This window comes from Clostridium algidicarnis DSM 15099 (assembly GCF_002934235.1).
In the GTDB taxonomy this organism is placed as follows: Bacteria; Bacillota; Clostridia; order Clostridiales; family Clostridiaceae; genus Clostridium_L; species Clostridium_L algidicarnis.
In genome coordinates this window covers 1-57,671 of the sequence record NZ_PTIS01000002.1, presented here as the reverse complement: position 1 = coordinate 57,671, position 57,671 = coordinate 1, and the positions used below count along the sequence as shown (strand labels likewise).

Genomic DNA, 57,671 nt, shown 5'->3' with positions numbered 1-57,671 from the left:
ATATAGCTTATAGCTTGAAAGGTTTTCCCAAGCCCCATTTCATCTCCTAGAATACCACCAAAATCACAGTATGAAAGAGTCTTAAACCACTTAAATCCTATTTTTTGATAATCTCTTAGGTTACCTGTTATTCCTTTTGGTAATTCATAATTCGAATTTTTTATATCTTTCATAGCATTTACTAAATCTTCAAAAGTTTTATTTTTTGAAATAAAATTAAGATTATTAGCCTTTATATTTTCATCTATATAAAGGGAAGCATATTTAGGTAATGTAACCTTACCTTTAGATAATTTATCAGTATCAATATCTAAGGTTTGCATTAGTAAATTAAAATCTTGAATTTCTCCTGAATTTAATGGAAGGATATCACCACTTTTAAACTTATAATATTTCTTTCTTTGTTTCAATGAATTAAATAAGCTTTTAAGTTCTGATTTATCCATGCCTTCAACTTCAAAGTCAAACTCCAATAAATTTGCATTATTTAGTGATATAGAAGACTTGAAACTCTTAGATGACATTACCTGAATATTTTTAAAGCTATCTGAATAATAAACTTCTCCAAGTGAACTTATATTTCCTATTCCTTGGATTACAAAGTCTATTATCATATCTTCATCTTTTAAGTAATATTTATTATTTTCTTTTTCAAACCCCATATTCTCTAAAGTTCTAAGAGCAATATTTTCTTCATTAAGTTTTCTTATAACCACAATAGCCTTATTATCCTCATCCTTATCTTTTAAATCAAATGAGGTATCCCCATATTTAAAAACTACATCACAGCTTACATAGTCTTTATCTTTATCTAAATAAAAACTAATTTCTAAAGTTTCTTCTTTTATAATACTTTCTAAGCTTTCATCTGCTATTATGCTTTCACTTATAAGTCTAAGTTTCGGTATAATATAAGTTGCTACCTCACTGATTTCGCTCTTTTTAAAGTTTATATTGTTACTACCTTGTTTTTTCATAGTTTTATATATAGGCATAAGTGATTTTATCTGATCTTTCGAAGGTAGGTATAAATCCTCCTTATACATATATATCTTATTTTTTCTATCTACGGATTCCGGAATACCTTCATTTAACTTTAAGCTTAATACATCATCAGTCATAGAAATATTAAAATTAAGTGGTATATCCTTAGTGAATACATTTATATTTTTGTAATCTTTTCCTTTAAGAATAGCATTTATTTTCAATCCACTTTTTAACCTTAAAAATCTAATTAACTGTGACTCTGTTAAATAGGCTCTCTTGCCACTAAAAAATATTGATTTATTCACATACATATTGGCATTTACATGATTATTATTATCATATATTTCTTTAATCAGTAAAAGCACCTCATAATCTTCTTTTGAAAAATATTGAGTTTTAGGGTAAAATTCAAATCCTTTTCCAAAATAAATTGACTGTTCATTTAAAAACACACTTTCTATAAATTCCTTTAAATTTTTAACCACATAAAGCCTCTCTAGACCTACCTTAAGCTCCAATGCATATGGTTTATAAAAATCATCGTTAATTTCTATTAATGCTTCCATATTAATAAGTTCATTTGCTTTATAGTTATCCTTTGATTCTTGCCTATAATAATTTAGTAGCTCTGAGCCATCATCTTTAATTAATTCTCTCATTCTACTTTTTTGCGTAGTACCTTCTCTATTAATCTTTATGAATACAGCCGCAATATGCTTACATTTTCCATATTCAGTGAAATCCAAACAGTTGCAGCTAGAATACATAGCCCCATTTCTCCTATTTGTTAAAATATTTACCTTATAATCTTTTAGATCATAAGCTGACTCTACTGTAGAAATAACAGAAAACGTATTTTGTGAATCCTCTAAAACATCAATTTTCCTTACCTTATTTCTGTAATACATATCAAGACCTGTATTATAAACTATATCTCCTAGTAAATCTTTAATGTCATTATCATCAAAACTAAAAATCATAAGTTGCACCTCTATTAATTCCTTAGGTAACTTCCATAAAGTATCCATCTTTAAGGATACCCTTAATATTTAAAATAGTAAATATATATCAGTATGCCTTTTTATATTTCCCTAAATATTTACTTATATTTAGATTTTCTATTATTTACCCTATAAAATTATACCATAAACTATAGCACAATGAATAAATAAAAAATACATACTGATAAAGTTACTTTATCAGTATGTATTTTATTTCCAGCACCCCAGAGGTGCTTACATTAAATTACAGATTGTTTCTTTTGTTTTTTTATGATTATTATTCCAGCTATAATCATAATCATTGATATTACTATCAAAGATTCAAATCCTATGATGTTACCTGTCTTAACAAGTTCTTTTGTATCAATCTTAGATTCAGATTTTCCATCTTGAAGAATCTTTATTGCATTTTCTTTTATATTAACATTGTCTGTCTTTTTAATATTAGCATTTACATCTTCCACGTGTGTGTTATCTGTTTCTTCTTTTAATTCATTGTTTACTTCTGTATTATTATCTTTTTGATCGTCTTTTACTTCTTCTGCTTCTGCTTCATTTCCTAAAAGAGTTATAGATTTATAAACAGATTTTTTGTTATATATATCTCCTAAAGCAAGTGTTGCTTGTTCAGTACTCATTTTACTTTCTGTTCCCCACTCACTCTTAAATTCAAAGTGATCACCAGTTTTAAATGTCAAAAGTGCATCTAAAAGTGTATTACCACTTTTAATCCACTTGTTAGAGAAGATATCCTCTTCATTTGCTATAAGAGCTTGTATCACTGCAGATAATGTATATGGATTTTCATTTCCATAAGATTCAAATCCGCCACTTTCTAATTGCATGCTACTTATATATTCTATAGAAGAATTTATTATTTCTTCTACCCCTTTTATATCTTTATGGTTTGCCAATGCTGTAATAACCATAGTTGTAGTATCTACATCCGAATAATGGCCGTCTTTTGCCATAGATATTATATAATTCACAGCCTTTTCTTTATCATAATCAACCTTTGACATATCTAGTGCAATCATTGCAAATGCTTGCAGAGTTGGCCAATCTTCATCACCATTTGAAATTACAAATGCGCCATTTTCATTTTGTGAAGTTTTAAGCATCTTAACATAATTCTTACCCTTGTAATCTTTTGGATTTTCTCCTGCTGCAATAATAGAAATTATGTTATTTATAGCATCACTAACATTATCCACTTCAAAAACTTCTATCTTATCTTTTACATTTATATTCTTTGATATATTGCGTAATCCTAATGCTTCTCTAAAACTATAAACGTCTTTTTTTTCATAATATCTAGTGATTTCCATTAGGATATCTTCCATTTTTACTTCTAGCTTTTTATCTGAATCTATACTAGATAAGAAATAATCACTACAATGTTCTATTTCAAATACTATATACCCATCCTTTGATGTATGTGGTCCACTAATCTTTTCTATATTATGAGTATCGTCATTATAATAATATAAATAAACAGGATTCACACTATCATACTTCATTGTTATCTTAGCTTTAGCTGGTAATATTCCATTATCTTTAAAGGATAATATTTTAGCATCATTATAATCTTTTAAAATAGATTCTTTGTTTTGGCTATCTTTATTTAAATCAATATTTATAGCCTTTATATTTTCCTTTTTTATATCTTTTGTTTGAAATTCCCATGTCATATCCTTATTTATAAATTTTAAAATTTTACTCTTTCCTAGGGACTTTTCAAATATATCCGAAGAAATGTTTCCATCCTTATCCATACCTATTGTAATATCTTTTACAACTGGATCTTTAATACCTTCACCCACTTTATTTTCATCATAGGTTGTCTCTAAAATTTGCTCCTCTACCGGAAGGGATACTACATAAGTGTTTGGTACAACGTCTATATGCTTATCTCTTTTACCAATCTTTATATTATATATAGCATTTGGTGCTTTAAAATTAACCTTCCCATTATCATCAGTTTTAAAGTTTCCAATACCTTCGATATTAACATCAATGTTTTTCAAAGCTGTCTTATCTTTTTGCTTTAACACAGTTATCTCGTGATTTTCATCTAAAGACTTCACTGATACTACTGGTATATCTGTATATAGTTTAAACTCTTCGTCAAATTCATAATGAGTCATATAGAATACAATCTCATCATAATTAAATTTGCCTTGTGCATCTTTTATATTAGTAAAACCACTTGCTCCTATCATAGGTTGTCTAATATCTAAGCCTCTTTTTACATAATAACTCCACCCAAGATTCTCACTTTGATTTTCTCCGAGTATTCCAGTTACTATGTACCCTTCTCCATTTCCGGTTCCATTAACATTTTCTTTGCCTACAGCCTTCATTAACACTTCAAGAACATTACTTTGGGAAATGCTTGACTCTACAATATTATTAAATAAAGTCTCTTTGTTACCTTCAACTCTTACCCTTATCTTTTCATAAGGAGGCATGTCTACTATAAAACTAACTTCTTTTTCTGATTTAACACCTTCTAGTTCTGCTACAACTTTCAGCGTATATTTCCCTGCCTTACTTATATCGCCACCCAAGAAATCTTTTCCATTTAATGTAGACTTCCAGGTTCCTTCATCTGTTGATATATCTATATTTATAGTTTCTGTATATATCTTTCCTTCTTTTACGCCTTCAACTGATATAACTGCTGGTTCTTTTATTTCACTCATAGAATCATTTTTTATTTCAAATATTGATTCTCCATAATATAGGTCAACTAATGCCCCAATTACATGTGACGTAGCTACCATTTCATATGCTCCACCTTCAAACTTTGCAAAGCCACCATATTTATTATTACCTCTTGGTGCTGCCTTAAATTTCAAAAGTGCATCCAGCATACTTTTATCTTTAATCCATTCCTTAGAAAGAGGATTTATATTATTCGCAACTAAGCCCTGAATTACTATAGCTAAAGCCCTTGATTTATTACCTGATTCAAAGGTTCCGTCAGGTTTTTGCGAAGCTTTCATTGTAGTAATAATTGTGCTTATAGCATTATCAACCCCTTTAATTTCAGGGTGAGAAGCTAATGCTATAAGGGCCATACCATTAGACTCTATATTGCTATAGGTATTACTTGTATTTTTATTATTAAGTATTAAATCTATTAATGCATTAATAGCAAGTTCTTTATCATAATCAGCTTTTGCAGTTTCTAAAGCTATTATAGAATATGCTAGTATAGCAGGCGCATCAATATCTAATTCTTCATTCATTATGAATTGGCCTTGAAACTTTCCAACTTCTTTTCTTTGGGATTTAACTAGCGATTTTATATAATCTTTCTCTTTATAATCTTTAGGATCTTTCCCTGAACCAACCAATGCCAATATATTTTGAGCGTATATCAAAGAGGATTCCCCTCTTTTTATATAAACCTTGTCTAGTATCTTTTGATCTGCATTAACCTTACTTAAGGCAATTGGAACCATAGATTCTACAGTTTCCATTTCATAAAACTTCTTTAAATTTTCAATTTCATTTTTTATTTTTGCCTTATCTTCCACACTTATGTCTTCTAATGAACTAGGCTTTTTAATATTAAAGCTTTTTGCTATCTTTATATTTTCATCATTATCTAGTTGTGCAAATACTGTTATAATACCTTCTTTGCGTGCTTTTAAAAATCCATCGTTATCAATTGAAGCTAGCTTTTTATTATCCAAACTCCAAATCAAATTTACATTTTTAATATCTTCGCCATCCTGGTCTTTTACCATAGATTTTAAAGGTATGCTATCTCCAATTTCTATAGATTCTTCAGTATTTAATATTTCTATAGATTTTGCTACAGGAGAATACACACTTATACTTATATCACTACTTATATCTTCATTCCCTTTTATCGAAGCATGAACATTAGTTGTTCCGTGAATTTTAGCTTTTAATATACCTTTTTCGTCTATGGATGCAATATTTTCATCATCTATAGTCCATATAATTTCATTACCTTGTACTATATCTTTATCTTTATCTAAAATCTTTGTTTCTAAAGATAGAGTTTTACCTTCTTTAATAGAAGTATTAGCTGCTACTATCTCTATAGAATTCGCTTCTTTTTGTTCTTGCTTTACTGTCTTATATGCTGACTTGCCCGTTTCCATACTCTTTAAAGCTAATATTGAAATAGATGTAGCTTCATTCTCTGAAATTCTTATATAACTACTATTAAATATAAATTTGTCTTCTTCTTTAAAAGATAATAGAGCTGTTAAAAGATTTATACCATCTTTAACCCATCCATTAGATAACGGATTTTCTCCTAAAGCTACAAGCGCTTGTATTACCATAGCTGTAGCTACTGCATTTCCTTCCGAATCCGAATCATCATCAGCCAAGGAATTAATTGAAAAACTACCATCATAAAGCTGTTCATTTTTTAAATATTCCTTTAACTCTTCAATTAACGCATTAACACCTTCTACATCTTTATGTGAAGATAAAGCAATTATTGCAAGAGATGTTTTTACAACATTGTCATCAAAACTCTTACCTTCTTCAGATTCTTTTGCAAAGCTCATTAATAACTTAACTGCTGATACTTTATTATATTCAGCCTTAGTCATGTCCATTGCAATAATGGCATTTGCCATATTTTCAGGATATGAATCTTCCTGCTCATTACCTACTACAAAAAGTCCACTTTCTGTTTGTCCATCTAAGACTTCTTTTACATAATTTTTACCTTCATAATCTTCAGGATTCTTACCTGCTGCAACTAAATTTATAATATTCTTTGGATAAGTTTTAAGGCTCTTATATTCATAAATATTTATTTTATTTGAATCTATATTTTCCCCTAATAAATTTAAGGCTAATGTATCATTATCTTCATACTTTGAAAGTGACTTTATATTACCTTTTGTTGTTTCTATAGCTTCTTCTATTAAATCTTCCTTGCCTTCTGCCAAAGCTTTAACCGGAACATATGATATGATATTTAAAAGTATAGAAAAAATTAAAACGATACTTAAAGATTGGAATTTATTTCTTTTCATACTAACACCCTTTCTTTGTTTAAGATTAAAACGATTTTTTAATTTCAGTTTTTAATACCTCCTTATCAGATAAACTCATTTACCTAAATTTATGTTATTTATATAAAAGGTCCTAGTTAAAAGCAAAATGCACCTATCACTTAGCTTTTCACTGTGAATAGGTGCATTAAAATTATTCTATAATAATAAAAAACCTTAGCTTTAAAGGCTAAGATTTAACTAATATATACAAACCCTATATAAATATACTTATAGTATAATAGTAAACTTATATAGAAATCTTAATATCTTGTGTTAAACCTTTAATCGGAAGGCCCCTACTACACTTTCAACTAGTTAGATGTCCTGACTTATGGTTCATAGCATACTTCCGCCTTCCCAGAAAAATAAATTCCAGTGACTTTATAATAACATTGAAGTAGCTCGCCAAATACAGTGGCCGTACCGTCCAGGATTTTAACCTGGTTCCCTTTTAACTTATATAATCTTATAAATTCGTAGTTGATTTAGTCTTATTTAATTTTCTATATCTATTTTAATATATTTAATAGTTTATTCAAAACTTGTTAACTTTTATATAATCAATCTAGCTCTTTGCTATAAGGCCTAACTTCTATTTACTCTTTATATATTAACAATATATTAACGACTAAAAAAAACTCCCAAAGGAGTTTTTTTTAAGTTATATAAACAAGGTTCTAAACTTCTAACGGCATCTTAATTATTTCCATAAATGCATACCTTATTTTAAATTAGACATCTCAATAGACTTTTTAGTACAGTTTCTCATAGCTGAAATAACTGCTGTTCTTAGCCCCTTTTCTTCAAGAGTTGCTACAGCTTCTATAGTTGTGCCACCTGGAGAACAAACCATATCTTTTAAAGCTCCTGGATGCATCCCTGTTTCTAATACCATTTTTGCAGACCCGTATACTGCTTGAGCTGCGAACTTATAAGCTTGGTTCCTTGGCATACCATCTAATACTGCAGCATCCGCCATGGCCTCTATAAACATATACACATAAGCTGGCGCTGATCCACTTACAGCGGTTACCACATCCATTAATTTCTCACCAACTATTTCTGCTTTCCCAAAGCTTTCAAATATAGTAATCATATACTCTAATTCTTCTTTAGTTACCATGTCATTAGGACATATTGCAGACATACCTTCTCCAACAAGTGCTGGAGTATTAGGCATTACTCTAATTACCTTTAACTTTCTTCCAAATGTTTCTTCTGTGCCCTTAATATCTTTTCCCGCTGCAATAGTTACAATTATTACCTCTTCTTTTACTACATCTTTTATTTGATTAATTATCACCTTGTATAAATTCGGTTTTACAGATAATATTAATATATCTGAAATTTTAGCAACCTCATTATTATCAGTAGTTATATTAATATTATACTTTTCTTTAGCTGCTTTTAAACTTTTCTCATTTAAATCTCCAACTATTATGCTATCTGAAGAAACTATATTACTTTTAATAATTCCTCCCACCATAGCAAGTCCCATATTTCCACATCCTATAAATCCTATTGTCTTTTTCATAAATACATCTCCTTATATTTTAACAGAGCTACACTATGCAAAGGTTTGTTCAGTTCTGTCAATTATTTCATTTTGTAATACCTTATCAAGATTATTGAAATAGTCACTATATCCTGCAACTCGTACTATAAGATCTTTGTATTCATCAGGGCTTTTTTGTGCCTCTATTAGTACTTCTTTGTTCACTACATTAAATTGAATATGGTGTCCATCTAATTTAAAATATGACCTTACTAAATCTGCCATATTATTAAGACCCTTTTCTCCCTCTACAACGGATGGTGTAAACTTTTGATTTAACAAAGTTCCACCTGTTTTTAGATGATCCATCTTAGCTGCTGATTTAATAACTGCTGTAGGACCTTTTAAGTCTGCCCCTTTTTCTGGTGAAATCCCTTCTGAAAGTGGAACATAAGCCTTTCTTCCATTTGGAGTTGCTCCTATAACCGATCCAAAATAAACATGGCATGTAGTTGGGAGCATATTTATTTTAAACACTCCACCCTTACCATTTTTCCTACCATCTACTTCTTTAAAGAATGCTTCAAATATCTCCTTCATTACGTCGTCTGCATAGTCATCATCATTTCCGTACTTAGGAGTTCTGTCTTTTAAAAGTTTTAACACATCTTCATGGCCCTCAAAATTGTCCTTTAATGTTTCAGCCAATTCATCCATAGTTATATTCTTTTTATCAAATACTTGATACTTTATAGCTGTTAGAGCATCTGTGATTGTACCTATGCCGACACCTTGTATATAACTAACATTGTATCTAGCACCACCTGCATTATAGTCTTTTCCATTGAAAATGCAATCAGACGTTACAATTGAAAGAAATGGTACTGGCATCATAGTTGCATATATTCTTTCAATAACCCTATTACCTCTTACTTTAATATCAATAAAATGCTTAAGTTGTTTTTTGTATGCTTCAAATAGTTCATCATAAGTTTTAAATTCATTAACATTTCCTGTTTCAATTCCTAACTTTTCACCAGTCATAACATCAATACCATTATTAAAAGTTATTTCTAATATCTTTGGTAAATTAAAGTATCCTGTAAGAATATATGCTTCCTTACCAAAGGCACCGGTTTCAACACATCCACTATTTCCACCACATCTAGCATCTTCTAAAGATTTGCCTGCATTAATAAGTTCTTGAATTACAGCATCAGTATTAAACATAGATGGTTGACCCCATCCTTTTCTTGAAATCTCACAAGCTCTTTTAACAAACTTTTGTGGACTCTTCTTACTTATTTGAACATTTGAACTTGGTTGTAAAAGTTTCATTTCATCTATAACATCTAATAGAATATAACTTACATCATTAATTCCATCTGACCCATCAATCTTCACTCCACCTACATTAATGTTAGCAAAGTCTGTATAGGTTGCACTTTCTTTTAATGTTATTCCAACCTTTGGTGGTGCAGGCTGATTATTAAATTTAATCCAAAAGCATTGTAATAGTTCTTCTGCCTCATCATGAGTTAATGTACCCTCTTCAATTTCTCTTTCATAAAAAGGATTTAAATGTTGATCTAATCTTCCTGGATTATAAGCATCCCATGGATTTAATTCAGAAATAACACAAAGATGAACGAACCAATACATTTGAAGTGCCTCTCTAAAGTTTCTTGGAGCATTTGCTGGAACATGACTACACACCTTAGAAATTTCAAGAAGCTCTTCCTTAGCTACTAAATCAGTTTCTTTTTCTGCAAGTTCTTTTGCATACTCAGAATAACGTTTACCTAGTATCATTATTGCATCGCAAGCTATACCCATAGCTTCCAACTGATTCTTTTTATCTAAAGCTTCATTATCCTCGTTAAAATCAAGATTTTTTATGGACTCTTCAATATCTTTTTTAAAATCTAAGAATCCTTTTTTATATATCTTATCATCACAAACCGTATGTCCAGGACCTCTTTGTTCCATAAACTCTGTAAATATACCTGCCTTATAACAAGCTTTCCATTCTTCTGTCATATTTTCTAATATCTTATGTCTTATTGATCTCTTTTCCCAAAAAGGAATTATAACATCTTTTTGAATCTTTATATCTTCATCTTTGACCTTAAAGGATATATTTTCACGCCTATTCATTATTTCCATGTCAGTAATGGTATGACAACACAATTCTGGATAAGTAGGCGTAGATGCTGGCTCTTCACCTCTTTCCCCAACTATTAATTCACCTTTATTTATGCAAAGTTTCTTTGTAGACATAAATTCTTTCAACACTAAAGCTCTAAGAACTGGTATAGAAACCTTACCTTCATAAAGTTTATATACTCTATCTACTACCTGTGCTCTTTCCATAGAAATACGAGGAACTGCATTTAAACTCTCTTTTCTTAATCTTTCTACTCTGTCAGTTATCATAATTATTATCCTCCTATTTTTACTTTAATCCCTGCCTTGATAAATTTATTTTTTATTTGTTCCATCCTTGCATCAGATGGCTTTTCCATTCCAGATAGCTTATATTTCATGTCTAATCTTTTATATTTATCCATACCCATTTTATGATATGGTAATAAATTAACTTCTATTATATTTAATTTTGACAAATAAGTAACACTCTCATCTATATTTAAATCATCATCATTAATTCCTGCAATAATAGGCATCCTTACAAATATATTTGCACCAGAGTCTGATAACCTTTTCAAATTTTCAAGAATTAATTCATTACCAACCCCTGTGTATTTTTTATGTCTTTTAGTATCCATCATTTTAATATCATATAAAAATAAATCTACATTATCTTTTATTTTATCAAAACTTTCAAAGGATACCTCACCACTTGTATCTACGGCTGTATGAATCCCTCGAGTTTTACAAGCTTTTAATACTTCATCTAAAAAATCTTTATATAACATGGGCTCTCCACCTGAAAATGTTACTCCCCCTCCTGATTCTTCATAAAATACTTGATCTTTTATAATTTCTTTCATAATTTCTTTAACTGATACATCTTTTCCTACGTATTCTTTAGCACTTGTAGGACAAAAGTCTGAGCATTTTCCGCAAAGTATGCATTTGTGTTTATCTGTTACTGGATACCCACCTTTGATTTCAATAGCATTTTCAGGGCATCTTTTAACACATACACCACACCCAGTACACCGCTCCTTAAAAAACAGGATTTCATGTTTTATATTTTGACTTTCTGGATTATGACACCACCAACAATTTAAAGGACATCCTTTTAAGAAAACTGTGGTACGAATTCCCGGACCATCGTGTACGGAGAACTTTTGGATATTTATTGTAGTTGCTAAAGTCAATGAAATCACCTCCCGTAAGTTAAATATGTAACAATAACTCCCTGTGTTATTGAATAAGTCCTAGTATAACCCCACTAATTATTTAATTAAATGTCGCACCAGGCTCTACTTTTTGAGAATATTAGGGGTGTGAACAGCTATAAGCTTAACGGTTTTACTAGTATGGTTAGACCAGTTGTGAAAGGTTTTAGAACTGTAGTGAGCACTATCTCCTGGAAATAATTCAAACTGCTCATGGTTAATAACTAATGTTAGTATACCTTCTATAACATATATAAACTCTTCACCTTCGTGATTATAAGTTTCAACATCTTCCTTACTATTAGTAGGAAGTATTTCTATATATCTTGGCAAAAGCTCCTTATTTTCTATGTCATTAGTTAAATTATAATATATAAATTGGTTGCTATTTATTTGGAATACTTCTTTTTCATAACTACGAATTATTGGCTTTTTGCTTTGATTTGGACTTGATAAAAAATAAGATAAATCTACACCTAAAACTTCTCCTAAATTACTTAAGGTATCAATAGCTATAGTTGTTAATCCTCTTTCTAATTGGGACAAGAACCCAATAGACATTCCAGATTTAACACTTAAATCTTTAAGGGTTAAATTATTTTTAGTTCTTAATTCCTTTATCTTTTTACCTACATCATCCATCATAATCTTTTACCTCATTTCTCTATTTGTATTACTTATACCACGGCTCTAAATTTGAGGTAAAATATAAGTGTGGAGCCTTACCATATTTCATATACATGAAGCATTTTTCACTATATAATATATATATGTCATTTATTTATTATGATGACTCCATTAAAACAAATACATACATTTATATTTCTTGCTCATATCAACCTTATGCCTACGTTGTGGTGTTAAAGGTTTTATCTGTTAATTAATTATATCATAATATATTAAATTTGCTTTGTCTACATCTTTTCATATATTTGAAAACTAATCTTTCTCCATAAAAAAGGGGCCTTGAATATTTTCAAGATCCCTTTATTTTATTAGAATATTATTATTAAAGAGCCAACTTATGACATAGTCTTTTAATTTATGCTCTTCATATTCATGCCACTTATCCAGTTCATGGTGATTCTCAAATAATACACTTTTAAAACTTCTAAAGGCTGAATCACCACTTAAAGCCTCTTTAAGCTTATCTTCAATATCTTTAGAAACCATATTTTCATTTACGAAACTTATCATAACATTATTTATATAGTCTTCTGAAATAGTAGGTATAATTATGTATCTACCATTATTGTCTTTTTTAATTTTAAATGCCTCTTCTAGTAATTCTTTTTGCCATTCTTCTAGTTTTGATTCTTCAAAGCTTCCTTTTGCTATACCCTCTAATTCAGAAGGAATGTTGATAACCTCACCTGTATTAGTATCTAAATATTCCTTCCCTAGATCATCTTCATTAATTGAAAATGATTCTAAAAGTAAATCTAAATCAATATTAAGTTCTTTCATTGCTTTATATACTCCTATTTTCTTAATTTATAATATATTAAATATTACTTTTGCCTCTATAATATTTAATATATTATAGCATATAAAATTATATCTTTACTAATAAATATATACCTACAATTAAAAAGGGACCTAGAATAAGCATATAGGTCCCTTTTAACTTTCATTCTTAATCAGCTTCTAAATCATATGTTTTTATTAATCTTTAGAAGTTAGTTTCATCTGTTCTTTATTTGTTAATAATTTCTCCACTCCAACTAGTATTAAAACTATACCAGCTATGCAAAGTGTAATTAAACTTATGCCGCCTGTTTTAGGAAGTCCCCAAATATTATTTTCCTTAGGCTGCTCAACCTTTTGATTTTCATCTACATTTGCTGTAAATATCCACTGTGACTTAATATATTTATTTTGATACTTATTATCCGTTTCTTCTCCTTGAAGATATACCTCAATATCTATATCCTTACTGTCCCCTTTTCGAAAATCCCCTAAATATAAGTTTTCCTTTGAGAAGTCGCCTAAACTTCCACTATATAATTCTTCATTATCATAATCCACAGTCATTTGAAGCTGTTTAAATAAGTCTCCTTCTATATCTATTTCACTGTCTTTTTTATGGGTTAAATACAACTTAATATTATTATCCTGTGAGTTTTTTATAGTTATTTTAGAGCTTTCAATATCTCCTGGGTCAATATCTTTAATATCAAATAAATCTTCAGAGCTTATATTAAGTCCATTTGAATCACTCTTTAATTCAATAACCTGTGCATATACCTGGGTCTTTACAAGTGCAATCATAAAAAAAGATATTAAAATAAATAATTTTATAACAATTTTATAATTTTTCTTCATAATCCTCCTCCTCTAATTCCATGGAAGGGAATTTAAATTCCATATACTTTTATACATTTCATTAGATGACTGCACCCCTTCTGCATAAACCCTTAATTTTAATCTCTTTCCTTTATAATCTGAAATATTATCTTCTTTATAATCTACATTAATATTAAGTTTTGGAGTTGTAATTTCCCCTGATTCTAAAATACCTTTATAATAATAAAAGTCTTCAGAAAAAATCCACTTCTCCTTTGAAATTTCACCCATATTAATAATTACATTTTCTAAACTTAAAGAGGTATCTATCCACTGACCATTTATTTCTTCTTGCCAAACCGGTATTAATTTAACTCTTACATATGACTTTTTTGTACCCATATTCTTTATCTGAATATCCTTTACCGGAGGATTAAATTCTTCTATAATCTTTATATCTACGGTTCCCGCTTTAAGACTACTTTCAGTTTCTTTAGCATCTGTAAAATATGCCACAGTATTAAACTTAGCACCGATGATTAAAAGAGTTACTATAACTAGTGTAAATGTTAAAATTACACCTTTCTTCTTCATAGCTCCCTCCTTTTTAGATTTATTTTAAAACTATACTTAAGTTATATTCTAAATTTGACCATTACCTCCTCTAATATAAATCTAATTACAACATTATATTATTAGTACGATAATGGTCATATACTATTATCTAAATATTACTTTGCTTTATATCCTTCTAGTTCACTTTTTACTGCATCAGAAATATTCCATGCAGATAATATTGCATCATTAGAAGCTTGTATAGCTTCTACATCTAACTTCATATTAAAGGTATCTCCTTGATAGTCATTTCCAGTTCCTTCTCCATCTAATTCAACCTTTAACTTCATAAGTGCCTTCTCTGCTGTCATATCATTACCATCTTTATCTTTACTTCCATCTAATATCTCTTTGTAATAATAATAAGTATGTTCTTGACCTTCATTTGTTTTGGTTTCTCCCATTACCCAGTTAGAGTCTGGACTTAACTTTACATTCCCAATCATTTCACCCATCTTATCCCAGTTCATTTTAGTAACCTTTACCCTTACATATGCCTTTTTAGTCCCAAGATTTGGAACATCAAAATCAAACACGTCAGAATCTCCAGGATTCCAATTTTTGATTAGTTCTAATTTTTCACCATTCACATCTTTTTCACCTTCTTTTATTCCAACAGCAACTGTACCTGCCTTAAACTTAGCATCAGTTTTAGCATTTCCTGTAAACCATGCTAATGTTACCCCTGCTATTAATGCAACTGATATTGTAACCACTGATAGGCTAGCTATTAATTTCTTTTTCATAATGAATACCTCCTAATTTTTATTTTTAATATTTACTCTTTAAAGCTCTTATCTTTTTTAATAATTTTTATTATTTTTATGGATTCATGTATTATCAGTATCCCACCTATAAGTGGTGCTAATATATAAACTCCAATCTTTTCATTTAAAAATTTCATACCCCCACCAACTTTAGGGATGGACATCTTTACAACTCCTAGAACATCTTCGTAAGGTACATATTTAGGATCATTTACCTCATTTGCATCACCCTTTGTTATATAAGAAACACCATTGTCATCTTCTTTAATTTCCACAATTCTATGAGTTGTAGCATCTTCACTTTTAGAATCTTTGAAGGTTATAACATCCTTAACCTTGATATCTTCTACAGGAGTACTTTTAGATACAATTAAACTACCTGTGTCAAAGCTAGGATTCATACTTCCACTTAAAACTATATAAATGCTATATCCCATAACACTTGGTGGCTTATCTTTGCCAATGTTACATATTGCCAAGTAAGAAAGAATTACTGTAATTAATAATAAAAATACAATTATTATATTTTCCACTATATTTAAAATTGTTTTTATTGTCGGTGTTTTCTTATCTATTTCCATATATATCTCTCCTATTATTTAATCACTGGAAATTCATTATCTATAATATCTTTATCTGTAAATCCACCTGTCTTATTAATCTTAAGAGTTACTATTACTTCTTCTTTTCTATTCTTATTTGACAGTGTTATCTTCCCTGTGGAGGTTATGTCATTACCTGAAATATCTTTTATACTTATAAGCTTATAATACTTTGATATATAATCAGGTAATATGCTATAATCACCTAGTTCAAGGCCCTTGTATATCTTTTCTTCCTTTGATCCCATTATAATATTCCACTTTTGATTGTTTATTCCCTCAGCTTTTAGATAAAATTCATCTATTATACTATCAGATATATCTTTATTATCTTCATCTAAAACCACAACCTTAACTTTAACCTCCCCAACTCTTTTAACTGTTATAGTAACTTCATCAGTAGCAATACATTTTCCAAAGGTGTCTTTCACTTCTAACTTATATTCAGTACTATTTGAAGGGTTAACTTTTGGATTTTCAAGAGATGAAAATTCTATCCACGTAGATTCACCTGGATTTCTACTTGACCATTTATAGCTATATTTCCCTGTAGTATTTAAATTATCTTTGTCCCAGGTTACAGTTTTATCTTCAAGGGTAGTCCAATTAATTTCACTACCAAATCCACCTGTAGCTGCAGGGTTTCCACCTAGCACTATACTGTCACCTTCATATATAGTCATGTCATCTCCTGCAATAGATGTTAAAGTACCTGGAACCTTTATATAAGGCACTGGAAATAGTTTTTCTTTATTATTACCTAAAGTATCCTGATATTTAACTTTGGCATTTTCATTTGTATCAATAAACTCACCCTTACTTCCTTCATAAGAAGCCTTAGCCTTAATAACATAAGTAAGGGTTTTACTCTCCTCACCTATTGTACCTAAGTTCCAACTTATGGTTCCTGTCTTAGCATCAAATAAAATTCGGTTTTCTGCTCCATCTGGCTGAATACTTACGCCATCAAGTTTGAAGCTACCTAGGTTTAAATCAAAATTTTCTCTAACCGCCTTAGATAAAACATCAGTAACTACAACTTCTTTAGCTGCAAAGTTAATTAAATTTGCTATCTTCAAATAGATTTCAGTAAGCATATCTTCTGAAGTTGAGTCATAATAATTACCTTTATTAGCTATAGAAGTCAAAGTATTAACAGCAGTCTCTTTATCAGGATCGGTCATTCCACTAAAAAGCCCTACAGTAAATAAAAGATAGTTATTTTTTTTAGATTTAGATGCTTCATCTATAGCATTTTGAATTGGTCTATTATACCAAGGTCTATTTGCTATTCCATCAGATAATAGCACTATGGATTTCACTGAATCCCTATTTGCTATAGATAATACTGAATTAGCTTTTACTAGTCCATCATAAATATTTGTGTCCCCGTATGCTATTAAATCATCTATAGCTCTATTAATAGTCTTTAAGTCATTTGTAAGTCCTAAATCAATTCTTCCCCAATTACCAAAGCTTACTATAGACACCCTATTATTAGGATTATCTAAAATAATCTTTTTTGAAAATTCTTTAGCTGCACTTTTTGCGTTGTTAAGATTACTACCGTACATACTCCCTGACCTATCTATTACAAGAACCGTATCTACAGGTTTAATATTTTGAAGTTTCCCTTTTACATTTAGTTCAACTTCATATTCCCTATTACAAGGAGATAAAAGTTTGGACTTTTTATCAACTTCTATGGATTCGTTATTTTCTAAAGCTTTGGTGTGTATAGAAGTATTTGTGCCCATTATCACCAACGTCATTATTAAAAACACTGATATAGCTTTTACTACTTGTAGCCTTGTCATAATTTTCACCTCCTTCCATTTAAACATTGCCCATTTTATAAGCTTATTCATTATTAAATATAGGCTATAATATGGCACCCTTAAATATATTGCAATTATTCCATTAATATGCACATTAAAAACACCTAGGATAATATTAATCCTAGGTGTTTTTATATTTATTATATATTTATAAGCCTTACTCTATAATCTTTTATTAAAAAGCTGCTTTATATATACTTAATACATCTTTTGAATCTAAAGGTAGGAAATTACCAAGACTGCCTCTTACAGTTGCTTGCTTTGCCATCTCTTCTAACTTTTCTTCTTCTATACCAACTTCTCTTAATGTGGAAGGTATACCTAAAGATATAAAGAACTTCTTTGTTTCTTCTATTGACTTATGTGCTATTTCATATTTGTCTAAATTCTCATCAATATTCCAAACATTAACTCCATATTCCACAAATTTATTTAATGTATCATCATTTAAAACATATTCCATCCAATGTGGTGTTAATATTGCAAGCCCTACACCGTGAGTAATATCATAAAATGCACTTAACTCATGTTCCATTGGGTGAACACTCCAGTTTGTTTCTTTTCCATAAGTTAAAAGACCGTTTATTGCAAGACTTGAAGCCCACATAAGGTTAGATCTAGCTTCATAATCTTCAGGATTTTCCATGGCCTTTGGTCCATAATTTATGCAAGTTTTAAGTAATGCTTCTGCCATTCTGTCTTGAAGATAAACTCCCTTTGTATTATTGAAATACACTTCAAAAATATGGCTCATTATATCTGCTGTACCTGCTGCTGTTTGACTCTTTGGAACAGTAAATGTATTTGTTGGATCTAAAATCGAAAACTTAGGAGCCATATCTTTATGACCTGTTCCAAGTTTTTGATTAGTTTCTAAATTTGTAATTACTGCACCTGCATCCATTTCAGATCCTGTAGCAGATAATGTAAGTATGCTTGCAATTGGAAGAACCTTTTTTATTTTTCTTGGATCTATAACTAAGTCCCATGGTTCTCCATCATAGCACGCAGCTGCTCCTATAACTTTTGAACAATCAATTGAACTTCCTCCACCTACAGCAAGTATAATATCTATATTATTTTCTTTGCAAATTTCTGCACCTTTTCTTACACTTGTTATTCTTGGATTTGGCTCTACACCAGGAAGTTCCCAAAAACTAATGTCATTTTTATTGAAAATATCCACAACCTTACCATATAGTCCACTTTTCTTTATGCTTCCACCACCATAAACAAGTAGAACCTTAGAACCATAATTTTTTATTTGCTCTCCCAAAACATTTATCTGATCTTTTCCAAAAAATATTTTTGTTGGAATTGAATAATTAAAATTTATCATATTGAACTCTCCTTTTCATTATATATTATTAAGTTTTAAGTTTGAATTTTTTTATAATATCTAACCACCTTTAAAACTTAATTTTCTATTGTTGTATATCATAATCTTACTACAATAAGTATCATATTAAAATATATATTTTATAAACATTTAATTAAATAAGACCAGGGAATATTTCTACTCCCTGGCCACAAGATTAGTGAATATATGGAGACTTTAAAATCATTTTCGGTATAAGCCTAAATAATCATACTTAAAATCTTTTTCCATCGGAATCACCTCTCTATAATAATATTGTGTGCATAATACAAATTAATATTCCTGGTAATTTTAGCTAAATCATATTTTAATTTTAATATCGCTTATTTTTTGTTAATGAAGTTTCTATATAATATTTTTATTTTCATGATCATATTTTTTTAAAACTTGTGGCATTTTTATATTTAATATAGTATACTATATATATGATAACGTTTAAATGTGATATACAATATCTTTTTTTATGGTTAAATAGTATATTTTCATTAGGGATTTGTATATTATTAAAAATTTTTGGAGGTATGTTTTTATGAGTAACGGTACTTTTAAGATTTCCGAAGAAATATTAAATCAGGTTAAGCATTTAGCAGAAGAATCTGGCATGTCAAAAGAAGATTTCGTACATTGCCTTGCTAAATTTTATGATGTGAACGACTCTAACGATTGTCGTTGCTATTACGACAGCTTCACAGCTTAGGTTTTTACTTTAATTTTAACATTTATATACTCCAAATATGGCAACTACTTAAAAAGTCACCTTAAGTAGTTGCCATATTTTTATTTTAGCCTATTATTCTTATTTTAACTTTTCTATAATATACTATAAAAATAATCCTTTAATCAAAATGAATTTACTTCTACCTTAATAATATTATTTTATAAACAAGGTTTAATTGACAATATTTCATCACTACTATGGTGTATACTTATATAATTACTATAATCTAATTATACAAAAACAAATCCATCGTACTTAATCAGTAATAAAATAAAAGGGAGATGATATACATGAACTTACTAGAAGTCATAGGTAAAATTTCAGATTTTATTTGGGGTCCGCCCTTACTAATTTTACTTGTAGGTGGTGGTATTATCCTTACTGTTACACTAGGCTTTTTTCAATTTAGATATCTACCTTTCATATTAAAGGAAACCTTTGGAAAAATGTTTAAAAAGCCTACTGGTGAAGGTACTATAACCCCCTTTCAAGCAGCGTGTTCAGCACTAGCATCTACTGTAGGTGCTGCAAACATCGTAGGTGTTCCTGTTGCAATAGCTTTAGGCGGCCCTGGAGCAATATTTTGGATGTGGGTAGTTGCTCTTTTGGGACAAGCTACTAAATTCTCTGAGATTATACTTGGCATAAAATATAGAGAAAAAAATAATCTAGGAGAATATGTTGGAGGTCCTATATATTATTTGAAAAAGGGATTAAAATCTCCAATATTAGGTGTGATGTGTTCCTTCTTTTTTATGCTTGAAATAATTCCATCTATTTCAGCACAATCCCTTTCAGTATGTCAAACTGTAGAAACTATCGGAATACCAAAGATTATAACAGCCATTGTAATGGCATCATTAGTTGCCCTAGTAGTATATGGTGGTATTAAAAGAATTGGACAAGTAACAGAAAGATTGGTTCCTTTTATGGCATTAATATTCATAATTGCAACTATGATTATTATTATAATGAACATTTCAAATCTTCCTCATGTATTTTCTTTGATCTTTAAAGGCGCATTTTCTCCTATGGCTGCTATAGGTGGCTTTGGTGGTTCTGCTATAGCCTCAACAATAAGGTGGGGTATGGCAAGAGGTCTTTATTCAAATGAGGCTGGTATGGGAAGTGCTCCAATAGCGCATTCAGCAGCTATTACAGATCATCCAGTTCGTCAAGCCTTATGGGGTGTATTTGAAGTGATAATAGATACACTTGTAATATGTACTATGACAGCCTTAGCAATTTTAACTACTGGTATCTGGGAACAAGTACCCGCAGATAAGGCAGCTTCAATGCCAGCACTAGTCTTTCAAAATGCATTTGGTCATAACTTAGGTGGGATAATTATATCAATAAGCTTACTACTTTTTGTATTATCTACAATCATTGTAATAACATTTTATTGTGAAAAGATGGCTGAATCACTTTTTGGATTAAAATTTTCAAAGTTTATTAGACTACTTTGTATTATATCCATAATATGGGGAGCAGTCGGTTCTCTTGAATCTTTATTTTCTATATTAGATTTGTTATTAGCCCTTGTTGTTATACCTAATATGATAGGAATTGTATTAATGAGACATGAAGTAAAAGAACTAAAAGATGAGTTTTTTAATGACCCTAATTTTTATCCTGGAGCAAAGATAAAATAAATAAAATAAAACAAGGTTCTACATTATAGTGAACCTTGTTTTAATTATGAGATTAGAATTTCTATAAGCTCTTTATAACAGGAATCTTTAGCTGTATTTGCTTTTCTATCATATTTAGAAGGTTTTTATCTTTTGGATCTACAAATAAATATGAACATCCAAGCTCACCAGCTCTTCCTGTTCTTCCTATACGATGTATATATCCTTCAGCAGTTTCTGGTATATCATAATTATATATATGAGTAACGCCAGTTATATCTAAGCCCCTTGATGCTACATCTGTAGCTATTAAATATTGAATCTCACAATTTTTAAAAGACTTCATTATCTTTTCTCTTTTTGATTGAGTTATATCAGAATGTAGCTTTTTACAATTGTATCCTCGTTTAAAAAGCGCCATTTCAAGGTCATCAACTCTTCTTTTAGTCCTACAAAAAATAATGGCCATAAATGGATTATTTTCATCTAAGACTTTACATAAAGCATCTTGCTTCTTTCTATCTGTAGTTTCCACCAAAAATTGCTTTATATTTTTAAGGGTTACTTCTTCTTTCTCAATTACCACTACCTTAGGATCAATCATATATCTATAAGCTAGCTTTTTAACATCGGAATTCATAGTTGCTGAAAAGCAAAGAGTCTGCCTGTTTTTTGGTGTTTCCTTTATTATAGCTTCTACATCACCTTTAAATCCCATAAGAAGCATTTGATCTGCCTCATCTAATACTAATGTTTTTAACTTATCAAGCTTTACAGTTCCCCTTGAAAGATGATCTATAAGCCTTCCCGGAGTTGCAATTATAAGGTGAACATCGCCTTGTAATTTTTTCAATTGAGATCCGGTATCTTTTCCACCATAAATAGCCAAGATGTTTAAATTCTTTGCTTCTTTAAGTTTCATCGCTTCCTCTGTTATTTGAATAGCTAGCTCCCTTGTTGGGGTAACTATTAATCCTTGAATGCTATTTATGTCAGAAGACATATTTTCAAACATGGGTAATAAAAACGCTAATGTTTTCCCTGTTCCTGTTTGCGCCTCTGCTATAACATCCTTGCCATCTTTTATAATTTTTATACTACCTTCTTGAATTGGTGTGGGCTCTGTTATTCCTTGAAGCTTTAAATTCTTTATAATACTCTCACTAATACCTATACTGTTAAAATTTATCATTATTTTGATTACCCCTCTATTTAAATCATATTTCGTTTTATCTATGATTTACTTTTATTATTTGCTTTGAAGAATAAGTATATCAAAAATTCATTCTAATAAAAAGGTTTTTGACCTTTATATCTCACAATTTATATGTAAATTAATATAAGAGGCTATGAAGTTTAAGCTAAAATTGCTTTCTTCATAGCCTCTTGCATAAGATTTTTAAATTACAATTATCTCACTTTATTTTTCTTTAAAAATGATCCAAGCCCCATGATAATTGTTCCCCATCCAATCATCATTATAACTTTGTAATTAAACAAGCTACCAGTCTTAGGAAGAACATTAGAGATCTTATCTATAAACTTTTCAGCTTCATTCTTAAAGATAAAGTTTTGAGTTTCTGGGGAGCTAACCTTAATTTCTAGCTTCTCCTCACTTAAGATATATCCTTTAGGAGCCTTAGTCTCCTTAACAGTATAACTTCCGTAATCTACATCATTAAAAGTAACAATTCCATCCTTATCAGAAATTTTAGTCGCTACTTCTTTGCCCTCTCTATCATATAAAGTAAATTCTGCCCCTTGAAGTGCATTACCCTTCATATCTACTTTGGTGATTATAATAGATCCTTTAATTCTATTGTTTACTACTTCATAACTATACAACTCACTATCTTTATCAACAAATATTTTTATGGTACCCTCTGAAGCTAAATATCCTTCAGGAACCTTTGTTTCTTTTATTGTATATTCACCGTAAACAAGATTTTCAAATATTGCAATTCCATCTTTCCCTGTTACAGAAGCTAAAACTTCTTTACCTTCTGAATTATATAGTGTAAACTCAGCACCCTTAAGTGGTTTCTTATCTTGATCAAATTTTTTCACTTGAACAGATGCTCTTATCTTAGCATTAGAAATACTCTCTGGATTTGCTTTTATGGTAACACCATTTTCAGTTATATTAGCAGTTAGTATTTCAGCTGAAAGAAGATATCCGTCTGGAGCTTTTGTTTCTTTTATATTGTACCTCCCATACTCCACATCTTTAAATGATACTAATCCATTTTCATCACTTATAGCTACTGCCACAGGGCTCTCAAAGTTTGCATCACTTTCTTTGTAAAGTTTAAACTCCGCTCCCTTTAATGGACTATTATTTTCTCCTAATTTAGCAAATTCTATATTTCCTCTTATCTTAGTATTTGAAATACTTTCTGGATTTGCTTTTATGGTAACACCATTTTCAGTTATATTAGCAGTTAGTATTTCAGCTGAAAGAAGATATCCTTCTGGAGCTTTTGTTTCTTTTATATTGTACTTCCCATACTCCACATCTTTAAATGACACTAATCCATCTTCATCACTTATAGCTACTTCCACAGGACTCTCAAAGTTTGCATCACTTTCTTTGTAAAGTTTAAACTCCGCTCCCTTTAATGGACTATTGTCTTCTCCTAGTTTAGTAAATTCTATATTTCCTCTTATCTTAGCATTAGAAATGCTCTCTGGATTTGCTTTTATGGTGCTTCCATTTTCGGTTATATTAGCTGTTAGTACTTCACTTGAAAGTACATACCCTTCTGGTGCTTTTGTTTCTTTTACGTTGTACTTCCCATACTCCACATCTTTAAATGACACTAATCCATTTTCATCACTTATAGATGTTCCTACAGGATTTTCAAAGTTTGTATCACTTTCTTTGTAAAGTTTAAATTCTGCTCCCTTTAATGGACTATTGTCTTCTCCTAGTTTAGTAAATTCTATATTTCCTCTTATCTTAGTATTTGAAATACTCTCTGGATTTGCTTTTATGGTAACACCATTTTCAGTTATATTAGCAGTTAGTATTTCAGCTGAAAGAAGATATCCTTCTGGAGCTTTTGTTTCTTTTATATTGTACTTCCCATACTCCACATCTTTAAATGATACTAATCCATTTTCATCACTTATAGCTACTGCCACAGGACTCTCAAAGTTTGTATCACTTTCTTTGTAAAGCTTAAATTCCGCTCCCTTAATAGGGTTTTTATCTTCACCTAATTTAATAAACTCAATTTCACCTTTAATCTTTTCATCTTTATAATTATAGGTTATATTCTTTGTATCTTTAGCATTTTTAAGTTGGAATTTATATAACTCACTACTTAGTGTATAGCCTGTTGGTGCAAGCTTTTCTCTAACATAGTAATCTATATCAAATCTCAATTTACTAAATACAACTTCTCCATTTTCTCCTGTTGGATCTGAAGTTCTTATAACATTTTCATACTTATCAAGAAGTTCAAACACAGCTCCTTCTAGCTTAATGTTTTCGTTATTTTTATCTACCTTTGTAACCGTAACGCTACCAGTTTCACCAACTCCACCACCGCCAGCACCTTGGAATATAACATCAACACTTCCAGAAGAAGATGATCCAACTATTCCTGTACCTTTAAAGGATATAGCGTTAGTAAATGGTGACTTACTCTTGTCTACTACATCAGTTCTAAAGGTTAAAATATATGCTTCTTCTGTTGGAGAAGGTAATGTAAATGTAAACTCTCTTGTTAAGCTATTATATTTTACATTGCTTTGATTTAAAACAACCTCTTCACCTTTTTCAAGACTTCCATCAGGTTTTAAAATCTGCTTATACAGTTTTATAGATGTGGTATCAAGTTCAAGACCTTCTTGAAGTATATCTGTTAAAGCAGCATCATTAATTAATATTTTATTAGAGTTAATGGTTACATTCCAATCAATATAGGAATTACCTCTAGTATAGTCAGCTTTCTTGTCTATTAAAGTACTTTTTATAGTACCTTTTCCTGTACTTTCTACACCCCCAGGTACTAAATCCGTTATTAGACTTGCAGTATTTTTAAATTCCTTTTGTCCATTAGAATTAAATATAGAAGTATCAATGATTTTAGTTTTAAAAGTTACTACTTGCTCATCTTTAATTTCACTAGGGAAATTATATCTTAAAGTTTTAGCAGTTTCATCATAAACATAATTTGATGCTTCTGCCGGCTTTCCATTAATCATAACAGAATTAGAAACAAACTCCTGTCCTTCTTTCACATCATCTATGATATAAGCATTAGGAAGGGTCATTTTATTTTTATTAACTACAATCTTCCATGTAATTTCTCTTGTAACATAGTTATAATCACTACTAAACTTATTTACAACTTGACTCCGTACATTTTGTTTTCCTTCATAATTCGAAGGCTTTATATTATCCCCAGTTAATTCAGCAACATTATAATAGTTTTCATTTCTGTTTCCTGCATAAACCTTAGGGTCTGTTACCTTTGTCTTAAACCTTATTATATAGGTTTCATTAATATCATCACTAAAGGTGTAAGTTAATGTTCCCGTCTTTTCTGAATCACCATCTGCTGCCTTCACATAGTTAAAGCTTCCTCCTGGAACATCTTTATCTATAGTAAAAGAACCATCTACATATTCTTGTCCTAATTTTATTTTATCAGTAACTACTGGATTTTTTATAGCTATACCATTCCAGTTCACCATAACCTCCCAAGTTATTTCTCCTGTAGCTGGATTATATCCTACTCCCTTTTTAGAAATAACATTAGTAGGTACGTCAACACCATTTTCATCTGAAGCATTACCTGGAACACCACTACCAGTTAAAGTTGCTTTATTAGTATAAGTTTTCCAATCATTGGAATTATGAGCATCCTTATCAGTTACATCTGTTGAAAATTCAATTATATGTGGCTCATTAATAGCAGTTGGGAAGGTATAGGTAAATCTTTGTCCATCTATAGTATAGTTATCCTTAGTTTCGACCCCATCTACCTTAAGGCTACCTGGTGTAAAAGTTAATCCACTAGGGATATCATCTGTAACTACAGCATTTGAAATGCTTTGAGCATTATTGTTTACTTCAATAACCCAATTAATTTTCTTTGTTGCTACATCATAGTTCCCATATTTTCTAATAAAGTCTGTATAAATAGCCACTGATGCCTCATTAGATTCTACACTAGTTCCATCATGATTAAAGATTGCCTTATTATACTCATATACTGTAGCTCCTTCGCTTTCAAAAGCTTTTGGATTTACTACCTTGGTTTTAAATGTAATTACTTGCTCTGTTGCTATTACACCTTGGAATTTATAAGTTAATCTATTACTGCTATAATCATAGTTATAATTTGCTGTATCTGCATTAGCTCCATTTATAGTAACAGAACCTGGTATAAACTCCTGTCCCTTTGAGATGTTGTCCACAATCTCAGCATCATTAACCTTAACCCCTTCTGGATTCACAATTACTTTCCAAGTAATTTCATTTTTAGAAGCATCATATTCTCCATACTTCTCAGCAGAAGCATCAGGTATTTCCGGTTGCTCAAAATTTATATCAATTGTAATTGGTTTGGAATTACCTCCAACTTCAAATTTAATAGGTACGGGACTTGGTCCTCCTATGTTATCAGGATCAAATTGAGTATCTATATAAAAGAATCCTGAAACATTAGAATTTTTTTCAGCAAATTCAGTAAAGGTAATAGTAACCCTTCCATCAGTTTCTATTTTAACATTTGCAATTGTGTCACCATTATCAATAGTAATTGGGAAATTTAATTCACTTATTATTTGTATTTCTTTAGGTATTTGCATAGTATATATGTCACCTTTTTTTACTGTCTCCTGATTTGGTATTGCAAATTTATATGTGAGTTTAACTTCAGCATTCTTGCTTATAGGATCTGTAGACTTACTTATGTCCTTTCCATCACCATCAGTTATAGTCACCTCAGTTATAAATGGAAAAGTATTTGTAATATCTGTAGCTTTAACTTGCACCCCCGGTAATATAGTAAAGATTTGCATAATCACAGCAATTAATGCTACCAAAATAGATGATTTTTTCTTTCTTTTGTAATTTAACGTTTTTTTCATGACAAAACTCCTTCCATAATTTTTTGGACGAAAAAAACCGACCTTAATATTAAAGGTCGGTTGCACTACTGACTCAGTATATACAAAGTGCCCAAATTAGCATATACTTCAATGTCTCCTTATAAAGACTTGGGAAATCATGACTGATTGCTTATGTGTAAATACTAGCATAAGTGTTTATAAAAGTAAATAGCTGAATTTTCTGAAACTCAGAACTATCAAAGGTTACATTAAAGTAAGACCGACTTAATATAATTGTTTGCTTGTAATAATTAATAGTCATTTTTATCTAATACTACTTACTACAAGTATATCTATATATTTATTGCCTATCTATCTACTTTTTGCTTACATACATACTAATATTTGCTATGTTTTTCATGTTCAATTTAAATTTTTAAACTCTCTTTTCTAATATTATGAGTTCTACACCATGTACTGGCACATTAATTTTATTATTATACTCACCTAATAATTTTAATTCACTTACTTCAATTTCAGGCTGAGATTTGCCCTGCAGGTATTTAAGCTCTTCCTTTGTCATATTTTCTGGTGCACCAAGTTCTATCCATTTATCAAATACTGAACCACTTTCCCTATTTAATTTATACTTAGTTATATTATAATAACCAGCAATATTCTTTATACTAAATTTTATTTCCTTCACCGGTTTTTCTTCATAAATCAAGTATCTTTCTTTATGCGTTAAAGCTGATACATCACCATGCAAAAATAACTCATCAAAATACACATAATTATATGCTAATATTTGTATACTTTCATCTTTCTTAGTTATTATATAATCTTCACCTTGGTCAATAATCTTATCTCCTAATTTTGATAGTAAGTAGTACGCATAATAGGATGGTTTTTTTAACCCTTCTTTATTTAAAAGTCCAAACCCTCCATGAAAGGATGAAATCCCAAGCTTATTTTCTTCCATTAAATCTGTAAAAGTCCAATAACCTAGTGAACTAGTAGCTCCTATACATTGTAAAACATTTTTAATAATGAAAGCTGCTACATAACTTGTATCATGTATAAAGTTGCCATGAAAAGAAGACGCATTCCACTCAGTTACATTAATTTCAGGCTTATAATTAAGTTCTTCTAAGATCTTATTATTTACTATCTTTAATGTATTTAATGTATTATTCTTATCAGTATAAATTTTTTTTAATTTTGGTGCCATTTCTAGTTTAGCTCTGCTATCCATATCATTTAATAAAGATTTATCCACATCATCCAAAGAAATATATTCAGGATATATATGTAAAGATATGAAGTCTAACAAAATATCATTATCATTACAATAGGATAAAAAATCCTGTAGATAGCTGCTGGTTAATATTGTTCCATGGGTTATTGCTGGGCCTCCCACTTTAAGATTTTCTGAAATGGATTTGATCGCAAAGGTAGTGTATTTATAAAAGGTAAAATATTCTTCCTTGCTGCCTGCCCAAAAAAAATATTCATATTCAGGCTCATTCCACACTTCAAAATACCAAGTTTCTACTTCCTTTAGCCCATACCTATTTATACAGTGTTTTATAAATTCTTTTACCAAGGTTGTCCATAAGTTTATATCTTTTGGAGGAGAAATATTTCCTTTCCAAAAGAAAACTGTATCCTCTGTGCTTTTTAATTCGCTTGGCATAAAGCTAAGTTCTATAAAAGGTTTTATATTAACCTCCTTGAAAAAGTCAAAAAGATTATCTACATAACTCCAGTTATATTCTACCTTTCCCTGATTTGAAATATTATATATCATCATCTCATCCATAAATATTCCGTGAAATCTTATATAATCAAACCCAATTTCACCTTGTAATTCTCTAAGTTGTAATTGAAAATTATTTCTTAACCCTTCCGAAGCTCTGCCAAAGGTTATTATTTTCTTCCAATAATGTGTAAAGGTTTCTCCTTCGTTATTACCATCTATAGAAATAAGTTTTATATCATTTCCACATATACTTGTATCTAAATCTTCATCTTTTATAGTAGGAAGTAATAAATATTTATATAGTTTTTTTAATGCATCATTCCTATTTACATCTAAATAAGTTCCTATTTTTTTACTCTCTTTTCTTCCTTTAAAGGTTTCATGATTAGAGCTTACTAGCACCTCTCTATACTCGCTTGGAGAACAATTATACTCCTTTTTAAAAAGTCTATTAAATGAATTTATACTTGGGAAACCACTAATGGAAGCTATATTCGTTATTGTATCATCACTATTCATAAGCAAATTTACCGCATTATTTAATCTTACGATGTTTAAATAATCTTGAAATGACATACCAATCTTATCTTTAATAAAATGAGATAAAAAGTGATAATTAAGGTGTTCCTTTTCTGAAATTTCTCTTAATGTTATGTTTTTATGGAAATTTTCATTTACATAATTCAAGATATTGTTAATTCTGATAAGATCTTTGTCATTATTTTCTTGGCTTTTAGATTCTATTATCTCATAGTGAAAGTTATTAATTAAATATGATCCAATCAAATATACGTAACTACCTATTATTAATTCATAGCCTTTATTTTTTTTGTTTAAAGTCCATACAATATTAGCAATATAGTATCTAATGGTATTAAACTTTTCCTCATTGTCATCCCCTTTTAAAAATGATTTACAATTGAAAATCATTTTTGAAAACATAGGATAGCAACTTCTGTAAAATTCCGGGTCTATTTGTAGTGCCAATAAGATATTTTCATCTTTAGTTCTTCTCGTACTATGAATTTCATTAGAATTAATCAATATTAAATCACTTTCTTGAAGCAGATATACTTCTTTTCCTACACTAACGTTAGTGCTTCCAGCTAACACCAAAATAATTTCAATTTTATCGTGCCAGTGGAAATCAAATCCATCCACACTATGAATAATAGCTTTTATAGGAAGTGTTGAGTCACCCATTATAAATTCATATTTATAGATCACAAGTACCATCCCCTATTATAGTAGTATCTTTTCTACATATTCTACGGCTTCATCCTCAATTTTGTAATTCCCTCTATTTTCTTGCTTTTTTATAAAGTTCTTTGATATTAAGGATTCAAGAGAAGCCTTTAGTATCTTTTTAAAGGCTCTGTCCTCTTCTAGATTAGCTGCATATCTTATCTTAGCTAAACTTTGTGGTGATTTCAACCTGTTTTCATAAAGGTATCTCAATATATTATCTTCTGTTTCCTTTATCTTATCATTCATAAATCCACGTCCTTACAACTATATTTTAGAGACTATCTATCTCCAATTTCTATTATATTTGAAGCACAACATTTCTTATATTTTTTTCCACTGCCGCAAGGACAAGGATCATTTCTTCCTATCTTTTGTACCTTTTGAGTATCTTCCATAGACATTCTAAGTTCATTTGGACTATATCCTTTAATTAGCCATTGCTTTGTACTATTTGTAAATTTAGTTACCTCGCTCGTAACGATATTAATAAGTTCAACATCTTCTTTATCAAAGCTTTTTAAGAATTCTAACATATACTTTGAAGGCAATTCACCATTTTGTATATCCACCAATAAATCAAATATTAAATCTTCTGCATCCTCTTTGTCCATGTCAAAATTTTCCACTAAAAACTTTTTGATATTTTTTTTTGCCTTTGTTTCACGTATATTACCTAAGGTTGCAACATCTAATATTTCTTTTTTTGTAAAATTGTAAAAGTTCAAATCTTCCCTAGAACTTTGTTTTTCTAGGATATGATTTGGATTCTGTACAGTTATATCTGCACCTATATATCCGTTACAATCAAATTCTCCATAATAAATAGCAGCATCAATTAACATAATTTCAAGGGGCATCTCTGATATATCATAGTCTATATACCTTTTTACAAGTTCTTTAAAGTCATCTATTAGTAAAACTCCATAATGATAGCACATTCCCCAAAAAAGTTTTATTATCTCTTCATTTTTTTTCATCTCAGCTCTAAAGTCTTTATTATCATAACTTAAAATTATAGGTTGTAGTTCTTTTGGCATTATAACCACATATTTATCTTTTATAATCCCTGTAAATATAAATGCTCTATCAGAAAGATAATATGCAGTATCTATGTCTACATCTATAATATTATCGTATTCTTTGTATCCACCTGATTTTGCTAAGTCTAAAAGATATTCAAACCTAAGATTATCCATGTTTTCAATGAGCATAACTACTCTATCTTCATATAGCTCAATTATATTATTTTTCAAGTCTTCTTTATTGAACTTACTTACTTTATTTATATAAAGATTTTTAGCTATATATAAAAGCTCTTCTTTCGTTATTTTGCTTAAATTATAATCCAACGTTGCATCTTTCTCCGTTGATTGCCACTTTTTATTTTCCATCTTTTTAAGTTTAGTGAGTTTATCCTGTAAATATTTTATTTCTATAAGGTCCTTATCTGATTGTGATTCTAATTCTTTATCCAAAATTTTTCTCCCTTTTGCATTCTTCTATTTTGATGTGTTGATTAACTATAATCTTCATAAATTGCTATTTTAATATTATACCATAAATATTTTTTCTCATATATAGTACAACTCTAACACAATAATACAAAATCAATTTAAAATATATTTGTAAACTTTTTATGAGACTTAACTTTTATTAAATTATATCTAGTAAATTAACCATTTCCATAGCCTTAATAGCTGCATTATATCCATTGTTTTCAGATGCTATTCTAGACTTTTCAATAGCTTCTTCAATTGTATTTGTAATTAAAATACCATTTATAACTGGTTTTTCTGCGCTTAATGAAACTACTGAAATTGCTTTACATACCTCTAAACAAACATAATCAAAATAAGAAATAGATCCTTTAGTAATAACCCCTAAACATATTACCGCATCATACATTTCATTATTTGCCATCTTTTTAGCCACTAGCGGAATCTCAATATCACTAGGCACCCAGGCTACTGCAATATATTCATCCTTTATTCCATGTTTTTTTAATGCTTCTAACGTACCACTCAATAATTCTAAAGCTATCTCCTTATTTAATGCGCTTACCACAATGCCAATTTTTATTCCTCTTCCTAGCAATTTACCTTGAAGTATCTTCACATTAATTCCCCCTTATATAATGTAGTTATAACCTTTGTATAAAACTAAACACATATTTGTCAAATATTATAATTATTGTTTTAATTTATTTTATAATTATATTATATACATAATCTCACTTACTTTGTTAATAAATAAACAGAATTTTCAAATAAACTGTATTTTTCGAATCTTATTTGATTAATTTCTAAATTTTAGATATACTTTAATTGTATTATTGAAATATATTTATTGATATGTGTTTCATAGTAACGCGTTCTTTCATAATAACCTTTTAAATCTGACTGTTAAGCTTATAACGAATAATGGAGGTCAAAAGTTATGATATACGTAGTTAATAATAGTAATAACTCTTATTTTAATCATGCTGCTGAAGAATATTTATTAACAAATTTTCAAGATGAAATTTTTATGCTTTGGATAAACAAGCCTTCAATATTAATAGGTCGAAATCAAAACACCCTATCAGAAATAAACTCTGATTACATAAAGTCAAACAACATAGATGTGGTTAGAAGGCTTTCTGGCGGAGGGGCTGTATTTAATGACTTAGGTAATATGAACTTTACCTTCATAACTAATAGATCTAATTCTAACATAGCTACAAAAGATGGCTTTGAAAGATTTGCTCTTCCAGTTATAAAGGCTTTAGATTCATTAAATGTAAAGGCTGAATTTACAGGCAGAAATGATATCACTATAGATGGTAAGAAGTTTTCTGGTAATGCACAATACTTCAGCAAGGACAAGCTGCTTCACCATGGCACTTTGATGTATAATTGCAATCTTGACTCTCTCTCTAACGCCCTTAAATGTAAACCTTTAAAATTTAAAGATAAGGGTATTAAGTCAATATCTTCAAGGGTTACAAATATATCATCTCACATGAATAGTCCAATGAATTTATATGAATTTAAAGACTATCTTATGAACTTTGTAATGAAGTGCAATGATATAACCACCGTTTATGAACTTACGGATCAAGATATAGTTGAAATAGAAAAAATAATGAAATCAAGATTTGAAACCTGGGAGTGGAATTATGGAAAGAGCCCTAACTACTCCTATGAACATTCTTCAAAATATCCCTGTGGATCTATTGAGTATCACGTTAATGTTAATAATGGCATTATCACTAACATCTCATTATACGGAGACTTTTTTGGAGAAAAAGATATTAGTGAATTAGAATCTAAAATTATAGGGATAAATCATAATTTAACTGATCTTAGTGAAGCTTTAAAAGACGTGGTAATGGATGAATATGTGAAAGGTCTTTCAACTTTTGAATTCTTAGATGAGTTAATGAATATATAAACTTAATTACATGAGGGGGTATTTTATATGATAAGAAAACCAGAATGGATAAGGGTAAAAATGCAAGGGGGAACTAAAACCAATGAGGTTAATGCCTTAGTATCAGACCTTTCTCTTAATACTGTATGTTCCGAAGCAAACTGTCCAAATAGAATGGAGTGTTTTGAAAGAGGTACTGCAACCTTTATGTTGCTAGGTAAAAACTGTACTAGGAACTGCACCTTTTGCAACGTTACTAGGGAAGCTCCAGAACCCGTAGATCCTATGGAACCTGAAAATGTAGCAAAGGCTATTAAAAAGCTTGGGTTAAAACACGCTGTTATAACCTCCGTTACTAGGGATGATTTAAAGGATCAAGGTGCTATGCAATTCGTAAAAGTTACAGAGGAAATAAGAAAACTTACACCTAATGTATCAATTGAACTTTTAATACCTGATATGAGGGGAAATAAAGATCTTATAGACCTTATTATAAATTCTGAGCCTGATGTTTTAAATCATAATGTAGAGACAGTTCCTGAACTTTATTCTAAAGTAAGACCTATGGCAGTGTTTGAAAGATCCCTAGGTCTTCTTGAATATGTAAAAATTCAAAAACCAAATATGAAAACTAAATCTGGAATTATGCTAGGACTTGGAGAAACGGAAGATCAAATAATTAGAGCAATGAAAAGACTTGTAGACGTACATTGTGACATGTTAACTCTAGGACAATATCTACAACCTACCTTAAAACATCTTGATGTTGTAGAATATATAACCCCAGAAAAATTTGATTACTATAAAGATGTTGCTCTTTCTTTAGGTTTTAAGAGAGTTTCCTCTGCTCCTTTAGTTAGAAGCTCTTACCACGCAGATGCAATAGACTTTTAGTTCTTTAGATTTTTAAATAAAAGCCCTTTGTTAATAATTTTAACAAAGGGCTTTCATTTAAATTTTCATTATATATATTTAAAGTTTTATGTTCAAATACAAGTACTTATCTATTTATGATCTATAACTTCATCTGTGATTTAGCCTTTGGCTCTGTGTTAATTAATATTATACCTAGTATAACTAATATAACAGCAATTACAACGTTAGTTCCAAGTGATCTTTCACCAAGAAAGACGTAGGATAAAAACACCCCAAATAAAGGTATAGAAAACTTATATATAGTAACCTTACCAACACCATTATACTTAAGTAAAACTGTCCATATAGAAAAAGCTGCAGCTGATATAAATCCTAGATATAAAAGAAGTACTGCGCTTTTAGGAGTGAAGTGAAGCACCCTAGCTCCCCCCATAAATCCTGATAATATTAAAAATATAGATCCAATAAATAATTGATATGCTGAAATGGCAAAAGGAGATATATCTTTTGCTATCTTTTTAGTATATATGCCCGCTAAAGCACCTACTAAACTAGATATTACAACAAATCCTTCTCCTGTAAATGTAAATCCGCCTTGAATCTTACCACCATTCATATTTACAATAGCTACACCCATAAAACCAAGAACTACACCTACTATTCTTCTAAAACTAAGCTTATCTTCTTTATAAAAAAAATGAGCAATAATAACACTAAAAAATGTATTTGTAGCCGCTAATATAGAACCCTTAGTACCTGTAGTATTTGAAAGCCCTATATAAAAAAATACATATTGTATTGATGTTTGTACAACTCCTAAAAAAGCAACCTTTGATAGATCTTCTTTCTTTACCTTTAAAGTTCTACCTGTCACGATGCAAAATATAAATATCATAATAGATGATATTAAAAATCTAAACCCCGCAAAAATTATCTTCTGATATGTATCATCCCCACCTATTGAAAACATTTCATAACCTACCTTTACAGAAGGAAAAGCACTCCCCCATAAAAAGCAGCTTATTAATGCTAAAATCATAACCATATATGATTTATTAAATACCGTCGTTTCTTTGTCATCATTCTTATTTTCAATTATTTTATTTTGAGTATCATCTTTTTTTTCATTAGTACCCTTATAATTATTAAGTTTCAATAGTATCTCTCCTTTTGATTATGAACAGGTTGTAATTTGAAAAATGTATGAGATTATAAATCAATAAAATTTTGTATCATAAGCAAGGCCTTAATATCAATCTTTTTATTAGATTTAAGTAACTTTTTAGCTTCATCTTTAGAAAGTAGCATAATATCAATATCTTCATCAGCTTCTAGGTAGTTCTTTGATATACTTCCAGTGCACGTACAATATACTAAAGACACAGATTCATCCGTCATTCCAGTTGAAATATATACCTTAGACTTTGTCTTCTCATAATCAATTTCAAGTAGGTCTAGTCCGGTTTCCTCTTTTAGTTCACGTTTTACTGTGTCTTTAAAATCTTCATCCTTGTCTATAAGCCCTGCCGGCAATTCGTAAACATAATCATTGATAGGTACCCTAAATTGTTTTATAACCACAAGTTTTTTCTCTTCTACATGTGTTGCTATTATTATAACAGCATCAACGGTATCCTCTTCTTCATTAAAGAACTTATTCCTTAATGTACTTAAATCTTTTCTAGATGCAATAGACCAATTTCTAGTATCACCGTTTTTGTTTACATATTCCGCATTATATAACTTTAAATACTTTGTATCTGCTAGAGTTTTAATATCTTTTATTTTAACCTTACTCATAAAATCCTCCTTTGTTACACTATAATCTATATAATACAATTATAAATCACCTATATACAACCCCGCAACCCTTTGTCATGTTATCATCTATTTTAGATAATGTTAGTGTTAATCCTTTGAATTCTCATTATTTACTTCTCTTACTAATATATTATTATAAGCACTACCAAATAGTAACATATTGCCTCTCTTCCATCTATCCTCTATTTCATCTATACCTCTTGATCTAATATATATTATAAGCACATCTTTTTCTTTAGTATTTCTAACATTTATATATCCTTTATTATCTAAATAATAAAGAGCTGCTAAAACATTTGATATATTATCTGATTCTATTTTATACCTTTGAGTTTGAATTTCTCCATAGTAACAAACATTAAATAGACTTTGGTAAAGTTCCCATAGTATTTTAAGCCTTAATAAATCATTTTCTAGTGGTAATAAACTAACACCCATAATACTATTGGTTTAACCTATAGAGCCACCCTACAAAATTTGCCCTTTTATCAAACAGAGCCTCTAGAAATGTTTCCATCACCATCACTCCCTCTTATATCTTCCTCTACAGGTATCAATACATCTTTATAAATATTGGATAATAGTAGCTCTCCACTTTCTTGAATAGACCTTTCTATTTCATCTATGCCATTACCTAAAATATAAGCTGACACAGTTTTATCCTTTTCTATATTAAAGAAAATCCACCTTCTAAAGTTTATATAGTAAAGTGCAGCAATTACATCTATTCTAAAGTCCCTTGGTACCCTATAGTTTATATCAACGCAAGATTCGTATCCATAAGTAAAAAAGTCATCATATAATTGTATTAATAATCCATATCTTAATAATTTTTTTGATACTAAATCCATAGCTTCCCCTCATGATTAGTAATATATTATAATATACTCCTAGTTTAACCTAAATATACACTAGATAATTCTGTAGAAAATACTTTGTAATCTGATATCTTTAATAATCTTTTTTATCTAAATTAATAGTATTGTTCTTTTTCCCCTCTTTAGATCCATGAGTATATCCAACCACTTTAAAATGCTCTGATAATATGTTAGCAAGATTTTCATAATCCTCTGAAGAACCTCTCATACAGCTAGAAAGATGAACTACCTCTACTCCATTTGCCTTCATCTTTTCAATTTTTCTATTTATATCTCCCCCGCTATGAGTGAACGCCATTAACTCTATAACTTCAATGTCTTCATACCTTTCAAATGAATCCTTTTTCTTATAAAAGGCATCTAAACACCCTTTTCCTGTGCATCTATTTGCAGTATCTTCGTTTACTATTATACCTATTTTCACATTTATTCCTCCATCAAATCACTTTTTTAATACATATGTATCTATGATATATTAATTATATACAGGGTAATGGTTCTTGTCCAATAACATCTATCCATTACTTGATAATAATATGTATAATTATCAAGGCTTATCTTTGTTATTTTATAACGATCTTTAAGCCCCAGTTGGAGTAACCCATCTGAAGCTTAAAATTTGACTTATACTATTTTAATCTTTATTTTATAAATCCTTCTGTATTATTATACTTTTAGTTTGCTTGCTTAAGTGAATTTTTTAAATCATCCTCTGGAGTACTTATTGGCTTAATATCAAAGGTATCAACTAAATATTGTAATACGTTTGGTGATATAAATGCGGGTAAACTTGGTCCTAAATATATTCCTTTTATTCCAAGTGATAACAGTGCTAATAAATCAGCAACTGCCTTTTGCTCATACCAGGAAAGTATAATTGTAAGTGGTATAGAATTCACGTCCGTATCAAATGCATCTGCTAGCGCTGTAGCTATTCTAACTGCTGAATAAGCATCGTTACATTGCCCTACATCTAATAGTCTTGGAAGTCCTGCTACTGTTCCAAAATCTAATTTATTGAACCTGTACTTTCCACAAGCCAAAGTAAGGATTATACAATCTTCTGGAACCATTTTAGCAAAATCCGTATAATAGTTTCTTCCAGGTCTTGCGCCATCACAACCACCTATTAAAAAGAAGTGTCTTAACTTTCCTTCTTTAACCGCATCAACTATAGTATCAGCATTTGATAATGTGGCATGATGTCCAAACCCTACTAAAATCTCTTTTACTTCCTCATCTTCTTTAAATCCACCAAGTTCTAATGCTTTATTTATTATTTCACTAAAGTCCTTTGTTCCATCTTCAGAAACTTCAATAGACCTTAATCCATCCCATCCAACAACGCTAGTAGTAAATATCCTATCTTTATATGTTTCTCTTGGTCTCATCAAACAATTAGTTGTCATTAAAATGCACCCTGGTATTCCATCAAATTCCTTTTGTTGATTTTGCCAAGCCGATCCATAATTACCTACTAAATGTTTGTATTTTTTAAGTTCTGGATATCCATGTGCTGGTAACATTTCTCCATGAGTATAAATATTAATGCCCTTGCCCTCTGTTTGCTGAAGTAACATCTCCAAATCTCTTAGATCATGACCTGATACAATTATGAATGGGCCTTTTTTAATGTTAACATTAACTTTATGAGGTGATGGATTCTTATATCTTGTAGTGTTAGCCTCATCTAATGTCTTCATTACTTGTACGCTCATATCCCCTGTCCTCATGGTCATAGTTATCATATCTTGAAGAGTTAAATTATCATTTGTAGTAGATTCTAGTCCTAGAAAATAAAAATTATCAACTTGCTCATTATTATATCCTATAAATCTTGCTTGATGACCATAAGCTGCCACGCCCTTTAATCCATATAGTATTGTTGATCTTAAAGATCTTATATCTGCATCAATACTTTGATCATACATAATTCCAGCTTTAATGGAGTCCTTTAACATTTCCTCTTTTGTATCACTTAAATTATATTCAGCAACTTCTGGGTAGCTTCTCTTTGGTGCTTCATTTCTTATCTTTTCTTTTATCTTTTGTGATTCCTTTAGTAACTTTACATGAACCTTTGCATCAAAGTTTACATTTGTTAATGTAGTAAATAGGCTGTTCTCTACAAATTTAACCACTTCTTTATCAATGGTTTTATCTTGTTCCATTATAGCCTTTGCATAGCAAGATATTCCTTTTAGCTGATATATTAGTAAGTCTTGTAAATTTGCGATTTCTGGTGTCTTTCCACAAACCCCAAGCTTTGTACATCCTTTTCCTCCTGCTGTCTGTTCACATTGATAACAAAACATTAAATTTTCCAATAAATTCAATCCTTTCTTTTGTACTTTAATCTTTTAAGTTAAGGTTTATTACTGAATTTAGTATTTACTATACCCTGGTACTTTATGCTAAATTAATTAACTTCTAATGTTTTATTCATCAAATCCTGTATAAATTAAAATTGCATCTCTTAAAAAAGCAGCTGTGCCAACTTGCTTATTATCATAATAAGCTTTAAATCTTTCATCCTTTGGATACATTCTAGCAAGATCTGCATGTGCCTTTTTAGTGTATCTCCCCCAATAATTTGCTATCCACTGTCTATGCAAATCTGCTGCTTTTTGAGCTAATTCTGAGGATGGGTCAGCACTTTTAAAAGCTTCAGCTAAGGTTGTTTTTATTTCCGTCTCAAGCCTTATGGGTTTATCATATTTAGCAGCTGTTATACTAATTACCTTTTCCTTCGCTTTGCTAACTGATCTTTTACCATATCTTTCTCTGGCTTCTTCCCCGTACATATTCTTTTCATCTTCAATCATGTTTTTCTTAAATCCTTTAAATCTTTCTTCATCACTTACAATTATTTCGCCCTTTTTTAAAGCAATAGTATTCTCTACATTAGATATTAGTAAATCTAATTGTTCTTTTTTTTCAATCAAGTTTTCCTTATGTTCTTTAAGTGCAGTCATACTATCAAATGTAGACGATGTCATAATTTCCTTTATAACATCTATACATACATCTAATTCTCTATATAATAATATTTGTTGCAACCTATCGACTTCCTCTTCACAGTAGATACGATGTCCTAAAGAATTAGTTTTTGAAGGTTTAAGAATCCCTATTTTATCATAATACCTTATAGTTTTAGCTGTTACGCCTGCTATATCCCCTAACTCTTTTACTTTATACTCCATACACTTAACCCCCTTACAATATTATTCTTTATTCTTATGACAATATCAATAAGTTTTTTCAGTATACTTTTCCATGTTAAACTTTCTTTTTAATCCTTTATCATTCATATATCTAACTGTACCAAATACATCTCTTTCACGCCAAGGCCTATCATGCTTTCCAAAGCACCAAGCAACACCAGTAAATGAATTTGGATCCCTTCCATCTAAAAGATATTTATTATTTAAATATATAGCCGAATCAAAGGCTTCCTTTGGTGTCTTACCCCACTCTAGTATCTTCTTACCCCAATACATCCTCATATAGCCATGCATCTTTCCTGTAACAACCATTTCCTTTTGTGCAGTATTCCAATATTCATCATGAGTTTTAGCACTCTCTAATTCCTCTATAGAATAAATAAACTCTCTTTGATCTAATAAATGCTTTTCAAGAGTAGCCTTTGACCAATTTGGGAGACAGTCATAAGAATCATATTTATTATTATAAAAAACAAAGTTCATACTAAGCTCTCTTCTAACTATTAATTCTTCTAAGAAGTCCTTTTTTCCTTCTATATTTACATATATTAACTGATTATATATATATAGTGGTGAAATTTGCCCAAAGTGAAGGTATGGACTTAAATCAGAGGTATACTCTTCCCCTGGATGATTTTTAAGCTTGGTATAATTAGGTAACTTATTTGAAATAAAATCTTCTAATAACAATTTAGCATTATTAGTACCACCTTTATAATAAGATACCCTCTTCACATTTTTATCAATATCTAAACTAGAAATAACCTTATCAATATCTTCTATATCATAATTTTCAAAGGGAAGGTCCATATTAATAGACATAACATCACATTTTCTTTCACTAAGTGGCAATATATAGGTTTCTAACTTTTTGCTTATCTTACTTCTAAGGGTAGCCGCTGAATACTCTTCCTTTGGGGAAACTTCTTCTATAGGCACTATGACATTTGTCTCTACCTCGATTAAGGTGCATTTAGCATTTTCAGCTAAAAAATTCCGCCATGACCTCTCAACTCTTAAATAACCTCTATCCACCACCATTAAAGCAGCCAAAGATGAAATTTCTAAAGCTCCAATTTCAGGAGATAACCTTCTAATGATCATTTTAATATTTCTTTTTGCTAGTTTTTCTTTTACTTCCTTTAATCCTTCTAGCATAAAATAATAATGTCTTTCATTAGCCTCTGGAAATCCATCCGTTAATCCAAAATATACGATTAAGGGCTTTTTTAAACTATTAGCCTGAATTATGGAGTACTCTAGTGCATGGTTATATTCAGTTCTTTGTGAACTTTGCATCCAATAAACAACGTATGGATTATCAGTTATAACCTTATTGTTTAGCCTTTTAATTCTTTCATCTAAAATCACTATCTACATCTCCATCTCTACAAATCATCTATCTTTCCTGTATCACTTATATCCACTAATTCCTCAGGATAAGGTTGCCAAATGGTTTGATCTAATAAATAAGATTGCTCATACTTAATTACATATGACCTTAAAAGGTTCATAGGTACACTTAAAGGAACCTTTGAATCCTTATATTTATCAAAGGTTCCTAATACAAATATCTTTTCATTTGATGAAAGATTATCTGAAAAATAACCAAATATATGCATTAGAGTATTTATATAATTAGTGTATCTAGGAAGTGTTCTAAATGAATAGCCTAGATGTTCCCTATACTTCTCTATTATTTCATCAAAAGACTTTTTATCATGATTTGCAACTATTCTCCCTAGCACCTTTTGCTCTTTTTGATTGTAAGCCATAAGAAGGTATTTATTATCCGATTGAAATTTAACTAGGTTTGCCATAGACTTTGTTTCTTTAACCTGACGAAATTTAAACATTATATATAGCTTTGTAAGAAAGTGTTCTCTTATCCTAAAATTAGTAAGCCTGCCCTCTTCTTCAATAGCTAGGTAAGGATATCTTTTCATAACCTCTCTTGCAAAAATTCCAGCACCTTTAGTAGAACCTGAAGACTTTTCCTTTCCTAAATATATCTTTACATCTTTAATGCCACAGGTTGGGGATCTTCCCTTAAGAATAAATCCATCCACATCTTTAAGCGAATCTAAAAATTCTAATGAGTAATCTTCCATCTCCTTTGTATAGGTGTTACCTGTCTTAGGTTGGTATAAAGTTATTTTATCCTCTTTAGAAACTAACCTAACAGAATCCCTTGGTACTCCAAGACCAATTCCAACTTCCGGACAAACAGTATTATATTCCACATAATCTTTTAAATTACTTACAAATTTATTTGATACAGTGTCACCATTATATCTACAAGCACTAAAACCTAAGCATCTACTTACTACTACCTTTGGCTTGTTAATTTCATCCATGTATATTCCTCCTATTTATACCATTACAAATAATCAAACTTTTTATAATTATTTGCGAATATCCATATTTATTATTCCATCCTTTATTTCTACTATTCTATCAGCCTTTTCCGCTATTTTTTTATCGTGAGTTATTATAATAAAAGTAGTTTTATACCTTTCATTTATCTCCCTTAAAAGGTTATAAATATTTTCTGTGGACTCTGAATCTAAATTTCCTGTAGGTTCATCTGCCAATATTATTTTAGGATTGTTAATTAGAGCCCTGGCTATAGCTGTTCTTTGTTGTTGTCCTCCTGACATCATAGTAGATAGATTATTTTTCACATTATTAAGTCCTAGTAAGTCTAAAAGTTCGTTAGCCCTTTCATAAACCTCTTTAGGTGGATTTACCTTTTTTATTCTATAAGGCATAAGTACATTTTCTAGCGCTGTAAATTCAGGTAATAAGTAATGAAATTGAAATATAAATCCTATAGTCTCATTTCTTAGTTTTGATAATTGATTCTTGCTCATACCTTTTGTATTAGTACCATCTATTATAACTTCTCCTCTAGTTGGAGTGTCTAAAGTACCCATAATATTAAGTAATGTGCTTTTACCACTACCGGATTGCCCTATTATAGAATTAAATGAACCTTCCTCAAAATCAAGACTTAAATCAAATAACACTTGAGTTTTTACTATACTACCATATGTTTTATCTATGTTTTTCATTTCTATAACTTTAGGCATTTTTTATCACCTCTATCGGACTTAATTTAGATGAGTTTATAGCAGGTATAGCTGATGCTATGGTGGCAGATAATATAGCTACAATTCCAGAAAATCCGATAAATTTATAGTTTATATATATATCTACTACTGGTGTCCCATCTGAATTTACCGCAAATTTTGTAAACATAAATAAAAGACCTAATCCTAGAGCTATACCGAGTAAAGCTCCAAAAATACCAAGGATAATTCCTTCAAATAAAAAGATTTGACTTGCTGTTTTATCTTGTATTCCCATGGCTTTTAATATACCTATCTGCTTTGATTTTTGAACTACTGTTATAGCTAAAATACTAGCTATGCCTAATAATACTGATATAAGTACAAATATTTGAATCATTATACTAGATATATTCTGACCCTTAAGTCCACTTAAAAGTTGTTCATTTTGTTCTTTCCAGTTTTCTACTTTAACATCTTCACTATTTAAACTTGATTTTATAGTATCAGATAATTCATCAGCTATAAAAGGATCCTTCACTTGCATCTCTATAAATGAAGTCTTGTTGCCAAAAGAAAATAAATCTTGAGATGTTTTTAGTGTAGTTATAGCCCAGTTCTTATTTATACTAGATACCTTAAAATCATAAAATCCTACTATTTTAACTTCTCTCTTATTTCCCTTTGCTGTAACTATGTAAACATCTTCACCAAGCTTAACTTCTGATTCCTTTTGAAACTCTTTTCCGAGTATTATTTCATTTTCTCCTTTAGGGTATGTTCCTTCGTAAATCCTATCTTTTATGTTGTATATTTTATCCGAATCCTCTATGTTAAATCCTCTAATTAATAAGGCATAATCATCACTTCCATCATTAAGAAAAGCATTAAAATCAGCGGATACAGCTACATTTTCAACCCCTGATACCTCTTTAATCTTATCTACTTTTTCTTCCCAGTTATCAATAAGCTTATCCTCAGTTTTAGATGAAACTGTTATCTGCGAAGAATTACCTATAGTTTTATCTACTAACCCTATTTGCAATCCTTGGATAAGTGATCCTATAAATATTTGAACTGATACCCCCACAGCTATTCCAAGGAGTATTAGTATAGTTTGTGCTTTACTTGATTTTAAAAATCTAATGGCTATACTATAAGCTAGCTTCATAATGTTTCTCCTCTCCAAAGCTTTTAATGTCTTGGTAAGTTTGTAGTAACCGATCTGCTCCTATCTGTTTATATACATCTGGATTAGAATTAAAAGCATAACCCCCTACTAAAATTTCACCTTGGTATTTATTAGTATTCTTTATTTCTTGTATTATGTTTTTTGCTGCAATCAGATTGTAATAATTTGTAATACTTATATCTACATACTTTGGCTTTATATAATCTATTGCTTCTATAAAGTCTTCTTTTGGTGTATTGCTTCCTACATATATTGTATCAAATCCATTCATAAGGAAAAAATCTGCAGCCATTAAAGCTCCTATCTCATGGTGTTCCTCTGGAGGACATACCACAACTAACCTGCCTTTATCTTGTTTAATACCATTTTTATTAATTTCCTTTAATATATAAGGATAGGAACATTCTAATATAGTTCTAACTATTGAAGTTCTAACATGCTCCTTCCATACACATATGGTTTTTTCATTTAACTTACAAGTCATATTATTTAGTGATGGCTCAAGAATCTTTGTATATAGGTTAATCACATCAATTTTTCCACTTTCTAACTTTGATAATACAAACTTTACACAACCTTCTTTATCTTCCTCATCAAGCATATGTAAAAATTCATCATAATAAGCATTCATAAGCTTCACTCCTTTAACTTATATTTAACTATATTATACTATAATTCTCTAAAATTTGTATATTACTTTGTACTAAGTATATCTTATTAACTTAAAATAGCTTAAAAAAATAACCATATTCATTATCAATAGATTTAAAATTATCTATATGAATAATGAATATGATCATAGGCTTATCTAATTAAAATAAATCAGGAAGATCACTTATATTTATATTTAATATTTTATTCTCCTGTTTGTCTATATTGCTAGTAACTCTTACACTATCACCTTCCTTACCACTAGGCACTAAGGTATATATAATTATATATTTTTTATCCTTTTCTAACTTGAATTGAGCTTCATTGGTTATCTTGAAACTTTTGCCAACCATAATCTTTTCCTCAAGACTTCTTTCATTTATAGCACCATTTATGAGTTCATACTTTTTAAATACTATATTGCTATTTTCTATATCTCCACTTAATATCATATTAAGCTCTGGGCTGTCTGATTTTATATCTAAGGATATAGCTAAAGTTATAGGCATAGTCTTGGTAGCCTTTAAATCCTGTCCACTATTTATATAGTCTTTAGCGCCGTTCATCCCCTTAAATATTCCCTGGGATGTTATATCACTATATCCAAAAACCTTAAACTTATATTGTTCAAACATTGATTCCCTATTTACCCCATCTATATCGGTGTAAGTTAAAATTGAGTTTTCTTTTTCTAATACATATTCTTTAGCTTCTTTTGGAGATACATATAATGAAAAACTAATAGGTTCTGCTTTGTAATAGGCCTTAGTAATATCATTAGAAGGCTTAATCAACTTATAAGTTATTCCCTTAGGTAAAATACCACTAAGCTTACTTCCATTTAATGCTGCATTAATACCATCTGTTTTAACTTTAATATTTAAAGCATTTTCAAAGGTTTCTTGAAATTTTATATCCTTAATAGTATAGCTGTCCTTAGATGGAATATCATTTGGTTTAGCATCCCTATTTAATACTATATAAGGAATATCTTCTGGTATTATTGTATAATTTAACTTAAACTCATCCCCTATTTTTTTAGCGCCGTTATCTTCTAATTTTCTAGTTAAATTAAGCTTTGCCTTTGCTTCTACTATAAAGGGTCCATATATACCTGACTTTTGAATATCTTTTATATTTCCTTCTTTATCTTTATTACCTGTTTTGTAGGTTATATAATATTTACCTGGCTCTGTAGGAAGCTTTATACCTTTGTTACCCTTAAAAATAACATCTGTGTACTCTCCTGGGGTAGTACTTTTTGAAGGATAAAATGAGTCCTGTGGTATATTATACTTGTCAGGAATTTTGGTTAAATCTCCTCCGTTTTTGTACTTATAATCATTTTCCCAGTCCGCCTTTGGTATATATAAGAATTTAAAGGCTGCTCTACCTCCCCAATTAAAGTATTCTAAATGTATAGGATAATAATTGTCTTTTTTTAAGTTATATACTTGTTTATTAGTACCAAAGAGCTGTCCTTGAACTTTAAACATATCTACAAAAGTACTTGTCTTTCCATCTATGGTTATATGTCCTCTAGAACCATCATCAGATATTATACCTAAAACATACTCTCCGTCACTAGGTACCTTTAAGTATCCCCAAAACTTAGATGCTTCTTTATAGTCATTTGATACAAACATGTCATTAATAAATATGGAATTAGTTACCCATCTAGTACCTTTAGCTCCGTCTTCTTTTATATAATTTTCCCAATGTCCATATTGATCTGCTGTAGTGGAGTATTTAGCCTTTTTAATTTCTGTTGCCTGAAAAGGTGTTTTAAATACCTCTTTTTGATCGTTCCACTTACTCTCATTTGAGATACTTGGTAGATGGCTTACATCATAGGATCTTTGAGTTAAACTTCCTCTATTTTCTAAGTCTATATCTAAATTTAAAGATTCCTTGTTTAAATTAAGCTCCCTCCAGTTATCTATAGGAAGTTCTGTAGGATTTGTGTTACTATCTACAAATTGATACTGAAAAAAGTTTATATTATTACCTTGAAAGTTTATATCTGCATAGGAATCTCCTATGAGTTTATACTTCTTATCTTCTACAAATTTATCATATCTAGCTTTATCTTTATCACTTGGCTTTATTAGCTTAGAGTCATATTTATCTATACTACCTTTAGAGTCTGAAACATCTATAGTAACATCTACATAGGATGCTATTAGCTTTTGTTCATCAAAATACTTAGTTTCACTCTTTCCTAAAACCTCTAATGTTGTATAGGAAGTTTTATTACCCTTTTTATCAAGTTTCCCAAGGAAGATATCTCCTCCAGCTTTAACTTCGTAGCTTACTGTAAACTCTATAGGATCCGCTACGTAAGTTTTTTTATCAGAAGATAATTTATAATATACATTATCTATAGTGGTAGAAATCTTATTACCTGTGGAGCTGTAATTTAAAGGTATTTTACTTTTAACCTCTTTTACAGATATATTATCTGTAAATGTTTCTTCAAACTTTAAGGATGCACTTAGGTTAGATTCTATAATCTTTTGGATTTCATTATATATATTATTTATACTACCCTCGTTATCTGCTTCATAATACATACCTTTAGCTACTTTTGCTATATCTTTATTGCTTGAATTAACATCTTTAGTAACTCCTACTACAAAACTTTTAATACTCTCATCTTTATTATTGCTATAATCTCCTAGTTTCTTTCCCATAAAAGTTGCATAGTTTAAAGCTTCCTTTTTGTTATCATATGTCCCATTTATGCTTTGCTTAACCCAATATTCATTTGATACATTATAATATTGATCAGTATATTTTCCTACCTCAGAACTTTTCAAATTATTTGATATTGCATTACCCTGATAAATTGAACCGTCCCAATTAATACTATAAGCCTCCGGATATCCATCTGTCATAAGAACCACATATTTATCATGGCCTTGTGAGTTATTAGAAAGCATAGTATATGCTACCCTAAGAGCATCACCTATATTTGTGCTTCCACCAGTGTCTAATGCATTAACACTCTTAGTAAGATTTACTGCGTTGTTAGATTTCATATTTGTTAAGTCCATTACCTTTGCTGCGTAAGTGCTATACTCAACTAAGCCTATACTAACTTTATCATCATCAAATTTATTAATAAAGGTATTAGCTACTTCTTTTATCATATCTAATCTAGATTTTTCATTATAGTACCTACTAGGTTCTCTATCTTCATTAGGTATATATTTCATACTTCCAGAGGTATCTATAAGTAGTACTATATCCTTTTGTCTATTATTTTTAGCCACATCTTTTGCATTTATTGGTTTTGGAGTAATAGTATACTTCACATCGATGGTTTGTCCTACTTTTATATTCTCACTAATACTACTTTCCCTGCTAGCATCTAATAATGTATCCGCTGCCTTAGTATCCTTTGTTATCCCAAAAGCTGTTAATCCAAATATAGGAACTAAAAAAAGGCTCATCCACTTATTCTTTCCATAATTTTTTAAATTCATATCTGCACCTCCAAACTTTTACTTATTTCTAAAATACAAAGTATTATTTATCTCATAGGTTACATCTTTATTTTTCATCAATATATTTATTCTTACACTACTAGTTTCTGAAAAGTTTTTTCCATCTACAGTGTAAATATTAACATCTTTTACATCTTTACCTACCACTTTACCTATCTTTTTCGGTGAGTCTTTATTATCCTTTTTATATTGACTTATTACTCCATCTTTTATTTCATAGCCATTTATATCTCCATCTCCTGAAACAAACTCTATAGATTTCATAGATAAAACTTGGGTTTCTTTTAATGAATTAATGTCATTAATATCTGTTATATTAGAAATCTCTTTAGCTTCCATTGCATCTTTAGAAAAATAACTCATTATGCTTTCCCCTTCTGATTGGAGATGAGATTTTATTTCTGTTGTATTAAAACCTTTATAACTAGTAATGAAAAATGGAAATAATACATTTAATACTATTATAAATATAGCTAAGGTTACAATAAGTTCTATCAATGTAAATGCCTTATGTTTTCTACTATTCATGTGAAATTTTCTCCTATAAATCATTTTATGATTTTCCAGTTACTTGTAGTTACAAGACTATCTCTTGTATTATTTTTAATATTTTCATCTATAACATAAGAAGCATCCACTTCAATTTTTTCTGTATAATTATTATCATTATTTTTAAGTATACCCTTTAAGTAATTATAATTTTTAGCTACATTATATTTTACATCTTTACTATCATATACAATATGTTTATTTCCTGAATCTTTAATTGTAATGTTTCCATCTGTTATAATTAATCCTTGAAAGTCAATATCCCCTTTAATTTCTATATCTCCCTTTGTTATTATAATTCCGCTTCCTTTACCACCTTTTAATCTTATATTATTCGCTCCAATGTTTGAACTTGAAATTGTTATAGGTCTTAGGCTGCTACTTACATAAAATACTTCCGTTTCGCTATTTGTATCTATTATATTTTTTTTACCTTCCCCAACTTTAGAAAAATCTATATAATCTGATACCTTTGTTATCTCCTTTGCAATACTTTCATATTCTTTTTTAACTTTACTTATCCTAGTATTATTATCTGCTGTATAGTCTCCTTTTTTAGCTTTACCATTTGAAATCTTAGCACCTACACTTATAGTATTTTCAGGTAGACTTATTCCGTTTAAAATCATATTTTTACCACTGTATTCATCTATATATGCCATGAAATAATTGTTTTTATCGTTAAAATTAAGTTCCGAATTATTTTTAAATCTTGTAGCTAGTTGCAATGGGCTTTGATATTCAAATACTATATTATCTTTTTTTAAGCTTCCATTCTTCTCTAGAGGACTTGCATAGGCTCTATAGTTTCCTTTTACTCCCACAGATTCTCCTGTTTGATAATAGGGGTTAGTTTTAAGGTATGCAGTACCCATAAGGATAGCCTCATTCTTTATTGTTATTTCTGAACCATTTCCAATGTCGCTAGCATTAACTAAAATGCTGCTAGAATTCTTTTCAGCCTTAGCCTCATTTTTGCTGTCTTCCATAGTCTTTGGTATATCATTTACACCATAAAATCCTTTTTCTATATTGATTTTTGACTTTGTACCTCCTAAAGCTAAATCATTATTTGCATATACTAGTCCTTTAACATCTATAATAGATCCATTGCCTTCATTATCTATTGCAAGGCTTCCTGTATAAACGTTTGAATCCCCTCCAACACTTATAGTAGAATAAGGAGCTTTTATTCTAATATCTCCTAAGGATACCAAATTACCTTTTGAAATATTAACATAAGAATTAACGCCATTAAGTTCTATACCCTTACCATTTGTACCATTAGATAAAGAATAAATAGATCCTTCTACATCTAATTTACCTGCATTTATAATATCTTTATCTGCCACCATAGCTTTTTCTAAGATATTATTCTTTTGTACAGTGACCATAGTAGTTTCTACAGAATAAGGATTATTGTAATCTGGTACGCCAAGCTTAAACTTAGCTGCTACCTTCCTCACATTGCTTTCTTTAGTTTCATTACCCTCTTTTATTAGGGTACTAAAACTAGACTGTAAATTAAGATTTAATGATTCTTTTTCTAAAGCCTTATCTATTTTAAAGTTTATTTCCTCTCTAGGTGTAATAATTTTAACCTTAGGTGAAATATTGTCCTTATTTAATATATAACCTTCATCAGTATCAACATAACTTAATAACTTTTTACCTACATATTCCTTATAACTGTTTTTAAAAATTCCCCCTTGTTTTTCTACTATATAATTTTGATTTACACTTCCATCGCTATTTATATAACTTTTATCATATTCTTTTTTATTATTAAACTTATCTCTTTCAATCTCTAGTAAGCCTTTTTCCCCTTTATAGCCATTTAAATAGTCTAAATAAATCTTAACATCAGAGTTTCCCTTAATTATTCCATCTTCTACTATGGTTCCTATTATTCCATAAGCCTCATCTAACCCTGAATCTGAATTATATAAATTTTGAACTCTTTTACTTTCATTTATTCTAAGCTTAAAATCTGATAAAGCGAGGGACATAACTGCACCGCCTATAGTAAGAAGTATGGCAAAAACCATAATTACACTTAATAAAGCTGAACCTTGTTTTTTATTTAAACTCACATTTATCCCTCCTTTATTTTTCTATAACCTTATAGGTAGCTATATCATAACTACTTTTGCCCTTTGACACCTTAATATATATCTTATAAATTCTGCTTTTCCCTTGATTTATATCCTTTGAAATAATCATATTGTCGTAGTGAGCTACAGTTCCTTCAATATTATTTATTTTATATTCACCTTTTGTATCCTTATCCTTGTAACAATAAACCTTAAATGGATCCATTGTCTTATTTGAAACATTTATAGTATATGTTTCTTTTATATCTCTACCAAGATATAAAGCTAAAGAATTCATATTCAAGTCCTTAGTCTTAGTTTTACCATCATACTTTATAATTATCTTTGAACCCTCAACAGATAAATTTATATCCTTTGAATTTCCCTCTAATATATCCTTATCTATCTTTATATTATTTGGATCTTCTATAAATATAGATGTATCCACCTTTATTTCCTTACTTTCTGTAGATTCTAGGACCTTATAGTTACTATCTGGCTCTATACATCCCTCTACCTTGTATCCTTCTATGTTCCCTGATACTAAGAAGGTTTCAATTTTATCAACTTCATCCTCTTTACTGATCTTTATATCATCCTCTTTAAAAAAGCTGTCTATTTCATAAAAACTTTCTTCTGGTACTGCCTTTATTCTTTCAGTAACTTGCTGGGCTAAAAGCATGGCCTTTTGTTTTACTTCTGCCTGCTTATTTATCTTAACAGCACTTATAGACATAGTGAAGATTGGTATCATAATAATTGATAATATAGCAAGACTTATAAGGACTTCTATTAAAGTCATGGCTTTTTTAGCCTTATAATCTTTCATATTAGATCCCCCTTAATTCTTTTTAATATCTACATTTCCACCTTCACTTGATACTTTAACCCTAGGTCTTAGGCTATCTTCCCCTTCAATATTTACTAATACATTTAGCCCACTTTTATTGAATATCTTTATATTTGCACCTGATAAATCTGATTCTCCTGTTCTTTTGCTTGAAAATATCTTTATATTTATATTTCCTAAGCTCGGATTAAACTCTATGCCTTCTCCATTAAAATCTGAAGGGTAAGAATTTTTAGAAGTCTTATATTTATAATAGTATTTGTCCCCTGACTTAGTTAAATAAATTTCTAGATTTTCTTCCTCGTGATTATCAGCATACACATAAGTTTTTCTATCAGAATCCTTAGACTTTCCAAACATCATAGTAGGTAAGTCAGAATTTATAGGCTTTAAGGATGCTACAAAATCAAAAGACTCTTCTTTTCCTATATTTATATCTTCCACAGTTTTAGCTAAATCAACATTTAAACTACTGTCAAATATATTAGTTTTACCATATTCATTGTTAAGATCCCATCTTAGGTACTCTGCATCTTCTAATCCTAACTTAGGTATAGCAAAAAACTCTAAAGAAGCTGTACCATTTATATTTTCTATATTACTTTGACTTAAATTTATAGTAGTTACTGCAACCTTTTTGCTATAAGCTTCAAGGCTTTTTATAAAGCTCATAACCTCTTCATATTTACCACTAAAGCTAAGTGTTACCTTAAGCTCTTCAATAGGTTCAGTTGATAACTTTTTGCTTTCTGATTTTACATCTTCCTTTTTTTCCTCTTTTTTAATTCCTTCTAAGGTATTGTATTCATCAGATAAGTTGCTCATATCACTACTAATCTTTTCTTTCTCTTTTTCATCTACCTTCATTTCAATTGGTTGATTAGTTATTTCTGAAAAGTTTATACTTCCTATAATCTTAGAGTCATTCATAAGCGTATCTAACTCTATTATTATCTTTTCTTGAATAATTTTTGGATATAATTTCAAGCTCTTATCCTGTATCTTTGCATTTAATATTTTAGTATCAGCTTCTTTTTTAGGCATATTTTCAACCAAAATATCAAGTTTATTTACCTTGTCTAGATAATCGTTTTTTTCTGCCTTTAAGGTTTCTATTTTTGCTCTTTGATTTGAGTATATAAACTTTTGATAAGAAAATAAAATTATTAAACACAAAAGAACTCCTAATAATATTTTTTCTCTATTACTTATCTTCATTTTTATCAACACCCTTTAATGTACATTTTAGTGAAAAACTATTACCTCCAGTAGTGGAGCTTGTATCGGAATTTATATTATTAACATGGACATCTAAAATAGATGATATATTCTTAAGATTATGTTCTAACTCGCCTATAGCAACTCTATTTTCTGATAACCCTTGAATTTGAATTCCAGCAGAATCTATTGACATAGTTTTAAAAGAAACTTCTTTAGGTATGGATTTAGAAATATCAAACATTAACTTACTATTTACAATTTCTTTAGTTTCTAAAGAATTATATAGAAGCTCTACATTTTCATAATATTTATCTAAAATCTCATACTTTCGTGATAGTGCTTCAGCTTCCTTTAACTTTTCTTGATTTTCTGAGGAATTATATGTATTTTGGAGACTTTTTATATCATATTTTAATTTAAAGGTATATGCAGTATTATAAATAAGGCTACCTACCACCAGTATTCCTAGTATAGACAATGCAGTCATAGCATGTACCCTTTTATTGTCTTTTCCCTTTTTGTTATCCAAATAGGGTAAGAAAAAGTTAAAATCCTTCATTATTTCACCACCTAAAGTCTTATTATGGAACCTAAAGCATTTAAATATATATCTAAATCCTGAAAGGCTGTACCATTTTCTATTTCAATATTATTCATATCCTTTATATATTTAGTAGTTAAACCTAGCATCTCTTCAAGGTAAGTGTCCATACCCTTTATCCTAGATGAACCTCCAAATATATAGATCTTATCTATTTTATTTCCAACTCTTTTGTTTTTATAAAACTTAATTATCTTTTGTATTTCTTCGGCCCACTGTTGTACCTCTTCTTTTATAAATAAATTAAACTCATTGATTTCTTCACTGCTATTATCACTTAAAAGGTTAGACTCCTTAATCTTTCTCTTTTCTGCTTCCTTTAAAGTCACATCATATCTTCTAGCAATTTTGCCATCAAGGTCTCCACCTGCAGATCTTATAGCTCTTGTAAATTCTAGTTTTCTACCCTTGTATATATGAATATCAATATTTTCACTACCCATATCCATAAAAGCTACTGTAGAAGTTTTTTCTATATACTCATTATTTATATGGGTTGCACTATTATATAACTTGTTTATTGAATTAAAAGTTACATCTAAGGCATAAGGCTTTAAACTACTGACCTTAAGAAGGTTAAAATATTCCTTTGCCATAGTATTAGGATAGGTTATTACTAAAACACTACATCTTTCTACATTTTCCTCAGTAAATTCTCCTAATATATTATATTGAACAGTGTAATTATCCATATTTATAGGAAGATATTGCTGTATTTCAAAGTTTACTAGGGTATCCATTTCCTCACCCCTAGCCTTAGGTACAACTATTTCTCTATTAATTACAGTGGTACTATTAGTAGTACATACAGAATCAGTAGTCTTAACATTGTGTAAACCTATATTTTCCTTTATAAGTCTTGAAATCTCAAAATCATTTAATATCTTACCATCAGCTAATGCTCCCTCTGGTGTAGGGAATGAAAAAGCATCATATATTATTACCTTGTCCTTCTTTTTCTTACCTACAACTACCTTAATGCTATTACTCCCTATATCAAAACAAACAAGCTTCTTTGATAAAACTCCCCTTTTAAAGAAACCTTCTATATCTTTATTATTAGACCTAACTTTACCTAAACTCTTTATATCCATATTTAAGAGGTTTTTTAACCTTCCTAAATCCGGGCCTTTAATAGATTCATTAGACAAATATACCACCCCTTTTTTACTTTTTACTTAGTCACCTTTTTACTTACCACTTGTATCCTGTAGCCTAACTTAAAAAGTGCACAGATTAAAAATCAAAGTTAAGTTATTTTTAAATTACATCTTTTAAAAACCTTCTCCTGTTTGATATCTAAACTCTGCACTTTACTGTGTTAAGTTTTTATCCGATGGCTACCATCCGTAACACCCCTCTACTCTTCAAGGTGGGGGATGACGGCTGCTACGCCCCTGGATAAGTTCTTCTAACACTCAGATGGAGATATGTATTCCTTATAAGCAAACTCCACCTGAGTCTAAGAATCACTTGATAGGTAAAGTGTAAAGTTAAAGATTAACTTTACACTTTGAAATTTGGGGTTTTGATAATATTATTCTTATGGTTTAGGTGTAGTCGTAACTGTTACTTCTCCAGTGGCTGATATACCCACAGTATATCCAGTTTTCCCATCTTGTTGAGGAGCTTTAACTTCCTTGAAGTACTCTAGTAATTTAGCACTGTCAGCACTTCCTGTAGGTGTAGCTGGAGTCTTTGTCGCTGCGGTTATTTTCTTGTCAGTATCAAAAGTCATTGCAATGCTATCTCCTGGTAAAACTTTGTCTTCTGCTAAAAGAGTTAGTGTTATTCTTCTTATAGTTTCTGCACTTTGTATATCTGCTTTACTTTTTGACTCTGTTCTTACCTTTGTAAAGTTTGGTATTGCTATAGCTGCTATGATGGCTACTATTGCTAAGACTATGATAAGTTCGATTAGTGTAAACCCTTTTTTCTTTTTTCTTTCTTTTGTTAATAATTCTTTCATTTTAAAACCCCTCCAATATAATAGATAGTGTTAACACTATCGTTGTTTTATTTATTTCAATCCTTGCTATTGCAAGGGTTTGTTCTATTTTAAACCTAAAAAAACAATGACCCCCTCTTTTCTGATATAATTGTTGTAATCTACCCCAACAAAAATCTCCAAAAAGGAAGGTGTCATTGTGAGTACAATTATATCAATATTAGTTACATATAATCAACTATTACTTTCACAAATAAATGAATTACTTATTTTCATTGCGAAAAACATACCTTTAAAGGCTCCAAAATATGATATGACAAGCCCTAAATACAAAAAACTTACTGTAGATAAATTACCCATTATTAAGACCTTCGAACATCTTGATTACAATCAACTTTTAAATGAATACAAACTTGCTAATGGTAAAGATAAAAAGCCAGTAAATCCTCGTGGAAAGAATCCAGTAGCACCTGATACTGTCTGCCCTCGTTGTGGTGCTCCGCACAACTACATCTACGATAACGCAGGTGGACGCGGGCAGCTTTGCTGCAAGGTTTGTGATTTGCATTTTAGTAAAAACAAAGTTGACTTCAAGACCGCACTCTTCATTTGTCCTTACTGCGGACATGCTCTAAGCAAAAAGAAAGACCGCAAGAACTTTTATGTCCATAAATGTGTTAATAAAAAATGTGATTTCTACCTAAACTCCCTTGCAAAACTTTCATTGAAAGATCTAGAAGAATACAAGAACGATAAGCACAAATTCAAGCTCCATTACATTTACCGCGAGTTTACTACTAATTATTTTGACGTTGATTTATCTTCTATGCCTAAAGGTGCCACTAGCCTCAAATTCAGAAACTTTTCTTCTCATGTAATGGGACTTTGCCTAACATACAACGTTAATTTAGGACTATCTACACGCCATACCGCACGTGCGCTTTGGGAAATCCACGG

Annotated in this window: 43 protein-coding genes, 1 pseudogene and 2 riboswitches (1 of these 46 running past the window's edge); of the genes and pseudogenes, 5 read left to right on the top strand and 39 right to left on the bottom strand. The window is 29.9% G+C overall.

Annotated features, from left to right (window positions below):
• The 13 genes from BD821_RS02500 to BD821_RS02440 form a co-directional block, all read right to left on the bottom strand.
• Positions 1 to 2,015 carry the 5' portion of an SNF2 helicase associated domain-containing protein gene (locus tag BD821_RS02500; RefSeq protein WP_242971446.1) on the bottom strand. Its footprint begins 1,285 nt before the window's first position, so only the first 2,015 of its 3,300 coding nucleotides appear in the window; its start codon is at positions 2,013 to 2,015; its stop codon lies beyond the left edge, outside the window.
• Positions 2,016 to 2,227: 212 nt separating this feature from the next.
• Positions 2,228 to 7,024 carry an Ig-like domain-containing protein gene (locus BD821_RS02495; RefSeq protein ID WP_104409160.1) on the bottom strand — a complete coding sequence of 1,599 codons (4,797 nt, stop codon included), beginning with the start codon at positions 7,022 to 7,024 and terminating at the stop codon, positions 2,228 to 2,230.
• A 322-nt stretch (positions 7,025 to 7,346) separates the two neighbouring features.
• A riboswitch (cobalamin riboswitch) is annotated at positions 7,347 to 7,533 on the bottom strand.
• A 233-nt stretch (positions 7,534 to 7,766) separates the two neighbouring features.
• Positions 7,767 to 8,579 (bottom strand): pyrroline-5-carboxylate reductase, encoded by an 813-nt coding sequence (gene proC, locus BD821_RS02490; protein WP_104409159.1) that lies wholly within the window; start codon positions 8,577 to 8,579, stop codon positions 7,767 to 7,769.
• Between the two features lie 33 nt (positions 8,580 to 8,612).
• Positions 8,613 to 10,976, bottom strand: a complete 2,364-nt coding sequence (gene hypD / locus BD821_RS02485) for a trans-4-hydroxy-L-proline dehydratase (protein ID WP_104409158.1) — start codon at positions 10,974 to 10,976, stop codon at positions 8,613 to 8,615.
• Positions 10,977 to 10,981: 5 nt separating this feature from the next.
• The gene (locus BD821_RS02480; protein WP_104409157.1) at positions 10,982 to 11,884 is read right to left on the bottom strand and encodes a trans-4-hydroxy-L-proline dehydratase activase; all 903 of its coding nucleotides are present in this window, start codon (positions 11,882 to 11,884) and stop codon (positions 10,982 to 10,984) included.
• A gap of 105 nt (positions 11,885 to 11,989) precedes the next feature.
• Complete coding sequence (locus BD821_RS02475; protein WP_029452367.1) at positions 11,990 to 12,550, bottom strand: helix-turn-helix domain-containing protein; 561 nt, start codon at positions 12,548 to 12,550, stop codon at positions 11,990 to 11,992.
• A gap of 342 nt (positions 12,551 to 12,892) precedes the next feature.
• Entirely contained in the window at positions 12,893 to 13,372 is a 480-nt protein-coding gene (locus BD821_RS02470; RefSeq protein WP_104409156.1) for a UPF0158 family protein, read from the bottom strand.
• 198 nt (positions 13,373 to 13,570) lie between these two features.
• On the bottom strand, positions 13,571 to 14,230 hold the full coding sequence (locus tag BD821_RS02465; protein WP_104409155.1) for a hypothetical protein: 660 nt from the start codon (positions 14,228 to 14,230) through the stop codon (positions 13,571 to 13,573).
• 12 nt (positions 14,231 to 14,242) lie between these two features.
• Complete coding sequence (locus BD821_RS02460; RefSeq protein ID WP_029452364.1) at positions 14,243 to 14,785, bottom strand: hypothetical protein; 543 nt, start codon at positions 14,783 to 14,785, stop codon at positions 14,243 to 14,245.
• Between the two features lie 137 nt (positions 14,786 to 14,922).
• Positions 14,923 to 15,552, bottom strand: a complete 630-nt coding sequence (locus BD821_RS02455) for a TasA family protein (RefSeq protein WP_104409154.1) — start codon at positions 15,550 to 15,552, stop codon at positions 14,923 to 14,925.
• A gap of 32 nt (positions 15,553 to 15,584) precedes the next feature.
• On the bottom strand, positions 15,585 to 16,154 hold the full coding sequence (locus tag BD821_RS02450) for a signal peptidase I (RefSeq protein WP_104409153.1): 570 nt from the start codon (positions 16,152 to 16,154) through the stop codon (positions 15,585 to 15,587).
• Between the two features lie 14 nt (positions 16,155 to 16,168).
• Complete coding sequence (locus BD821_RS02445; protein WP_169993922.1) at positions 16,169 to 17,992, bottom strand: vWA domain-containing protein; 1,824 nt, start codon at positions 17,990 to 17,992, stop codon at positions 16,169 to 16,171.
• 196 nt (positions 17,993 to 18,188) lie between these two features.
• On the bottom strand, positions 18,189 to 19,352 hold the full coding sequence (locus tag BD821_RS02440; protein ID WP_104409151.1) for an iron-containing alcohol dehydrogenase: 1,164 nt from the start codon (positions 19,350 to 19,352) through the stop codon (positions 18,189 to 18,191).
• A gap of 568 nt (positions 19,353 to 19,920) precedes the next feature.
• Between BD821_RS02440 and BD821_RS13315 the strand changes: the two genes are divergently transcribed.
• A complete protein-coding gene (locus tag BD821_RS13315) occupies positions 19,921 to 20,088 on the top strand; it encodes a ribbon-helix-helix domain-containing protein (protein ID WP_146076370.1) in 168 nt (55 codons plus the stop codon).
• A gap of 311 nt (positions 20,089 to 20,399) precedes the next feature.
• Positions 20,400 to 21,764: an alanine/glycine:cation symporter family protein gene (locus tag BD821_RS02435; RefSeq protein ID WP_104409150.1), complete on the top strand. Its 1,365-nt coding sequence runs from the start codon at positions 20,400 to 20,402 to the stop codon at positions 21,762 to 21,764.
• A 61-nt stretch (positions 21,765 to 21,825) separates the two neighbouring features.
• Here BD821_RS02435 and BD821_RS02430 read toward each other — a convergent pair whose 3' ends face one another.
• The 6 genes from BD821_RS02430 to ribH form a co-directional block, all read right to left on the bottom strand.
• Entirely contained in the window at positions 21,826 to 22,935 is a 1,110-nt protein-coding gene (locus BD821_RS02430) for a DEAD/DEAH box helicase (RefSeq protein ID WP_104409149.1), read from the bottom strand.
• Positions 22,936 to 23,153: 218 nt separating this feature from the next.
• The gene (locus tag BD821_RS02425; protein WP_104409148.1) at positions 23,154 to 27,848 is read right to left on the bottom strand and encodes a SpaA isopeptide-forming pilin-related protein; all 4,695 of its coding nucleotides are present in this window, start codon (positions 27,846 to 27,848) and stop codon (positions 23,154 to 23,156) included.
• Between the two features lie 45 nt (positions 27,849 to 27,893).
• A riboswitch (cyclic di-GMP riboswitch) is annotated at positions 27,894 to 27,976 on the bottom strand.
• A gap of 269 nt (positions 27,977 to 28,245) precedes the next feature.
• The gene (locus BD821_RS02420; protein ID WP_242971445.1) at positions 28,246 to 30,798 is read right to left on the bottom strand and encodes a GH39 family glycosyl hydrolase; all 2,553 of its coding nucleotides are present in this window, start codon (positions 30,796 to 30,798) and stop codon (positions 28,246 to 28,248) included.
• Between the two features lie 15 nt (positions 30,799 to 30,813).
• Entirely contained in the window at positions 30,814 to 31,065 is a 252-nt protein-coding gene (locus BD821_RS02415; protein ID WP_104409146.1) for a hypothetical protein, read from the bottom strand.
• Between the two features lie 32 nt (positions 31,066 to 31,097).
• The gene (locus BD821_RS02410; RefSeq protein WP_104409145.1) at positions 31,098 to 32,294 is read right to left on the bottom strand and encodes an SEC-C metal-binding domain-containing protein; all 1,197 of its coding nucleotides are present in this window, start codon (positions 32,292 to 32,294) and stop codon (positions 31,098 to 31,100) included.
• Between the two features lie 178 nt (positions 32,295 to 32,472).
• The gene (gene ribH / locus BD821_RS02405; RefSeq protein ID WP_104409144.1) at positions 32,473 to 32,934 is read right to left on the bottom strand and encodes a 6,7-dimethyl-8-ribityllumazine synthase; all 462 of its coding nucleotides are present in this window, start codon (positions 32,932 to 32,934) and stop codon (positions 32,473 to 32,475) included.
• Positions 32,935 to 33,255: 321 nt separating this feature from the next.
• Here ribH and lplA point away from each other — a divergent pair, with 321 nt between their 5' ends.
• Entirely contained in the window at positions 33,256 to 34,251 is a 996-nt protein-coding gene (lplA, locus tag BD821_RS02400; RefSeq protein WP_104409143.1) for a lipoate--protein ligase, read from the top strand.
• A gap of 27 nt (positions 34,252 to 34,278) precedes the next feature.
• Positions 34,279 to 35,124 (top strand): lipoyl synthase, encoded by an 846-nt coding sequence (lipA, locus tag BD821_RS02395; RefSeq protein ID WP_104409142.1) that lies wholly within the window; start codon positions 34,279 to 34,281, stop codon positions 35,122 to 35,124.
• Between the two features lie 121 nt (positions 35,125 to 35,245).
• Here the strand turns inward: lipA and BD821_RS02390 are convergent, their stop codons facing one another.
• The 20 genes from BD821_RS02390 to BD821_RS13755 form a co-directional block, all read right to left on the bottom strand.
• Positions 35,246 to 36,262 carry a DMT family transporter gene (locus tag BD821_RS02390; RefSeq protein ID WP_104409141.1) on the bottom strand — a complete coding sequence of 339 codons (1,017 nt, stop codon included), beginning with the start codon at positions 36,260 to 36,262 and terminating at the stop codon, positions 35,246 to 35,248.
• Between the two features lie 53 nt (positions 36,263 to 36,315).
• Positions 36,316 to 36,906 (bottom strand): NUDIX hydrolase, encoded by a 591-nt coding sequence (locus BD821_RS02385; RefSeq protein ID WP_104409140.1) that lies wholly within the window; start codon positions 36,904 to 36,906, stop codon positions 36,316 to 36,318.
• A 108-nt stretch (positions 36,907 to 37,014) separates the two neighbouring features.
• On the bottom strand, positions 37,015 to 37,365 hold the full coding sequence (locus BD821_RS02380) for a hypothetical protein (RefSeq protein ID WP_104409139.1): 351 nt from the start codon (positions 37,363 to 37,365) through the stop codon (positions 37,015 to 37,017).
• Between the two features lie 50 nt (positions 37,366 to 37,415).
• Positions 37,416 to 37,778 carry a hypothetical protein gene (locus tag BD821_RS02375; protein ID WP_104409138.1) on the bottom strand — a complete coding sequence of 121 codons (363 nt, stop codon included), beginning with the start codon at positions 37,776 to 37,778 and terminating at the stop codon, positions 37,416 to 37,418.
• A gap of 100 nt (positions 37,779 to 37,878) precedes the next feature.
• Complete coding sequence (locus BD821_RS02370) at positions 37,879 to 38,229, bottom strand: CGGC domain-containing protein (protein ID WP_104409137.1); 351 nt, start codon at positions 38,227 to 38,229, stop codon at positions 37,879 to 37,881.
• A 250-nt stretch (positions 38,230 to 38,479) separates the two neighbouring features.
• Complete coding sequence (hcp, locus tag BD821_RS02365; protein WP_104409297.1) at positions 38,480 to 40,120, bottom strand: hydroxylamine reductase; 1,641 nt, start codon at positions 40,118 to 40,120, stop codon at positions 38,480 to 38,482.
• A gap of 123 nt (positions 40,121 to 40,243) precedes the next feature.
• On the bottom strand, positions 40,244 to 41,008 hold the full coding sequence (locus BD821_RS02360) for a MerR family transcriptional regulator (RefSeq protein ID WP_104409136.1): 765 nt from the start codon (positions 41,006 to 41,008) through the stop codon (positions 40,244 to 40,246).
• A 45-nt stretch (positions 41,009 to 41,053) separates the two neighbouring features.
• Positions 41,054 to 42,400: a deoxyribodipyrimidine photo-lyase gene (locus BD821_RS02355; protein ID WP_104409135.1), complete on the bottom strand. Its 1,347-nt coding sequence runs from the start codon at positions 42,398 to 42,400 to the stop codon at positions 41,054 to 41,056.
• 17 nt (positions 42,401 to 42,417) lie between these two features.
• On the bottom strand, positions 42,418 to 43,386 hold the full coding sequence (locus BD821_RS02350) for a YbgA family protein (protein WP_104409134.1): 969 nt from the start codon (positions 43,384 to 43,386) through the stop codon (positions 42,418 to 42,420).
• 48 nt (positions 43,387 to 43,434) lie between these two features.
• Entirely contained in the window at positions 43,435 to 44,121 is a 687-nt protein-coding gene (locus BD821_RS02345) for an ABC transporter ATP-binding protein (protein WP_104409133.1), read from the bottom strand.
• The gene (locus tag BD821_RS02340) at positions 44,114 to 45,271 is read right to left on the bottom strand and encodes an ABC transporter permease (protein ID WP_104409132.1); all 1,158 of its coding nucleotides are present in this window, start codon (positions 45,269 to 45,271) and stop codon (positions 44,114 to 44,116) included. Before BD821_RS02340 ends, BD821_RS02345 begins: the two co-directional genes overlap by 8 nt.
• Positions 45,255 to 45,923 (bottom strand): cobalamin B12-binding domain-containing protein, encoded by a 669-nt coding sequence (locus BD821_RS02335; protein WP_104409131.1) that lies wholly within the window; start codon positions 45,921 to 45,923, stop codon positions 45,255 to 45,257. Before BD821_RS02335 ends, BD821_RS02340 begins: the two co-directional genes overlap by 17 nt.
• Positions 45,924 to 46,104: 181 nt before the next feature.
• Positions 46,105 to 49,431 carry a VWA domain-containing protein gene (locus BD821_RS02330; protein ID WP_104409130.1) on the bottom strand — a complete coding sequence of 1,109 codons (3,327 nt, stop codon included), beginning with the start codon at positions 49,429 to 49,431 and terminating at the stop codon, positions 46,105 to 46,107.
• Positions 49,432 to 49,449: 18 nt separating this feature from the next.
• The gene (locus BD821_RS02325; protein WP_169993920.1) at positions 49,450 to 49,980 is read right to left on the bottom strand and encodes a PilW family protein; all 531 of its coding nucleotides are present in this window, start codon (positions 49,978 to 49,980) and stop codon (positions 49,450 to 49,452) included.
• Between the two features lie 20 nt (positions 49,981 to 50,000).
• Positions 50,001 to 52,094 (bottom strand): hypothetical protein, encoded by a 2,094-nt coding sequence (locus BD821_RS02320; protein ID WP_104409128.1) that lies wholly within the window; start codon positions 52,092 to 52,094, stop codon positions 50,001 to 50,003.
• 13 nt (positions 52,095 to 52,107) lie between these two features.
• A complete protein-coding gene (locus BD821_RS02315) occupies positions 52,108 to 52,923 on the bottom strand; it encodes a type IV pilus modification PilV family protein (RefSeq protein WP_104409127.1) in 816 nt (271 codons plus the stop codon).
• Positions 52,924 to 52,935: 12 nt separating this feature from the next.
• A complete protein-coding gene (locus tag BD821_RS02310; protein WP_104409126.1) occupies positions 52,936 to 54,162 on the bottom strand; it encodes a hypothetical protein in 1,227 nt (408 codons plus the stop codon).
• A complete protein-coding gene (locus tag BD821_RS02305; RefSeq protein ID WP_104409125.1) occupies positions 54,149 to 54,724 on the bottom strand; it encodes a PilN domain-containing protein in 576 nt (191 codons plus the stop codon). The genes BD821_RS02310 and BD821_RS02305 overlap by 14 nt, the downstream gene beginning before the upstream one ends.
• Positions 54,725 to 54,735: 11 nt before the next feature.
• Positions 54,736 to 55,917 carry a pilus assembly protein PilM gene (pilM, locus tag BD821_RS02300; RefSeq protein ID WP_104409124.1) on the bottom strand — a complete coding sequence of 394 codons (1,182 nt, stop codon included), beginning with the start codon at positions 55,915 to 55,917 and terminating at the stop codon, positions 54,736 to 54,738.
• A 392-nt stretch (positions 55,918 to 56,309) separates the two neighbouring features.
• Entirely contained in the window at positions 56,310 to 56,735 is a 426-nt protein-coding gene (locus BD821_RS13755) for a prepilin-type N-terminal cleavage/methylation domain-containing protein (protein ID WP_104409123.1), read from the bottom strand.
• Between the two features lie 178 nt (positions 56,736 to 56,913).
• Between BD821_RS13755 and BD821_RS02290 the strand changes: the two are divergent.
• A pseudogene (locus tag BD821_RS02290) lies at positions 56,914 to 57,671 on the top strand (transposase); the annotation flags it as partial.

Coding starts and splice junctions, on each gene's coding strand:
- BD821_RS02495 (WP_104409160.1), bottom strand. CDS start 7,024: ATGAAAAGAAATAAATTCCAATCTTTAAGTATCGTTTTAATTTTTTCT.
- proC (WP_104409159.1), bottom strand. CDS start 8,579: ATGAAAAAGACAATAGGATTTATAGGATGTGGAAATATGGGACTTGCT.
- hypD (WP_104409158.1), bottom strand. CDS start 10,976: ATGATAACTGACAGAGTAGAAAGATTAAGAAAAGAGAGTTTAAATGCA.
- BD821_RS02475 (WP_029452367.1), bottom strand. CDS start 12,550: ATGATGGATGATGTAGGTAAAAAGATAAAGGAATTAAGAACTAAAAAT.
- BD821_RS02470 (WP_104409156.1), bottom strand. CDS start 13,372: ATGAAAGAACTTAATATTGATTTAGATTTACTTTTAGAATCATTTTCA.
- BD821_RS02465 (WP_104409155.1), bottom strand. CDS start 14,230: ATGAAGAAAAATTATAAAATTGTTATAAAATTATTTATTTTAATATCT.
- BD821_RS02460 (WP_029452364.1), bottom strand. CDS start 14,785: ATGAAGAAGAAAGGTGTAATTTTAACATTTACACTAGTTATAGTAACT.
- BD821_RS02455 (WP_104409154.1), bottom strand. CDS start 15,552: ATGAAAAAGAAATTAATAGCTAGCCTATCAGTGGTTACAATATCAGTT.
- BD821_RS02450 (WP_104409153.1), bottom strand. CDS start 16,154: ATGGAAATAGATAAGAAAACACCGACAATAAAAACAATTTTAAATATA.
- BD821_RS02445 (WP_169993922.1), bottom strand. CDS start 17,992: ATGACAAGGCTACAAGTAGTAAAAGCTATATCAGTGTTTTTAATAATG.
- BD821_RS02440 (WP_104409151.1), bottom strand. CDS start 19,352: ATGATAAATTTTAATTATTCAATTCCAACAAAAATATTTTTTGGAAAA.
- BD821_RS13315 (WP_146076370.1), top strand. CDS start 19,921: ATGAGTAACGGTACTTTTAAGATTTCCGAAGAAATATTAAATCAGGTT.
- BD821_RS02435 (WP_104409150.1), top strand. CDS start 20,400: ATGAACTTACTAGAAGTCATAGGTAAAATTTCAGATTTTATTTGGGGT.
- BD821_RS02430 (WP_104409149.1), bottom strand. CDS start 22,935: ATGATAAATTTTAACAGTATAGGTATTAGTGAGAGTATTATAAAGAAT.
- BD821_RS02425 (WP_104409148.1), bottom strand. CDS start 27,848: ATGAAAAAAACGTTAAATTACAAAAGAAAGAAAAAATCATCTATTTTG.
- BD821_RS02415 (WP_104409146.1), bottom strand. CDS start 31,065: ATGAATGATAAGATAAAGGAAACAGAAGATAATATATTGAGATACCTT.
- lplA (WP_104409143.1), top strand. CDS start 33,256: ATGATATACGTAGTTAATAATAGTAATAACTCTTATTTTAATCATGCT.
- lipA (WP_104409142.1), top strand. CDS start 34,279: ATGATAAGAAAACCAGAATGGATAAGGGTAAAAATGCAAGGGGGAACT.
- BD821_RS02385 (WP_104409140.1), bottom strand. CDS start 36,906: ATGAGTAAGGTTAAAATAAAAGATATTAAAACTCTAGCAGATACAAAG.
- BD821_RS02380 (WP_104409139.1), bottom strand. CDS start 37,365: ATGGGTGTTAGTTTATTACCACTAGAAAATGATTTATTAAGGCTTAAA.
- BD821_RS02375 (WP_104409138.1), bottom strand. CDS start 37,778: ATGGATTTAGTATCAAAAAAATTATTAAGATATGGATTATTAATACAA.
- hcp (WP_104409297.1), bottom strand. CDS start 40,120: ATGTTTTGTTATCAATGTGAACAGACAGCAGGAGGAAAAGGATGTACA.
- BD821_RS02360 (WP_104409136.1), bottom strand. CDS start 41,008: ATGGAGTATAAAGTAAAAGAGTTAGGGGATATAGCAGGCGTAACAGCT.
- BD821_RS02350 (WP_104409134.1), bottom strand. CDS start 43,386: ATGGATGAAATTAACAAGCCAAAGGTAGTAGTAAGTAGATGCTTAGGT.
- BD821_RS02345 (WP_104409133.1), bottom strand. CDS start 44,121: ATGCCTAAAGTTATAGAAATGAAAAACATAGATAAAACATATGGTAGT.
- BD821_RS02340 (WP_104409132.1), bottom strand. CDS start 45,271: ATGAAGCTAGCTTATAGTATAGCCATTAGATTTTTAAAATCAAGTAAA.
- BD821_RS02335 (WP_104409131.1), bottom strand. CDS start 45,923: ATGAATGCTTATTATGATGAATTTTTACATATGCTTGATGAGGAAGAT.
- BD821_RS02330 (WP_104409130.1), bottom strand. CDS start 49,431: ATGAATTTAAAAAATTATGGAAAGAATAAGTGGATGAGCCTTTTTTTA.
- BD821_RS02325 (WP_169993920.1), bottom strand. CDS start 49,980: ATGAATAGTAGAAAACATAAGGCATTTACATTGATAGAACTTATTGTA.
- BD821_RS02315 (WP_104409127.1), bottom strand. CDS start 52,923: ATGAAAGATTATAAGGCTAAAAAAGCCATGACTTTAATAGAAGTCCTT.
- BD821_RS02310 (WP_104409126.1), bottom strand. CDS start 54,162: ATGAAGATAAGTAATAGAGAAAAAATATTATTAGGAGTTCTTTTGTGT.
- BD821_RS02305 (WP_104409125.1), bottom strand. CDS start 54,724: ATGAAGGATTTTAACTTTTTCTTACCCTATTTGGATAACAAAAAGGGA.
- BD821_RS13755 (WP_104409123.1), bottom strand. CDS start 56,735: ATGAAAGAATTATTAACAAAAGAAAGAAAAAAGAAAAAAGGGTTTACA.